A 57,671-nucleotide genomic window follows, 5' to 3' on the forward strand; every position below is an offset into this window, starting at 1 on the left:
GGACACCACCATCGCCGTGGTCTCCCTCGGCGGCGGCCAGGGCGCGGCGCCGAGCTCCCCGCTGATCGACTTCAACCGTTCGCCCCGGGTGGTGCCGCGCTTCGCGCCGCGCAAGCGCACGCCCCCGGCCGGCCCCAAACGCGCCGAGCACCACCCGTTCCCGTACATCATGATGGTGGCCCCGCTGATGATGGGTGCGGTCATCTTCGCCCTCACCCAGAACATGATGTCCGTCATTTTCATGGCCATGATGCCGCTGTTCATCGTCGGGCACTATGTGGACCAGAAGATGCAGGGCAAGCGCGAACGCAAGGAACAGCTCAAAACCTTCCGCGCCGCCATGGCCGCCTTCCGCGAGGACATCGACGCCCTGCAGAAGGTGGAGCGCTCGGTCCGGCTGCAGGAGGCGCCCTCGGTCAGCGACACCGTGGACTCGATCTACAAGCTCGGCCCGCTGCTGTGGACGCACCGGCCCGAACACACCGGCTTCCTCGGGGTGCGCTTCGGCCTCGGCACCGCGCCGTCCCGGATCGAGCTCGAGGAACCGACCAGCAACGACACCGAGGCCGAATACATGGCCGAGATCCAGGACTGCATGGACCGGTTCAGCCGGATCGAGGGCGTGCCGATCGTCTCCCAGCTGCGCACCGCCGGCTCCTTTGGCATCGCCGGGCCCCGCGGCCTCGTCGACGACGTCGCCCGCGGCATGGTGCTCCAGCTCGTGGGGCTGCATTCGCCGGCCGAAGTGGTCCTCACCGCCATCACCTCCGCGCAGTCCAAGGAGCGGTGGGAGTGGCTGCAGTGGCTCCCGCACGCGGGCTCGGGCCACAGCCCGCTCAGCGGCGACCACCTCGCCGCCGGACCCGCCGGCGGCTCCGCGCTGCTGTCCCGGCTGGAGGACCTGATCGACCAGCGCGAGGCGGCGGCGCAGTCGCCGCGGCCCGAGCTCCGGCCCGGCCTGGCCCAGGAGCAGGCCGAGCTTCCCGGCCCGCAGCTGCCCACCGTGCTGCTCGTCGTCGAGGACGACGCCCCGGTGGACCGCGGCCGACTCACCCGCGTCCTGGAACGCGGCCCCGACGCCGGTGTGCACGTCATGTGGGTGGCGGCCTCCGTCCAGCAGCTCCCGGCCGCCTGCCGCGACTTCATGGCGGTCGACGGCGAACACGGCACCACCACCGGCCAGGTCCGGCTCGGCCGGCACACCTTCCCGGTCAGCTGCGAAAGCCTCGACGCCGGGCTGGCCGCCCAGCTGGCGCGCATGCTCGCCCCCGTCGTCGACGTCGGCAAACCGCTCGAAGACGAATCGGACCTGCCCCGCGCGGTGTCCTACGCGACCCTGATCGGCAAGGACTTCCTGGACAACCCGCAGGCCGTCGCGGACCGCTGGAGCGAAAACAACTCCGTGCACGCCACCGCCAAGCCCAACCGCAAGGACAACGGCACGCTCCGCGCCCTCGTGGGATCCAAGGGCATCGAACCGCTCTACCTCGACCTGAAGAACGAGGGCCCGCACGCCCTGGTCGGCGGCACCACCGGCGCCGGCAAATCCGAATTCCTGCAGTCCTGGGTGATGGGCATGGCCGCGGCGTACAGCCCGGACCGGGTGAGCTTCCTCTTTGTCGACTACAAGGGCGGCGCCGCGTTCGCCGACTGCCTGCACCTGCCGCACACGGTGGGCCTGGTCACCGATCTGTCACCGCACCTGGTCCGCCGGGCCCTGACCTCGCTCCGGGCCGAACTGCACCACCGGGAAAAGCTGCTTAACCGCAAGAAAGCCAAGGACCTGCTGGAGCTCCAGCGCCAGGCCGATCCCGAGGCGCCGCCCTACCTGGTGATCATCGTCGACGAGTTCGCCGCCCTCGCCACCGAGGTGCCGGAGTTCGTCGACGGCGTGGTTGACGTCGCCGCCCGCGGCCGTTCCCTTGGCCTGCACCTGATCCTCGCCACCCAGCGGCCCGCCGGCGTCATCAAGGAGAGCCTGCGCGCCAACACCAACCTGCGCGTGGCCCTGCGCATGGCCGATGAGGACGACGCCATCGACATCCTCGGCGTCCCCACCGCGGCCTACTTCGACCCGTCCATCCCCGGCCGCGGCGCGGCCAAGACCGGGCCGGGCCGGATCCAGGGCTTCCAGACCGGCTACGCCGGCGGCTGGACCACGGACAAACCGCAGCGCCCGCAGATCGACGTCGTCGAGATGGCCTTCGGGTCCGGCGCGGCCTGGGCCGCCCCCGCTGCCGAAACGCCGGCGCAGGCGGAACCGGACGGGCCCAACGACATCGCCCGGATGACGGCGAACATCATCCGGGCCGCGGACGTCCTCGCGATCGAGCCTCCGCGCAAGCCCTGGCTGGACGAGCTCGCCACCACTTACGACTTCTCCAGGCTGCCCAACCCGCGCACCGACGAACGGCTGCTGCTGGGCGTCGCGGACGACCCCGCGCACCAGGACCAGCCGACGGTGTTCTACGAGCCGGACCGCGACGGGAACATGGCCATCTACGGCACCGGCGGCTCCGGCAAGTCGGCCGCCCTGCGCGGCATCGCGATCGCCGCGGCCGTCACCCCGCGCGGCGGTCCGGTGCACGTCTACGGCATCGACTGCGGCTCCGGCGGTCTGTCGATGCTCGCGGAACTGCCGCACGTCGGCGAGGTCATCAACGGCGACGACGTCGAACGCGTCGGCCGGCTGCTGCGCTGGCTGCGCGACCTCGCCGAGGACCGGTCGGCCCGCTACGCCGAAGTCCGGGCCGGCACGATCGTGGAGTACCGCCGGCTGGCCAACATGCCGGAGGAAAAACGCATCTTCGTCCTGGTCGACGGCATGTCCGCTTTCCGCGAAGGGTACGAATACAGCAAGCTGTCCGCGCTCTGGGACATCTTCCTGCAGCTGGCCACCGACGGCCGGCCGCTCGGCATCCACCTGGTCGTGACCGCCGACCGGCCCAGCGCGGTGCCGGCGTCGCTGCTGGCCTCCATCCAGCGCCGCCTGGTGCTGCGGCTCTCCGCGGAGGACGACTACCTGTCGATGGACGTGCCCAAGGACGTGCTCGGCGCCGGCACGCCGCCGGGCCGCGGGCTGCTGGACAACCGCGAGGTCCAGCTCGCCGTGCTCGGCGGGAACTCGAACCTGGCCGTCCAGGCCCGTGAGGTGCACAAACTCCGCGAAGCCATGCTGCGCCAGGGCGTGGAGCGGGCGCCGCAGATCGAACGGCTGCCCGACTCGGTGGATCTGGACCTGCTCCCGGCCGGCAGCCCGGACCTGCCCGTCATCGGCGTCGACGACGAGACCCTGCAGCCGGCCGAAATCCTGGCGAAGGGGCCGCTGCTGCTCGCCGGTCCTCCGGGTTCCGGCCGCACCGTGGCGCTGGTGACGCTCGCCTACGCGCTGCGCCGGTCCAACCCCGGCGTGGAGCTGATCTACCTGGGCTCGCGGCGGTCCGCTGCCGCGTCGCTGAAGCTCTGGGACCGCTCCGTCGTGGGCGCGGACGACGTTGAGGAAGCCCTGGACGAGCTCGTGGACTACTCCACCGGCACGCCCGGGAAGCTGGCGATCTTCATCGAGGGGCTCACCGAGTTCAGCGACACGCTGGCAGAATCCGGCATCGGCCGGCTGGTCACGGCGTCGATCAAGGCCGAACAGTGGGTGGTGGGCGAATCGGAAACCTCCACCTGGTCCTCGGCCTGGTCCCTCGCGCAGCCGTTCAAGTCCGGCCGCCGCGGCCTGCTGCTGAACCCCGGCGATATCGACGGCGACAGCCTGCTCAACACGCCGTTGGGCCGGGTGGGCGGCGGCTTCATCCCGGGCCGCGGCTACATCGTGGGCCGCGGCAAGGTCCGCAAGCTCCAGGTCGCCCTGCCGCCGGAGGACCGCAGCTGACCCGGTCCCCGCGGCCGCCCCGGACGGGCCGGGCGCGGGATGGGGAGGGGTGCCCATCGACAGTGTTTCGCGCGGTCGGGTAGGTTCGAGGCATTGGATCTTCCGGAACAGCCGGGGGCCGCTGGGGATGCCGACAGGGTCGGGTCCGGTGAACTAAGGAGACTTTTCGAATGGCTATTTGGGGTGCAGATGTTGATCAGCTCAAGGTTCTGGGCACGAAGCTGCAGGCCGGTGCGGTGAACTAAGGAGACTTTTCGAATGGCTATTTGGGGTGCAGATGTTGATCAGCTCAAGGTTCTGGGCACGAAGCTGCAGGCCGGTGCGCAGGAGATCGACAACCAGCGGTCGATCCTGACGAAGGTTCTGGCCGGGACGCAGTGGCTGGGTCCGGACGCCGACAAGTTCCGTAACGAGTGGAACGGCGAGCACGTCGCGAACCTGTCGCGTATTTCGCAGGCGCTGCAGCAGGCCAGCCAGCAGGCCAACCGCAACGCCAGCGACCAGGAAGGCGCCTCCACCCGCTAAGGGCCGGCAGCTTTTCCCGACGATGTTCTTCGATGGCCCGGACGCCCTGCGTCCGGGCCATCGAAGTCCCCGGACGACGTCACCCGGGGGCAAGCGGTCTGACCGGACAATGTCCGGGATCTAGGGCAGGATAGGTCTGTGAGCACAGGGAAGACTGCAGCAGAGACCGAAACCTCCAGCCCGTCCGGGGAGCTCGTCCCCTCCGAGGCCGTGCGCGCGGAGTACGAGGAACTGGTCGAAGAAGTCCGCAAGCACCGTTTCGCGTACTACCAGGAGGACGCCCCGATCATTTCCGACGCCGAGTTCGACGAGCTCTACCGGCGCCTGGAAACCCTCGAGGCCCTGCACCCGGAACTGGTGGCCAACGATTCGCCCACCCAGGAAGTGGGCGGCGAGGTCTCCGCCGCGTTCGCCGCCGTCGAACACCTCACCCGGATGTACAGCCTTGAGGACGTGTTCTCGCTCGAAGAGGTGGAAGCCTGGATCGCCAAGGCCGAGGCCGCCGCCGCGAAGATCGGCAACGGCGGCAACCCGCCGTCGTGGCTGACCGAACTGAAGATCGACGGCCTGGCCGTCAACCTGCTCTACCGTGACGGCGCCCTGGTCCGTGCGGCCACCCGAGGCGACGGCTTCACGGGGGAGGACATCACCCACAACGTCCTGACCATCAAGGAAATCCCGCAGCAGCTCACCGGCTCGAACTTCCCGGCCGAGATGGAGATCCGCGGCGAGGTTTTCATCCCGTCCAAGGACTTCGCCGCCTTCAACGAGGCGCTCATCGAGGCGGGCAAGGCACCCCTGGCCAACCCGCGCAACGCCGCGGCCGGCTCGCTGCGGCAGAAAGACCCGGCAGAGACCGCCAAACGCCCGCTCAAGATGTACGTTCACGGCATCGGCGCCCGCGAAGGCCTGGAGACCGCGAGCCAGTCGGACACCTACCGCCAGCTCGCCGAATGGGGCCTGCCCACCAGCCCCTACTTCGAGGTCCTGCCCGAACTGAAGGACGTGCTGGACTTCATCAAGCGCTACGGGGACAAACGGCACAGCCTCAGCCACGAAATCGACGGCATCGTCATCAAGGTCGATGACCTCGCCACCCAGCGCGCCCTGGGCTACACCTCACGGGTGCCGCGCTGGGCGGTGGCGTACAAGTACCCGCCCGAGGAGGTCAACACCAAGCTCCTGGACATTGCCGTCAACGTCGGCCGCACCGGCCGCGTCACCCCCTACGGCGTGATGGAACCGGTCAAGGTGGCCGGCTCGACCGTCAGCATGGCCACCCTGCACAACCAGGACGTGGTCAAGGCCAAGGGCGTCAAGATCGGTGACATCGTGGTGCTCCGCAAGGCCGGGGACGTCATCCCGGAGATCGTCGGACCGGTACTGGCGCTCCGGGACCAGCAGGACCCGCCGGTCAGGGATTTTGTCATGCCCACCGAATGCCCCTCCTGCGGCACGCCGCTGGCTCCCGGCAAGGAGGGCGACGTCGACATCCGCTGCCCCAACGCCCGGTCCTGCCCGGCGCAGCTGCGCGAACGGGTCTTCCATCTGGCCGGCCGCGGCGCCTTCGACATCGAGGCGCTCGGCTGGGAAGCGGCGATCGCCCTGACCCAGCCCACCGAGCCCGAGGTGCCGCCGCTGACCACGGAGGCGAACCTGTTCCGGCTCACCCCCGAAGACCTCGCCGGGGTCCGGATCCGCCGTGAAAAGCGCTCCAAGGGCGTCGCCACCGGCGAATTCGAGCTGGTGCCCTACTTCTACACCAAGGGCACGGCGAAGAACCCGTCCAAGCCAACCGCCAGCACAGAGAAGCTTTTCAACGAACTCGAAAAAGCCAAGACCCAGCCGCTCTGGCGTGTCCTGGTGGCCCTGTCCATCCGGCACGTGGGGCCGCGGGCGTCCCGGGCGCTGGCCACCGCGTTCGGAACCATGGACGCGATCCGGCAGGCCTCCGAGGAGGAACTCGCCGGCGTCGACGGCGTGGGCCCGGTGATCGCCGTCGCGCTGAAGGAATGGTTCGCGGAGGACTGGCACCGCGAGATCGTCGACAGCTGGGCCGCCGACGGCGTCCGGATGGAAGACGAGCGCGACGAGTCCACCCCGCGGACCCTGGAGGGCCTGACCGTGGTGGTCACCGGAAGCCTCGAAGGCTTCAGCCGCGACGAGGCCAAGGAAGCGATCCTGGTCCGCGGCGGCAAAGCCGCCGGATCGGTGTCCAAGAACACCAGCTACGTCGTCGCCGGCGAGAACGCCGGCACCAAGCTGGACAAGGCCGAGCAGCTCGGCCTGCCGGTCCTGGACGAGGACGGCTTCCGTGCGTTGCTCGCCAACGGGCCGGACGGCCTGGCCGGAGCCGGGGAAGGTGCCGGTGACGCCGACGTCGAGGACGGCGAGGACCACCAGCAGGCGTCCGAGTGACCGGCGGTCCCGCCGGCGTCGAGGACCCTATGGCGCTCCTGGCCCTGGCCCGGGAGGCCGCCGCTGCGGGAGCCGCGGTGCTGGCCGGCCGCAGCGCCGCGGGCCTGGAGGTCAACAACAAGGGCGACTCCGGGGACTGGGTCACCGCCTTCGACCTCGCCGCCGAAGCCGCTGTCCGTGAGGTCATCACCCGGGCCCGGCCCAACGATGCCATCACCGGCGAGGAGGGCGGCACCGTCCGGCCCGAGCACCCGAGCGGCTACCGCTGGTCGGTCGACCCGCTCGACGGCACCACCAACTTCATCCGCGACATCGTCTATTACGCCACCTCGGTGGCGGTCGCCGGCCCTGACGGCGCCTGGCTGGCCGGCGTCGTGCACGCCCCCGCGCTGGGCCGGGTCTACTACGCCGCCCGCGGCCAGGGCGCCTGGCGGGAGGACAACGGCCGGCGCACCGCCCTGAACGGGCCGGTGCCCGGCCGCACCGGCCAGATCCTGGCCACAGGATTCAGCTACGACCCCGGCGTGCGCGCCGAGCAGGCCGCCGCCCTCGGCGGGCTGATGGACGGCTTCGCCGACGTCCGGCGGCTGGGCTCCGCGGCCCTGGATCTCTGCCTCGTCGCCGAGGGTACCCACGACGCCTACGGTGAACGCGGCCTCAACGAGCACGACTTCGCCGCCGGCGCCCTGATCGCCGAAGAGGCCGGGTGCTGGGTCCGCCGGCCCCGGCTCACCAGCGTCCTCGACGGCGGCCCGTCCGACGACGAGCGGCTGGCCGCGTGGACCTGTGCGGGGCCGCTGGAACTCTCCGGCACGTTCCCGCTCTGACCGGCGGGGGACTGATACCTCAGTCACGGAAACGGCCGTTTGGCGGGGGAGTAGGTATGGCGGCCCGTACCATGGACAGGTGAATCCGCAGATCCTGATCCGGCCCGCCGTCCCGGCCGACTACGACGCCGTCGCCCGCATCACCCGGGACGCCTACCTGGGCGCCGGCCACTTCGAGGACGCGGACCACCCCTACATGCAGCAGATCCAGCAGGTCGCCCGGCGCCATGAGGCCGCGACCATCTGGGTCGCCGAGCGCGCCGGCCAGGTGGTCGGCTCGGTGACGCTCGCCGTCGCGGGGGAGCCCTACGCGGACATCGCGCAGCCGGACGAGCTGGAGTTCCGGATGCTGGTGGTGGACCCTGCCGTGCAGCGCAGTGGAGCCGGCAAGGCCCTGGTGGAAGCGATCGTCGAGTACGCCCGCACCCTGCCTGGCATCACCGGCGTGGCCCTGACCACCGGCGTCACCTGGGAGAGCGCCCACGGCCTGTACCGCAAGACCGGCTTCCGCCGGACACCCGAACGCGACTGGTTCGTGCCCGACACCGACATCAAGCTGCTGGTCTACCGCCTCGACCTCTAGGCGCTGGCGGACGTTGACCGCTGTGTGTCCCGGGCGCGTTCCGGGCCGGCGGCGGTGCGGGTAGGGTTGCTGCCAGAGCACCATCCCTGACCCACGCTGGCAACAGCACGAGTACAGCCGGAGGACCCATGGCACCGCACATCCCGGAATCGATCGACGAGAAGCTCCTCGGACTCTACCTCTCGGACCACCTCACCGGCTCCACGGCCGGCCTGGGCCGGATCGGACGGATGGCCAAGGACTTCACGGACACCCCCGTGCACGCCGACATCGCCTCCGTCGCGGACGAGATCCGCCGGGAGCGCGAACTGCTCCTGGGCCTGATCAAGGACCTGGGCATCCGGCAGCGCCCGCACCGGCAGGCCGCCGCCTGGCTGGCCGAACACGCCGGCCGCCTCAAGCTCAACGGCCGGCTGGTGAACCGCTCCCCGATGACCCTGGTCCTGGAATCGGAGCTGATGCGCGCCGCGATCCTGGCCAAGATCGGCGGCTGGCAGACCCTGGAGAAGCTCGCCCCCGAACTGGGGCTGGACGCAGCCACCTTCACCCGCCTCGCCGCCGATGGCCGGGCGCAGATCGAAGCGCTGGACCGGGTCCACGAGCACGCCCGCAGCAACGCTTTCCACAAGCACCGGGACATCACCGCCTGACCGCCGGCCCGCCTTCCGCCCCGGGCAGCGCGCTCCTAGCGACCCGCGCCCGGCGGCACGCCGTAGCGGTGTTCCGGCCGGCCCGTGGTCCCATAGCGCAGCTGGATGTCGACGGCGCCGTCATCCGCCAGGGCGGACAGGTAGCGCTGGGCGGTGGCCCGCGAGACCCCGACCCGGCCGGCGACCTCCGCGGCGGAATACTGTTCGCCCGGCTCCAGCGAGTCCAGCACCGCCGCCTCCGTGGCGGAGCGCGGCCGGGCCGACGGCGTGACATCCCCGGGGATCAGCGCCCGTTTGGCCCGCTCCAGCGTCTCCTGCGTGAGGTTCCCCGGCTGGGCCAGGATCCGGCGGTAGCGGGCGTAGGAGCGCAGCTGCTGGGACAGCGACTCCGCCGTGAACGGTTTGAGCAGGTAGCCCAGCGCCCCGCGCCGGAACGCGACCCGGACCGAGGCCGCGTCGGAGGCGGCGCTGAGGATCACGGTGTCCACGTCCAGCTGGTGGAGCAGGTCCAGCCCGGACGCGTCCGGGAGGTACACGTCCAGCAGGACCAGGTCCGGCCGGAGGCTGTGGATCGCCTGCAGCGCCTGCGACGCCGAACCGGCCGGGGGCAGGGCCAGGAACCCGGCCACCGAATCGACATAGGTGGCATGCAGCTTGGCGACGTGGAAGTCGTCGTCCACAATGAGCACCCGGAAATCGTCAGACATCGTCGTCCCTTTCACTGTTGGCCGCCGGATCGTCCCCGCCGGCGATCGTGCCCGGCAGCACCGCCATGAACACCGCCCCCGGTCCGCCGGCCGTGCCACGTTCAAGCACAGTCACGTCGCCGCCGCGGCGCCGGGCCAGTTGCCGCGCCAGTGCCAGGCCGAGCCCCTGCCCGGCTCCGGCCCGCGCGGACCGGCCGGAGCTGGTGAACCCTTCGGCGAAGACATCGTCGGCGGGCAGCCCGTCGCCGGAGTCGGCCACGATGATGTGCAGGGTGCCGGCGGCGCCGTCGCCCCCGGGGCCGTCGAGCACCTCGACCTCCACCCACCGGTCGCCCGCGGTTCCCGCGACGGCGGCGTTCACGGCGTTGTCGATCAGGTTGCCGAGCACCGTCGTCACGTCCTGCGGCTCGACGACGCTGCCCCGGACCAGGGTTTCGGGCCCCAGTCGCAGGGTGACGCCGCGCTCGTCCGCCTCCACGCCCTTGGCGCCGAGGAACGCCTGCAGGTAGGGGTCCTGCAGCAGCTGGGCCTGGTCCACCGGAAACTTCAATGGCCCGGTGGCCGCCAGCCGGGCCAGGTACTCGCGGGCCTGCCGGTGCTGCCCGAGGCTCATGAACCCGGCGAGCGTATGCAGCTGGTTGGCGAACTCGTGGCGCTGGGCGCGCAGAGCGGTGGACATGGTGCCCACTGCGTCCAGCTGGCGGGTTAGCTCCTGCAGCTCGGTGCGGTCCCTGAGCATCACCACCCAGCCCAGGTCCTCCCGGCCGTGCAGGGCCTTGCGGGCGCTCGCCACCAGGGCGCGGCCGCCGGCCAGGAACTCGACCGCATCGCCCTCGGCGGCATCGGGCAGCGTCAGTGCCTTGAGCCGGGCCGGCACCGGCGCCGCCGCCCACGGCGTTCCGGCGAGGTCGGGCTGGTTCAGCATCCGGCGGGCGGCGGCATTGAAGACGCTGATCCGGCCGTCCGCAGCCACTCCGACGACGCCGTCGTCCACGCCCTGCAGCACCGCCACCTGGTCGTGGACCAGGGTGCTGATCTCCTCCGGTTCAAGGCCCAGGGTGAGCCGCCGGAGCCGGTGCCGCAGCAGGAACGAGACGAGCGTGCCGGCGAGCAGGGCGCCGGCCGCGGTGAGGGCGATCGGCACGATGTCCCGGGCGAGGCTCTGGCCGATCGTTTCGGTGGAATACCCCACACTGACCTCACCGACCACGGTCGCGGAGCCCGGCGCGAAGACGGGCACCTTGGCGCCGGCCGACGGGCCCAGGGTCCCGGTGTTCCGGGTGGTCACCTCCCGGCCGGAGAGCGCCTCGGAGGGATCGGTGCTGACCCGCTCGCCCAGCCGGTCGGCGTCGGGGTGCGCCAGCCGCAGGCCGGTCTCATCGGTGATAACGACGAACAGCGCGCCGGTGCGGGTGCGGGCCCCTTCGGCGGCGGCCATCAGCGGCCCGGCCAGCAGCTGCGCGGGCGGGGGAGTGCCGGTCCCGGCACTGATCCGCTGAACCCCGGCGCGGACCTCCGGATCCGAGGCCACGGTGCGGGCCAGGGTCAGGGCCTGGTTCTCCGCTTCCCGTCCCAGCCGCTCGTACGTCAGCCAGGCGTGGACGGCGCTGCTGAGCAGCACCACGAGGGCCACCACGGCCAGCTGCAGGAGCAGGGTCTGGGTCGAGAACCGGAGCGGTGTGCGCCGCGGAAGGGCTGGCATGGCGGCCCTCCTTCGGGTGGTCAAAGGCCCGGACGGCGCGTGAGCAAAATGCGCAGAATGCGTCCAACAAGCAGTATGCCAATCAATTGAGCCAAAGGCACTCCCGTGACGCGCGCCACCCTAACGTCTGTAGTGCGCATCACAGCGGAGTGGTGCGGACCACAGAAGAAGGAGCCGGCCGTGCTGGTATTACTCGGATTCGCCATGATCGCGGTGTTCATGGTGCTGATCATGACGAAGAAGCTGACGCCGGTGCTGGCGCTCATCATCGTCCCCACCGTTTTCGGACTGTTCGCGGGGGCGGGCCTCGGCATCGGCCCGATGGTCATGGATTCGATGAAGTCCATGACGTCCACCGCCGCGCTGCTGATGTTCGCCATCATCTACTTCGGGCTGATGATCGACGTCGGCCTCTTCGACCCGCTGGTGCGCTTCATCCTGCGCAAGCTCGGCAATGACCCCGCCAAAGTGGTCCTGGGCACTGCGATCCTGGCCGCCGCGGTCTCGCTCGACGGCGACGGCTCCACCACCTTCATCCTCACCACCGCCGCGATGCTGCCTGTCTACCTGCGGCTGAAGATGAGCCCGGTGGTCCTGACCTGCGTCGCGGGCCTGGCCAACGGCACCATGAACATCCTGCCTTGGGGCGGCCCCACGGCCCGCGCCGCCACCGCGCTGAAGCTCGACGTCAACGACGTCTTCGTCCCGATGATCCCCTCGCTGGTCGCCGGCCTCGTCGTCGTGTTCGTGTTCGCCTGGCTGCTGGGCCTGCAGGAACGCAACCGGCTGCGCGCCGTGGCACCGGAAATCTGGGGCGTCCCGGATTCCGCCGAGTCGCTGGTTGACGACGCCGACGGCACCGCCGGCGGCACTACCGCCGGCGGTCCCGGCAAGAGCCGTCCGGGGTCCGGCCGCACCGCAGGCACGCCCGGCGGCGGGGCCGGCGTCGCGGTCCTGGAACGCACCGAGGTCCTGGTCGATGACCGCGATACCGCCATGGCGGACACCGCCCTGGACCCGAACCGCTCCACCCTTCGGCCGAAGCTGTTCTGGTTCAACCTGGCCCTGACCGTAACCGTCATGGTCACGCTCGTGGCCAACATCATCCCGCTGCCGTTCGTGTTCATGGTCGGTTCCGCCGTCGCCCTGCTGGTGAACTTCCCCAAGCTCAAGGACCAGGGCGCCCAGCTGGTCGCCCACGCCCCGTCGATCGTCGCCGTCGTCAGTATGGTGATGGCCGCCGCGGTCCTGACCGGCGTCCTCAACGGCACCGGCATGGTCAAGGCCATGTCCGAATGGCTCGTGGCGATCATCCCGGCCGACCTGGGTCCGTTCATGGCCATCATCACCGGCATCCTGAGCATCCCGATGACCTTCTTCATGAGCAACGACGCGTTCTACTTCGGTGTCCTGCCGGTCCTCAGCGAAACCGCGGCGCACTACGGCGTCGGCGCCGCGGATATGGCCCGCGCCTCGATCACCGGCCAGCCCTTCCACCTGCAGAGTCCGCTGGTCCCGGCCATCCTGCTCCTGGTCTCCCTGGCCAAAGTGGACCTGGGCGACCACCACAAGAAGGTCCTGTGGCGCACCGCCGTGATCTCCCTGGTCATGCTCGGCGTAGGAGTCCTCACCGGAGCCATCGGCATCGGCTGACCGCGGAAGAAAAAACAAAGGAAGGCAGGGGCGGAAGATTTTCCGCCCCTGCCTTCCTGCGTCTGCCCCCAACAACGGAGCGCGACAAGGTGACGGGGGCACACCGTAGGTGGGACGGACATCCTGTCGGCTGCGTCTAAGCGAGGAACGAGCGAGCAGCCAAAGGATCGTCCGGCCCGCCTACGGAAGGCGAGGCGGCTGAGGCTTGGCGCCCGACGGCTGGAGGGCGTGGAGACACGTAGACTGGGACGGAAAATAATCCGAACCTTGCAGGGGAGATCCATGGCTGCGATCAACCGCGACGACGTCGCGCATCTCGCGCGTCTTGCGCACATCGAGATGAGTGCTGAAGAGCTGGACAGGATGGCCGGCGAGCTCGCCGTCATCGTCGAATCGGTCAAGTCCGTCAGTGAAGCCGCCGGCGACGACGTCCCGGCCACGTCCCACCCGATTCCGCTGACCAACGTCTTCCGCGAAGACGTTGTGGGCCACACGTTCACGGCCGAGCAGTCCCTCTCCGGCGCCCCCGACGCGTACGAGGGCCGCTTCAAGGTCCCGGCAATCCTGGATGAGGACTAAGACATGACTGAAACCAACTCCGAGCTGGTCCGCCTCTCCGCCGCCGCGCTCGCCGCCAAGCTCGCCGCCCGCGAGGTCACCGCCGTCGAGGTCGTCCAGGCCCACCTGGACCGGATCGCCGCCGTCGACGGGAAGGTCAACGCCTTCCTGCACGTCAACGCCGAGCAAGCCCTCGCCGTCGCCGCTGAGGTGGACGCTATCCGCGCCGCCGGTGGTGCCGAGGCTGAAGCCCTGCACGAGCTCGCCGGCGTACCGGTCGCCGTTAAGGACCTCATCGTCACGATCGGCCAGCCCACCACGGCCGGCTCGAAGATCCTCGAAGGCTGGCACAGCCCCTACGACGCCACTGTCGTCGAGCGCCTGCGCGCGGCCAAGATGCCGATCCTGGGCAAGACCAACCTGGACGAGTTCGCCATGGGCTCCTCGACCGAGCACTCCGCCTACGGCCCCACCCGCAACCCCTGGGACCTCGACCGGATCCCCGGCGGCTCCGGCGGCGGCTCGGCCGCCGCGGTGGCCGCGTTCGAGGCGCCGCTGGCCCTCGGCACGGACACCGGCGGCTCCATCCGGCAGCCCGGCGCCGTCACCGGCACCGTCGGGGTCAAGCCCACCTACGGCGGCGTCTCCCGCTACGGCGCCATCGCCATGGCCTCCTCGCTGGACCAGATCGGCCCGGTCACCCGCACCGTGCTCGACTCGGCCCTGCTGCACCAGGTGATCGGCGGCCACGACCCGCGCGACTCCACCTCGCTGCCGGACCCGCTGGAGGACCTGGTCGCCGCGGCCCGGACCGGCAACGTCGAGGGCATGAGGATCGGCATCATCAAGGAACTCCATGGCGAGGGCTATCAGGCCGGCGTTGAGAACCGCTTCAACGAGGCGCTGGAGCTGCTCAAGGGCGCCGGCGCCGAAATCGTCGAGGTCTCCTGCCCCAACTTCAAGTACGCCCTGGGCGCCTACTACCTGATCATGCCCTCCGAGGCTTCCTCCAACCTGGCCAAGTTCGACGGCGTCCGGTTCGGCCTGCGGGTACTGCCCGAAGAGGGCCCGATGACGATCGAACGCGTCATGGGCGCCACCCGGGCCGCTGGCTTCGGCGACGAGGTCAAGCGCCGCATCATCCTGGGCACCTACGCCCTGAGCGCCGGCTACTACGACGCCTACTACGGCTCGGCCCAGAAGGTGCGCACGCTGATCCAGCGCGACTTCGACGCCGCGTTCGAGCAGGCCGACGTGCTGATCTCCCCGACGGCGCCGACGACGGCGTTCAAGCTCGGCGAGAAGCTCGATGACCCGCTGGCGATGTACCTCAACGACGTCGCCACCATCCCGGCGAACATGGCCGGCGTCCCCGGCCTGTCCCTGCCCGGCGGCCTCGCCGACGAGGACGGCCTGCCGGTGGGGGTCCAGCTGCTGGCCCCGGCCCGGCAGGATGCCCGGCTCTACCGTGTCGGCGCCGTGCTCGAGTCGCTGCTCGAGGAACAGTGGGGCGGACCCCTGCTGGCGAAGGCCCCTTCCCTGACCGACGCTTCTTCTGCGGCTGGCGCCGCCTTGAGCCACGGAGGTTCACACTAATGACTGACGCAACCCTCAGCTTCGAAGAGGCGATGGAGAAGTACGACCCCGTCCTCGGCTTCGAGGTCCACGTCGAGCTGAACACCAAGACCAAGATGTTCTCCTCCGCGCCGAACGTCTTCGGCGATGAGCCGAACACCAACGTCAACGAGGTGGACCTCGGCCTGCCGGGCGTGCTGCCGGTGGTGAACAAGACCGCGATCGAATCCTCGATCAAGATCGGCCTGGCGCTGAACTGCAAGATTGCCGAGACCTGCCGCTTCGCCCGGAAGAACTACTTCTACCCGGACACCCCGAAGAACTTCCAGACCTCCCAGTACGACGAGCCGATCGCCTACGACGGCTACCTGGACATCGAACTCTCCGACGGCACCGTGTTCCGGGTCGAGATCGAGCGCGCCCACATGGAGGAGGACGCCGGCAAGCTCACCCACATGGGCGGCGCCGCCGGACGCATCCAGGGCGCGGACTACTCGCTGGTGGACTACAACCGCTCCGGCGTGCCGCTGGTCGAGATCGTCACCAAGCCGATCGAGGGCGCCGGCAGCCGCGCGCCCGAGCTGGCCAAGGCCTACGTCGCCGCGGTCCGCGAGATCGTCAAGAACCTCGGCGTCTCGGACGCGCGCATGGAACGCGGCAACGTCCGCTGCGACGCCAACGTCTCGCTGCGCCCGCACGGCCGCGAACGCTTCGGCATCCGCTCGGAGACCAAGAACGTAAATTCGCTGCGCGCCGTCGAACATGCCGTCCGCTACGAGATCCAGCGGCACGCCGCCGTCCTGGACTCCGGCCAGCCGGTCATCCAGGAGACCCGGCACTGGCACGAGGACACCCGCTCCACCACCTCGGGCCGGCCCAAGTCCGACGCCGACGACTACCGCTACTTCCCGGAACCGGACCTGGTGCCGGTCGTCGCCTCGCGCGAGTGGGTCGAGGAACTCCGGGCCACCCTGCCCGAACCGCCGGCCGCCCGCCGCAAGCGCCTCCAGGCCGACTGGGGCTACTCCGACTTGGAGTTCCGCGACGTCGTCAACGCCGGCGTGCTGGACGAGATCGAGGAGACCATCGCCGCCGGCGCATCCGCCACGGTGGCGCGCAAGTGGTGGATGGGCGAGATCGTCGGCCGCGCCAAGAACGCCGACGTCGACCCCGGCCAGCTCGGCGTCAACCCGGCCACCATCGTGGAACTGAACCGGATGGTCGAAGCCGGCAAGATCAACAACAAGATGGCCTCCGAGGTCCTCGACGGCGTCCTCGCCGGCGAGGGCACCCCGGCGGAAATCGTCGAGGCGCGCGGCCTGGCCGTGGTCTCCGACGACGGCCCGCTGCTCGAGGCCATCGACGCGGCCCTCGCCGCCCAGCCCGACGTCGCGGACAAGATCCGCGGCGGCAAGGTCCAGGCGATCGGCGCGATCGTCGGCGGCGTCATGAAGGCCACCCGCGGCCAGGCCGACGCCGGCCGCGTCCGCGAGCTGATCCTGGAACGCCTCGGCGTCGAAGGCTAGGTCCTAGCCACCCACCAAATCGGTCATGATGGTCTGCAGCGCTTCGCAGACCATCATGACCGATCGGCGTTTAAGGTTCTCCGGCCGGGCCAGGATGTCGATCCTGCGCCGGGTACTGATGCCCTCCAGCGGCTTGAGCACGATCCCCGGGTCCAGCACCGGCCGCGCGGTATGCCGCGGCAGCAGCCCGATCACGCTCCCGGTCGCCACCAGCGCCGCCACCGTGGAGTAGTCGTTGATCCGGTGCGCGATGTTCAGCTCGCGGCTGGAGACCGCGGCGACGGCGGAGAGCACGTCCGCGGGGGAGTAGCCGGCGTGGCTGGTTACCCAGGGTTCGCCGACGACGTCGTCCGCGGTCACCGCCCGCTGCCCGGCCAACCGGTGCCCCGCCGGCAGCGCCACGTCCAGCGGCTCGTGCGCCAGCGGGATGACCGCCACCCGTTCCACCGGCCAGCGGGGGCTGTGGTCCATGCGGTGCGCCAGGACCAGGTCGTACCGCGCGGTCAGGGCCGGGAAATCCTGCTGGGCGACGTCCTCGTCGGAGAGCCGGACCTCGGGCTGGCCCGGCCCGGCCAGCAGCCGGGCGAGCGGGGCGAACAAGGCCTGGCCGGCGCTATGGAAGCCGCTGAGCGTCACCGGGGCCACCGGGGAGCCGTGGTACGCGCCGAGCGCCGAGCGGGCGTCCGCCATCGCACTGACGACGGCGGCCCCGGCGTCGGCGAGCACCTGCCCGGCCTCGGTGAGGACCAGGTTCCGGCCCTCCTTCCGGGTCAGCGGAACGTCGACCGACCGCTGCAGCGCGGCCAGTTGCTGGGACACCGCCGAGGGGGTGACCAGCAGCGTGTCGGCGACGGCCTTGACGCTGCCGAGGGCGCCGAGTTCGCGGAGCATTTCCAGCTGGTGGATCTCCATGGCTCCCATCCTATTGCTTAGAAACAGCTAAATCGTCGATTGAGAAAAACCCGGTTGTACTTATGCTTCGCAGCCGGTCTAATGAGGTGAGTTGTCCCACACCCCGCTCCCGACCAGGGACCGGCCCCACAGTAAGGCAGGCCATGAAGGCTCTCTACAAGTCCGGCGCCCACGCGGGATTCGACCTCGTCGACCGTCCCGAACCGGGGACCGGCAGCGGGGACGTGAAGATCCGCGTGATGACCACCGGCATCTGCGGCACCGACCTGCACATCCAGTCGTGGGACGCCTGGGCCCAGGGCATCATCAACGCGCCGCTGATCGCCGGGCACGAGTTCTACGGTGAAGTCGTGGAAACCGGCGAGGACGTCCTGGACGTCAAGGTCGGCGACCGGGTCTCCGGCGAGGGCCACATCGTCTGCGGGATCTGCCGCAACTGCCGCGCCGGCCGCAAGCAGATGTGCATCAACACGGTCAGCGTCGGCGTCCAGCGCGACGGCGCGTTCGCCGAATACGTCGTGATCCCGGAAACCAACGTCTGGGTCCACCATGATCCGTCCGTGACCCCGGAACTCGGCGCCATTTTCGACCCGTTCGGCAACGCCGTCCACACCGCCCTGAGCTTCCCGCTGGTCGGCGAGGATGTCCTGATCACCGGTGCCGGACCCATCGGGCTGATGGCGATCGCCGTCGCCCGCCACGCCGGGGCCCGCAAGATCGCCATCACCGACGTCTCCGCCCCGCGGCTGGAACTGGCCCGAAAGCTCGGCGTCGACCTCGCCATCGACGTTTCCAAGATGCGCGTCAAGGACGCCCAGCGCGAACTGGGCATGCGCGAGGGCTTCGACATCGGCATGGAAATGTCCGGCCACCCCACTGCGCTGCCGGAAATGATTGAGAACATGAACCACGGCGGCCGGATCGCGATGCTGGGCCTGCCCAGCCAGTCCATCGACATCGACTGGGGCAAGGTGGTCACCCACATGCTCACCATGAAGGGCATCTACGGCCGGGAGATGTTCGAGACCTGGTACGCCATGAGCGCCATGCTGTCCTCCAACCCGGTCCTGCACGCGAACATCTCCGCCGTCGTCACCGACACCCTGCCCGCCGCGGACTGGGAAAAGGGCTTCGAGATCGCCCGCGCCGGCGCCGGCGGCAAGGTCGTGCTCGACTGGACCGGCTTCTAGGCCGCGGCCCTTTCCGGTACCGTACAAAAATTCCCACCTGCACAGGAGCGCACCCCATGTATTCAGCCATCAAGGACCAGCTGCGGCACGAACTGGATGAGATCCGCGGCGCCGGCCTGTTCAAGACCGAGCGGCACATCGATTCCCCGCAGGCCAGCCACATCAAGGCCGGCCCGATCGGCCAGGGCAGCGCGGACGTGCTGAACTTCTGCGCCAACAACTACCTCGGCCTCGCCGACCATCCGGAGATCATCGCCGCCGCCAAGGCCGCCATGGACGAGCGCGGCTTCGGCATGGCCAGCGTGCGCTTCATCTGCGGCACCCAGGACCTGCACCTGGCCCTCGAGGAACGGGTCTCGAAGTTCCTCGGCACCGAGGACACCATCCTCTTCTCCAGCTGCTTCGACGCCAACGGCGGCGTCTTCGAGTCCCTCTTCGGCCCCGAAGACGCCGTGATTTCCGACGCGCTGAACCACGCCTCGATCATCGACGGGATCCGGCTCTGCAAGGCCCGGCGCTTCCGCTACGCCAACCGGGACATGGCCGATCTTGAGGCCCGGCTGATCGAGGCGGACAGCGCGGAGAACCCGGCCCGCCGCAAGATCATCGTCACCGACGGGGTCTTCTCGATGGACGGCTACCTCGCCCCGCTCGAAGCGATCTGCGACCTCGCCGACAAGTACGACGCCCTGGTCATGGTTGACGACTCGCACGCCGTCGGTTTCATGGGCGCCACCGGCGCCGGCACCCCGGAACACGCCGGCGTCTCGGACCGGGTGGACATCTACACCGGCACCTTCGGCAAGGCCCTCGGCGGCGCCTCCGGCGGCTACGTCTCCGGCCGGGCCGAGATCGTCGCCATGCTCCGGCAGAAGGCCCGCCCCTACCTGTTCTCCAACTCGCTCGCGCCCGCGATCGTCGCCGCCACGCTCAAGGCCCTCGATCTGGTGGAGAACTCCGCCGAGCTGCGCGGCAAGCTCTTCGCCAACGCCGAACTCTTCCGCCGCCGGATGGGCGAGGAAGGCTTCGAACTGCTCGACGGCGAGCACGCAATCGTGCCGGTGATGTTCGGCGACGCGGTGATGGCGGCGAAGGTGGCCGACGCCATGCTGTCGCACGGCGTCTACGTCACCGCTTTCAGCTACCCCGTGGTGCCGAAGGGCGCGGCCCGCATCCGGGTCCAGCTCTCCGCCGCGCACAGCACGGACGACGTCGAGAGCTGCGTCCGGGCGTTCGTGGCCAGCCGCGCGGAGGTCGCCGCCGGCTCGTAGCGGCGGATCTGCCGTCGTCCGCCTGGTCAAAAAGTACTGACGTGACCTCCTGCCGGGTGCAAGGATGGAGGCATGTCAGCTACATACGACGTCGTTATCGTGGGCGGCGGCATCGCCGGCCTGTCCCTTGCCTCCGCCCTCGCCGGCCGCTGCCGGGTGGCGCTGGTCGAGGCCGAGCAGTCGCTGGGGTACCACACCTCGTCCCGCTCGGCCCGGCAGCTGATCCCCAGCTACGGCCCGCCCGTGGTCCAGGAACTGACCATGCGCACCCTGGAACTGATCGGCACGCATGAGGGCACGCGGCCCGAGCCCGTGCTCTCGCCGCGCCGCTTCATGCTGATCGGCGACGAGGCCGCGGTCCGGGAGCAGGCCAGCGGCTTCATGCACCGGATCAGCCATACCGAAGCGCTGCAGATCTGCCCCGCGCTCAGGCCGGACTCCTTCGAGGCGGCCGGCCTGGACTCCGGCTCCTTTGCCTGCAACGCCTCCCTGCTGTTGGAAGACCACCGGGAACGCGCCGTCGAGGGCGGCGTGGACATCATCACCGGCGCGAGGGTCCACTCGGCGCAGCGGCTGGGCACCGGCTGGGAGCTCGGCGCCGGGCAGGAAGGACTGGAGGCCGGCATCGTCGTCAATGCCGCGGGCGCCTGGGCCGATGAGCTCGCCGTCCTCAGCGGCGTCGAAAAGCTCGGCCTGCAGCCCTACCGCCGCACCGCGGCGATCGTCGACGTCGAACATCCCCTTCCGTCCGGCTGCCCGATGGTGGCCTCGACCGGCAGCTTCTACTTCCGGCCGGACGGCCGCCGCCAGGTGCTTATTTCCCCGTCGGAAACCGTGCCCAGCGGGCCCGAGGACGCACGGCCGTACCCGGGGGACGTCGAAGCGCTGATCACCCGGCTGAACGCCGTCACCACGATGGGGATCGGCCGCATCAGCCGGGCCTGGACCGGGCTGCGGACCGAGGCCTCCGACGGCATCCCCGTGGTGGGGTTCGACGCCGAGGCGCCCGGCTTCTTCTGGCTCGCCGGCCAAGGCGGCTACGGCTTCCAGACCTCCTCCGCCATCGCCGAACTTGCCGCCGACCTGATCCTCGCCGGGCAGGCGGCCGGGGAGCCATTCCCGGCGGACAGTCCGGCATCCCGGACAGCCGGGGCACTGGCGGCAACCCGGATGTCCATCCGGGCCTGAAGAATGGACCCATGAGCACCCTCATCACCAACATCGCCGAACTGATGACCCAGGACACGGAGCACCGGGTCCTCAGGGACGCTGCCATCGTGATCGAGGGCGAACGGATCGCCTGGCTCGGTGCCGCCGCGGACGCCCCGGCGGCGGATGATGCCGTCGACGCCGGCCAGCGCGCCCTGCTGCCCGGCTGGGTCGATTCGCACACCCACCTGGTCTTTGCCGGGGACCGGACCGCGGAGTTCGAGGCCCGGATGGCGGGGGAGGAGTACAGCGCCGGCGGCATCGCCGTCACGATGGGCGCCACCCGGGCCACCGGCGACTTCGACCTCACCCGGCTGGCGCTGGGCCGGGTGGACGAGGCGGTCGCCCAGGGCACCACCTATCTTGAGACCAAGACCGGCTACGGCCTCGACGTCGACAACGAGACGCGCAGCGCCCGGATCGCGTCGACGGTTGCGGACGAGGTCACCTACCTTGGCGCGCACCTGGTGCCCGGGGGGATGGACGCCGAGGAGTACACCGACCTGGTCTGCGGGCCAATGCTCGCCGCGGTCCGGCCCTACGTGCGCTGGGCCGACGTCTTCTGCGAACGCGGCGCCTTCAACGAGGACCAGGCCCGCCGCGTGCTGACGGCCTGCCGGGACGCCGGGCTGGGCCTGCGCGTGCACGGCAACCAGCTCGGCGAGGGCCCGGGCGTGCGCCTGGCCGTCGAGTTCGGCGCCGCCAGCGTCGACCACGTCAACTACCTGTCCCGGAAGGACCTCCGGGACCTCGCGGACAGCTGGTCCGGCTGGGAGACCGCCGCGGGCGCGGGGGAGCGCGGCACGGTGGCCACCTGCCTGCCGGCCTGCGACCTCTCTACCCGGCAGCCGCTGGCGCCCGGCCGGGAACTGCTGGACGCCGGCGTCCAGCTGGCCCTCGCGTCCAACTGCAACCCCGGCACCTCCTACACCAGTTCCATGGCCTACTGCGTCACCACCGCCGTGCTGCAGATGCGGCTCAGCGTGCACGAGGCGGTCCGTGCCGCGACGTACGGCGGGGCGCTGGCACTGGGCCGGGAATCCGGCAACGACGTCGACGGCGAACGCGCGGTGGGATCGATCGCCGTCGGCCACCGGGCGGACCTGCACCTGCTCAACGCCCCCTCGGCCACGCACCTGGCCTACCGCCCGGGCATGCCGCTGACCCACGCCGTCTGGCGCGCCGGGGTCCGCGCCCGCTGAGAAACAGGCGCCTGAAGGCAAGGGAGGACAGCATGGCCGGATACGCCAGGGAACTGGGCTTCCTGATCGACCTGCACCGCGCGCGCCGGGGCGGTCCGGCCGCACTCGCCCGGCGCCGCGACCCCGGCTCGCCGCGCTCGTGCGTCACGCCCGGACCGCCTCTCCGTTCTACCGGGCGCTGTACCGCGGGCTGCCCGCCGGGGACTTGCCGCTGGCGGACCTCCCGCCGGTGGACAAGCCGCAGCTGATGGCGCACTTCGACGACTGGGTCACCGATCCGGCCGTCACCCGCGCGGACCTGGAGGCCTTCGTCGCTGACCCCGCCCTGATCGGTGTCCGCTACCGCGGCCGGTACCTGGCCTTCACCAGCTCCGGCACCACCGGGCATCCCGGCCTGTTCCTCCACGACCCCGATGCCGTCGCCTGCTACCGCGCGCTGGCCGGGCGCATCGCCGGGGACGCGATGGACGCCCGCCGGTTGCTGGCCCTGCTGCGGCGGGGTGTCCGGACCGCCGTCGTGGTGGGCAGCGGAGGCCATTTCGCCGGGGCCGTGTGGCTGGAAACCGAACGCCGCCGCAACCGGCTTCGGAGCCGCGCCCTGCGCCTGTTCCCCGTGCAGCAGCCGCTGGCCGGGCTGGTGGAGGCCCTGAACGGCTTCGATCCGGCCTTGGTGGTGAGCTACCCGAGCGCGCTGGAACTCCTGGCCCGGGAGCAGGACGCGGGCCGGCTGCACATCCGCCCGCTGGTGGTGGCGACCAGCGGCGAGTCCGAGAGCGACCGGGCCCACCTGGCCGCGGCCCTGGGCGCGGAGGTCCACAACGTCTATGCCGCCTCCGAATTCAGCCCGATCGCGGCGGACTGCCCGCACGGGTGGCTCCACGTCAACAGCGACTGGGCCATCCTGGAGCCGGTCGAGGCGGACTACCGGCCCACCCCGCCGGGCCGGCCGTCCCACACCGTGCTGCTGACCAACCTCGCCAACCGGGTCCAGCCGCTGATCCGCTACGACCTCGGCGACTCCGTCCTCGCCCGGCCCGGACCCTGCGACTGCGGCAACCCGCTGCCCGCTGTCCGGGTGGCGGGGCGGCACGACGACGTCCTCTACCTCGACGACGCCGGCGGGCGCACGGTGGCCGTCCTGCCGCTCGCGATCACGGCGCCCGTCGACGACGCCCCGGGCGTGGCCCGCTGCCAGCTGGTCCAGACCGGGCCTTCCGTCCTGCGGGTGCGCCTGCAGGCCGAACCCGGCGCGGCGGCGGACGAGGTCTGGCAGGACGTCCGGGCCAAACTCGCCGGCTTCCTGGCCGGCCAGGGCCTGGCCAACGTCGAGCTGGTCCGCGCCGCCGAAGCGCCCGAGCAGGGCGGCCGCAGCGGCAAGTTCCACCAGGTCCTCGCGCTGAAGCGGCCGGCGGGGTAAGCCCTAGAAGATCACCGGCGGGGCATCCAGCACTGTCTCGTCCACCCGCCGGTGCTCCCACTGCGTAAACGGCTTATCCAGTTCGTATTTGCCCTCCCGGGTGCGGTGCAGAGTGCGCAGCTCGGCGTTGTCCGGGTTGTTCAGGGACTCGAAGTACTCCACGGACCAGTGGAACCAGCGCATGCAGAACAGCCGCACCGTCAGCCCGTGCGTGACCAGCAGGGCGTTCGGCGCGTAGTCGGGCTTGGACCAGTGCCGGTAGAGGGTCTCCATGAACGAGGAGATCCGGTCGTAGACATCGGAGCCGGATTCGCCCTCGCGGAACCGGTAGAAGAAGTGCCCGTAGGCGTTGCGGAGTTCCTTCTGGTCCTCGATGTCGCCGGCGATCTGGAAGTTGGCCCAGTCCTGCTCGCGCAGCCTCGGCTCCTCGATCACGCGCTCGGTCAGCGGGCCCAGGCGCAACGCCTCGAGGGTCTGGTAGGCGCGCAGGTACGGAGAGACGTACACGCACACCTGCTGCCCGTCGAGCTCCCGCCGCAACCGCTCACCGGCGGCCGCCGCCTGTTCCACCCCGAGGGCGGTCAGCGGGATCCTGTAGTCCGGCACCCGGTTGTAGATTGAGGTGTCGGCATTGGCGGCGGACTGGCCGTGCCGGATCATGATGATTCTCCCGGGCGCACTCACACCCCACAGCATAGGCGCGTGCAGCCAACTCCCGGCAAGGGCAGGCAAGATAGAGGCATGCTGGTTCCCTCCCGCCGTCGGCTGCGGCTCGAAGTCTGGATCGTCCTGGGGCTCTCCCTCGGCCAATCGGCGGTGTACTCGGTGGTGCAGCTGCTGGACAAGCTGACCCGGGCGCCGCTGGCCCAGGGCACCTCCACGCTCAACCGCTCGCAGAGCAGCCGGGAGTACTTAGACCTCACCTACCAGCTGCTGGACATCATCTTTGCGCTGGTCCCGGTGCTGCTGGTGCTGTACTTCCTCACCGAACACCGCCCGGCCGGGCTTGCCGCCGGCACCGGCAGTTCGGCGTTCCGGAAGCTCGGCTTCAACTTCGCCCGCCCCGGCAAAGACCTGCTCCAGGGCCTGGGCCTCTTTGCCCTGATCGGCGTTCCCTCCCTGGGCCTCTACGCGGCCGGCCGGGCGCTGGGCATTACGACGGCGATCATCCCCAGCGCGCTCGACTCCTACTGGTGGACGGTCCCTGTGCTCATCCTCTCGGCCATCCGGCACGGGATCGTGGAGGAAGTGATCGTCGTGGGCTACCTGCTGGACCGGCTCGGCAAATTCGGCTGGGGCATGCCGCTCGCGATCTTCGCCAGCTCCATGCTGCGCGGCAGCTACCACCTCTACCAGGGGTTCGGGCCGTTCGTCGGCAACGCCGTCATGGGCGTCATCTTCGCCCTCATCTACACCAGGACGCGCCGGGTGATGCCGCTCGTGATTGCGCACGCGCTGCTGGACATCGTCGCGTTCGTCGGCTTCAGCCTCTTCGGCAAGGCCATCGGCCTGGGCTGAGGCCCGTCCAACCGCGGCAGCAGAGCCGGTGCACGGCGGATGTCTTATTTCGACATGAGACTCTCCAAGGAGCGGGGCGGGTCCGTAACATTGGAGCTATTCCAGGCATCGACTTGCCAAACCTGCCGCAAAAGGACTATGCGAAATGCCGCTTGAATCGCTGCCCGTACTGGACATCTCCCGCTTGAATGCCGGCCCGGAAGAAGCCGCCCGGTTCCGGGAGGAACTGCGCGACGCCATGCACGACGTCGGCTTCATCTACCTGGCCGGCCACGGCATCCCGCAGGAGCTCACCGACGCCATGCTGGAGGTCTCCCGCCGGTTCTTCGACCTGCCCGAGGAACAGAAGCTCGCGATCGAGAACATCCACAGCCCGCAGTTCCGCGGCTACACCCGCGTCGGCGGCGAAATCACCGACGGCGGAGTCGACTGGCGCGAGCAGATCGACATCGGCGTCGAGCGCGACACCGTGCAGCCCGGCCCCGGGGTGCCCGACTACTGGCGGCTGGAGGGGCCGAACCTGTGGCCCGAAGGCCTGCCCGGGATGCGGGAAACCGTGACCGAATGGACCGAGCGGCTCAGCGCCGTGTCCCTGGACCTCCTGCGGGCGCTCGCCGTCTCCCTCGGCGCGCCCGAGGATACCTTCGACGCGGCCTTTGCCGCCCAGGCCTTCCCCATGCTGAAAATCGTGCGCTATCCGGGGGAGTCGGACCCGGAACCCAAGCAGGGTGTCGGGTCCCACCGCGACGGCGGGGTCCTGACCCTGCTGCTCGTAGAGCCCGGCAAGGGCGGCCTGCAGGTTGAGCACCAAGGCGAATGGATCGACGCGCCGCAGGTGCCCGGAACCTTTGTGGTCAACATCGGGGAGATGCTGGAACTGGCCACCAACGGCTACCTCAAGGCCACGCTGCACCGGGTGATCTCACCGCTGCGCGGAACGGACCGGATCTCGCTGCCGTTCTTCTTCAATCCGGCGCTGGATGCCACCATGCCCCGGCTTGCGGTCAGCCCGGAGTTCCAGGCCCGGGCCCGCGGCCTGTCGGTCGATCCTTCGAACAGCCCGATCCTGCAGACCTACGGAGACAACGCCCTGCGGTACCGGGTCCGGGCCCACCCCAACGTCGTTGCCGTCCACCACCCGGACCTGGCGGCCGGCTAAGCCGGGTTAAAGAAATTCGGCCGCCAGCGGTGGGTGGCGTCGTTGACACCCGCTGCTGGCGGCCGAAGCCTTGTTACCTGGGCCCGGCTAAATGGTGACGGCCCCGGAGGCGGTCTCGAAGGTGACGGACAGGATGCCCGGGGTGCCGTGCGGCGCCAGCCAGTTGACGTCCACATCCTCCAGCGGCTTCTCCACCGGCTCGCCCAGCCATTCGGTGACGCGCTGGGCGGAGCCGGCGATCGTCAGGGCGGACATCTTGACCGTGCCCTCGTAGGCGTTGGACGGGTGCAGCGAGGGGTCGCCTTCCCACTTGAGCATGTAGGGCACCTGCGGATCCGCGATCAGGCCCAGGATGCCGATCTGCTTCCAGACCAGCTCGCGGCCGTCGGGGAACTTGCGGTTGCCGTTGACCGCGGCGCGGCCGAGGCGCTCCTCAAACGGGGCCAGGTCGTCGACCTCGACGCACCAGCCCATCCAGCCGCCGCCGGCAGCGGACCGGGCGCGGACCGCCTGGCCGAAGGGTGCCTTATCCGAGGCGGGGTGGTCGAGGACCTCCACCACCTCAAGGTATTTGTGCCCCGCGAGCGGGATAATCATGTTCCGGGTACCGAAGCGGGGGTGGACTCCGCCCTTCACGGCTTCGACGCCGAGGGCGGTGGCAATACGTTCAGTGGTGGCCGCCAGGCCATCCTTTTCACAGGCGTAAGAGACGTGATCCATGCGCATGCCCTCATCTTGGCACTTTGTGATGGAGCTCTCAGCTTAGGGTGTCCTAACCTCGCGGAACGGTGATACGGAACCCCGGGCGGCCCTTCATCTTCGTCACAATCCTGTTCAGCCGCCCGCCGGCCTTCCTAGACTGGTGCCAGGTCATGAGTGCCAGCGCCAAGCCCCGGCTCGCTGGCCGGCAACCCTCCTTACGCGGTGGGGTGCCCCGGGTGAAGACCTGGCTGCCCGGCGCCCGCCGGACGGCAAGCGCGGCGCCAGTGCCGTTCCGGCCCCCGGTCCGGGACGGGCTGTGCCCAGTCAGAGGGAGCCCCTTCGATGTCCAACGCCTGGTCCTTTGAAACCCGCCAGATCCACGCCGGCCAGGAGCCCGACGCCGCCACCGGCGCCCGGTCCCTGCCGATCTACCAGACGATGTCGTTCGTCTTCCCCAGCGCCGAGAGTGCCGCCAACCGCTTCGCGCTCGCCGAACTGGCCCCCATCTACACCCGGATCGGCAACCCCACCCAGGATGCCGTGGAGCAGCGGCTGGCCAGCCTGGAGGGCGGCCTCGGCGCACTCCTGCTCAGTTCCGGACAGGCCGCGGAAACCTTCGCCATCCTCAACATCGCCGAGGCGGGGGACCACGTCGTGGCCAGCCCCAGCCTCTACGGCGGCACCTACAACCTGCTCGCCCATACGCTGAAGAAGTTCGGCATCTCCGTGACCTTCGTGGCGGACCCGGACAACCTGGAGCAGTGGCGCGACGCCGTCCGGCCCAACACCAAGCTGTTCTTCGGCGAGGTGGTGTCCAACCCCCGGCAGGACGTGCTGGACATCGAGGGCATCGCGGAGGTCGCGCACCGGGCGGGGGTGCCGCTGATCGTGGACAACACCCTCTCCACCCCCTACCTGATCCGGCCGCTCGAGTGGGGTGCGGACATCGTGGTCCACTCGGCCACCAAGTACCTCGGCGGCCACGGCGCCGCGATCGCCGGCGTGATCGTGGACTCCGGGAATTTCGACTTCGGCGCCGACCCGGAGCGGTTCCCCGGCTTCAACACCCCGGACCCCACCTACAACGGTCTGGTCTACGCCCGCGACCTCGGCGCGGACGGGGCCCTCGGCGCCAACCTGTCCTTCATTCTCAAGGCCCGGGTCCAGCTGCTGCGGGACCTCGGCTCCGCCGTGGCGCCGTTCAACGCCTTCCTTATCGCCCAGGGCATCGAGACGCTCAGCCTGCGGATGGAGCGGCACGTGGCCAACGCCGTCCGGGTCGCCGAATGGCTGGAGGCCAGGGACGACGTCGAATCCGTCGCCTACGCCGGGCTGCCGTCCAGCCCCTGGTTCGAGCGCGGCCGCAAGTACGGGCCCAAGGGGACCGGCGCCGTCGTCTCCTTCAACCTCGCCGGGGGAGCGGAGGCGGGCAAGCGGTTCGTCGACGCCCTCGAACTGCACTCGCACGTGGCGAACATCGGCGACGTCCGCTCCCTCGTGATCCACCCGGCGTCGACCACGCACAGCCAGCTTTCGCCGGAGCAGCAGGCAGTGGCCGGAGTCCACCCCGGACTGGTCCGGCTCTCGGTCGGGATCGAGCACATCGATGACATCCTCGCGGACCTCGACGCCGGCTTCCGGGCCGCCAAGGCGGGCTGAGGTCATAGAGACGTCGCGGAATTTCCCCACCATTGCGGGCACGACGGCGGGGCGCGCCGACTTTTTTGGGCGACCCGCCGGACGCGGCGTTCAAAGGTGGGGAAACTGCGGTGCCGAAGAATTCGGCTGAGGTCATACAGCCGTCACAATCTTCGCGCTTGCACCGCCGCGTTTCGTAGAATCGACCCAGGTCATGAGTGCCAGCGACAGCCCCGGCTTGCTGGCCGGCAACCCTCCTTCTGCGGCGGGGTGCCCCGGGTGAAGACCTGGCCTGCCGGTCAGCTGACGGCGGGCAAGCGCGAAGTGAGGTCCCACATGACGATTGCCGCCACCCGCTCGGGTGCACCCAAAAACACCGCCCCCGCAGGCGACGGAACCGTGCAGTACCTGCCGGTCGGTCCGCTGGAGCTCGAATCCGGTGCCGTCCTGCCGGAGGTGACCCTGGCCTACGAGACGTGGGGGACCCTCAACGCGGACGGCTCCAACGCTGTCCTGATCGAACATGCCCTGACCGGCGACACCCACGTCACCCGCGGCGGCGGCGACGCCGGCGGGGAAGCGGGTTGGTGGGAGGAGCTGGCCGGCCCCGGCGCGCCGGTGGACACCGGGAAATACTTCGTGGTCTCCATCAACATCCTCGGCGGCTGCTACGGCTCCACCGGGCCCTCGACCCCCGCCCCGGACGGGCGGCCCTGGGGGTCGCGGTTCCCGCTGGTGACGCTCCGGGACAGCACCGCCGCGGAGGCCCGGCTCGCCGACGCCCTCGGCATCGGCAGCTGGCATGCCGTGCTCGGCGGATCCCTCGGCGGCGCCCGCGCCCTGGAATGGGCGGTCAGCTACCCGGACCGGGTCCGCCGGTGCGCCGTGATCTCGGTGGGCGCCCGCAGCACCGCCGAACAGATCGCCTTTGCCCAGGCGCAGACCCTGGCCATCCGCCAGGACCCCGACTTCCGCGGCGGCGACTACTACGGCGGCCCCCGGCCGGACGCGGGCCTGGCCCTGGCCCGCCGGATCGCCCACATTACCTACCGCTCCGCCGCCGAGCTGGACGGCCGCTTCGGACGCACCGCCCAGAAGGCGGAGGCCCCGCTGACGCCCGGGCCGCCGGCGGGCCGGGGCCGCTACCAGGTCGAAAGCTACCTCGACCACCAGGGCAACAAGCTGGTCAGCCGCTTCGACGCCAACAGCTACATTGCCATCACCGAGGCGTTGATGAGCCACGACGTCAGCCGCGGCCGCGGCAGCCTGGAGGAGGCCCTGGCCCGGGCCACCGCCGACTTCTTCGTCGCCGCCGTCGACTCCGACCGGCTCTACTTCCCGGAACAATCCCGGGAACTCGCCGCCGCACTGCCCGGCGATGTCCCGGTCCACGTGATCGAGGCGCCGATCGGCCACGACGGGTTCCTGACCGAAATTGGCCAGCTCGGCGACCGGCTCCGGAGTGCCTTCTTCGCCTGACACGTGGGCCAGTCTGTGCATTTTTGCAGATGCACTCTGCGTGAATAGTGGTTGAGCCTCCCGCGCTCGGCGACCATACTCGTGGAGAATGACGCCGTGTGTTCCAACTCACACAAGCGTCTACCCACTGGTCCACGGGGTGTCGATGAAGACACCGAAGGAGTTCGCATGAGCACGGAAAACGCCGCCACACGGCGCGCAGAGGAACCGGACGTCAAATCGTCCGGGCTTAAAAAAGTAGTAACGGCCTCCATGGCCGGCACGGTGGTCGAATGGTACGAGTTCTTCCTCTACGCCTCCGCCGCCACCCTGGTTTTCGGCAAGATGTTCTTCCCCAACTCCGGCACGGAGCTGGACGGCATTATCGCCGCCTTCCTGACCTACGCCGTCGGCTTCGTGGCCCGCCCCATCGGCGGCATCGTCTTCGGCCACTTCGGCGACAAGTTCGGCCGCAAGCAGCTGCTGCAGCTCAGCATCATCCTGGTCGGCGTGTCCACCTTCCTGATGGGCTGCCTGCCGAGCTTCCAGCAGATCGGCTACTGGGCTCCGGCCCTGCTGGTCTTCCTGCGCTTCGCCCAGGGCTTCGCCGTCGGCGGTGAATGGGGCGGCGCCGTCCTGCTCGTTGCCGAGCACAGCCCCAGCAAGTCCCGCGGCTTCTGGGCCAGCTGGCCGCAGTCCGCCGTTCCGCTGGGCAACCTGCTGGCCACCGGCGTGCTGTTCCTGCTCTCCTCCATCCTCTCCAGCGCTGACTTCCTCGGCTGGGGCTGGCGGGTTGCCTTCTGGCTCTCCGCCGTGATCGTGGTCATCGGCTACTACATCCGCACCAAGGTCCAGGACGCCCCGATCTTCCTCGAGGCACAGAAGGAAGTTGTCACGGAGAACAAGGGCTACGGCGTCGCCGAGGTCTTCCGCCGCTACCCGCGCGGCGTCTTCACCGCCATGGGCCTGCGCTTCGCGGAGAACATCCTCTACTACCTCGTGGTCACCTTCTCCATCACCTACCTGAAGGTGATCGTCCAGGCCGACACCTCGCGCATCCTCCTGCTGCTGCTGGTGGCGCACTTCATCCACTTCTCCGTCGTGCCCGTCGTCGGGCGGCTCTCCGACAACTTCGGCCGCAAGCCGGTCTACATGGCCGGTGCCGTGCTCGGCGCCACCTGGGGCTTCTTCGCCTTCCCGATGATGGACACCAAGAACGACCTGGTCATCCTCGCGGCGATCACCATCGGCCTGCTCTTCCACGCCCTGATGTACGCCGGCCAGCCGGCCATCATGGCGGAGATGTTCCCGACCCGGATGCGCTACTCGGGCGTCTCGCTCGGCTACCAGGTGACCTCGATCGTGGCCGGTTCGCTCGCCCCGATCATCGCCACGGCGCTGCTGAGCCAGTACAAGTCGTCCGTGCCGGTGGCCATCTACCTGCTGATCGCCTGCGCGGTCACCGCCGTCGCGGTGTTCTTCCTCAAGGAGACCCGCGGCATCTCGCTCCACGACGTCGACGCCGCCGACGCCAAGGGCACCGCCGACCTGCTGGCCGCAGGCAAGAAGTAACTAGAGGTAACTGCACGAATCAAACGACAGCAGTCCCCGTCCCCGCACTGCGGAGACGGGGGCTGCTGTCGTTGGGGGCTCGGGGAGGCCGGAGGGCCGCGGGGAACAGCCGGCGGGCAGTGCCCACGCGCAAAAGAGATTCCGATGTTTCAGCAGGGCTCATTCCAGGACGGAGGTGCCTGTGCAAGACTTCGGGCATGAACGACCCACGAAGCCGCATTCTGCCCCTCCTCCGCCAGGGTGAGCATCTGCTATGGGTTGGGCAACCCGATCCGCGGGTTCGCTTCACCGGCGCTGACGCCTTCCTTGTACCGTTCAGTGTTCTGTGGGGAGGATTCGCGATCCTTTGGGAGGTCCTGGCCCTCACGACGGTCAGGCAACCCTTTTTCGTGCTCTGGGGCATTCCCTTCGTCTTAGTAGGCCTCTACTTCATCTTCGGCCGGTTCATCTTCAAGAAGCGGCGGAAAATGGCAACGATCTATGCGCTGACCAATTCGCGTGCGATCGTCCGCACGGGAGATAGGTCAATAGCTGATTCCCCTATCATCGGCCTGCCAATGAAGGTGGACAGGTCCAGAGACGGACGCCATGTCAGCGTGACATTCGGATCCCCGGGCCTCGGGGGTCTTTTGGGCATGTACCAGAACACCGGGCTGGATTTTTTCAGCTTAGGGCTGGGACAAACAGTTGCCTTCTACGATATCGAGGATGCTGACGGGCTACTTGGGACCCTAGACCGAGCACGGGTCGGATGAGTCGGAATAATGATCGCCCAAACTGTCTCATGAAGGAGCGGTAATGGGTGTGATCATCTTTGGACTTGTGCTGATGGCTGCTGGTGCTATCGGCTTTCTGACAGCCAGACGGGCTGCGGCCTAAGGCGAGAGGATCCTTCGCGACTGGGTGCCAAACTCCACGAATTGTGCATGTTGGTCCAGTCCTCGAACGCTTGCCCCTTGCCGCTAACGATGCGCGAGCGGCTCAGTTCAAGTCGCATGCCGCTCTTCCTTGGAAGAGCTTGGGCTGCCGCTCAGCTACGAGTGCGTCCTCATGGCCGGAAACGTCCCAGCCTTCCTGTCTTCCGCCGAGTTGCAGGCGGCCTTCAACAACGCTACGAGAATCCTCACCCCTGCAGGCCTTCTAGTAACCGGTACTTCTTCTCACCCACGCGGCGGTCCTCGCGATCAAGACGAAGCCGCGAACGCTTCGGGCCTTGCCCTTCACAGCCGGTATTCGAACTGGCACTTGAGCCCATTCACCGAAGATCCCAGGTGCGTGAGCATCTACAAGGCGCCAGGAGTCGCTGCGATACCCGAGGGACCGGATGGCATGTTCATCCTGCCTTCCTAGAACCCGAAGACCGTGCCGGTAGGGGATCCTTCCAACGGGACGCGGTCGGCAAGCGGCGCGCTGGCTCACAGGAGTCAGCAAAAATTGGGGCAGTCCGGCTGGTTTTGGTTGCTGCCCTGCTGCCGGTAGTCTCCGGTTTCATGGGTAATGATTCAGGCCTCCCGTCTGCAGGAGAGCAAAGAGTTCCGGTCGACAAGGTGCTGAATGGGTTGGAAGTCCACGCACTTGAACCAGGTGAAACCGCGATTGAGGCGTTCATTCTTTTGAAGGTTCTTGACCAGGATGGGGATGTGGCGTGGTCGTATCGGACCACCAATCGACTCAGCAGAGAAGAACTGCTTGGTGCCCTGACCGTTCAGGTGGATGTTCTACGGAAGTCACTCCGGGATGAGTGGGATGACAGCTAGCCTCATCGCTTGAAGCCATCGCATCGAACTGCGGAACTCTCGTCCTCGATCACGGGTTTTTAGGCACAGTTGGCGCCGGCGCTGACGGAATCGGCCGGCCGCCGGGGCGGCCACGGTGAAGACCAGCAGAAATTGAGCGGCTCAGCCGGCCAAGACCTCCTGGCGGTCGGCGATCTCGGCCCGGACAGCGGCCAGGACCGCCTGCACCGGAGCCGACCGCAGCGATTCGGCCCGGGCCACCGCCCAGATCGGCAGCTGCCGCTGGAAATCATCCGGAAGGACCGGCACGAAGCCAGGCTTGCCGACCACCAGGAAATTCGGCAGCAGCCCGATCCCTGCCGCGCGGCGGACCGCCTCCAGCTGGGCGAAGATGCTGGTGGCCTGGAAGCTGGAGCGCGGCATCGGCAACTGGGTGGACCGGTGCCCGAGTTCGGCGACCTGCAGGGCCGACTCCACGTAGGAGACGAACCCGTGCTGCCGGACGTCGTCGAGCGTCTCCGGCAGCCCGTGCCCGCTGGCGTATTCCGGGCTCGCGTAGAGCCGCAGGACGTAGTTGGACAGGAAGATGGTCTGGGCGTTGCTGACCTCTAGGTTGCCGACTACCACCTCCAGGTCCACCCCCGAGCGGTTCTGGCTCACCTTCCGGGTGGCGCTGAGCATCTCGACGTTTAGCAGGGGGTGCTCACGCTGCAGCCGGACCAGGGCCGGGGCGACGAATTCCGCGCCGAAGCCATCCGGGGTGCTGATCCGGACCATCCCGGAGAGGTGATCCTCGGTCCGGGCAATCCGGCCGGACAGCGCTCCCAGCGTGCCCTCGATCGCCTCGGCCGCCTCAACCGCCTGGGCCCCGAGTTCGGTCAGTTCCCAGCCATGCGGGCTCCGCTCCAGGGTCCGGCCACCCAACTGCTTATCCAGGGCCAGGATCCGGCGCGAGATGGTGGTGTGCGTGGTGCCGAGGGTCTCTGCGACGGCGTTGAACCGGCCCAGCCGGGCCACTGTCAGCAGGATCAACAGGTCGTCCGGGCTCGGGAGCCGCTTCAAGTCCATCCGGGGCCTTCCTTTGTGTGCATCGTTGCACATAGCATCTTCACTTTTTCCCCTTGATTGCACTGTAACAGGGTGTGATGGTGGACACGGAAGAACCGGCACATGCGCCGGTCACAATGCAAAGCAAAGGAGCTTACGCCATGGCAGTTGTCGCCTGGATCGGACTGGGAAACATGGGCGGGTCCATGTCGGTGAACCTGGCTAAGGCCGGAAACGAGGTCCGCGGCTTCGACCTGAACCCGCAGGCCGTGGCGGCGGCCGAGGCCGGGGGAGTCAAGCCGGTGGGCAGCATTGCCGAGGCGGTGGAGGGCGCCGACGTCGTCTTCACCATGCTCCCCAAGGGCGAGCACGCCCGCGCCGTTTACCTCGGCGACGACGGCGTGCTGGCCCACGCCGACACCCGCACCCTGCTGGTGGATTCCTCGACAATCGACATCGCCTCGGCCCAGGCCCTGCACGACGCCGCCGCAGAAGCCGGCTTCCGCTTCGTCGACGCGCCCGTCTCCGGCGGCATGAGCGGCGCCAAGGCCGCGACCCTGACCTTCATGATCGGCGGCGAGGCGCAGGCGGTGGCCGACGCCACCGAATACATCCGCCCGATGGCCGGAAACATCATTCCCACCGGCGGCGCCACCACCGGCCAGGCCGCCAAGATCTGCAACAACCTCATGCTCTTCATCAACCTCGCCTCCACCGCCGAGGGCGCCGTCCTGGCGGACCGCCTCGGCCTGGACAAGCAGGTCTTCTGGGACATCGCCTCCGTCTCCTCGGGCGACAGCTGGGCGCTCCGCACCTGGTACCCGGTGGCCGGCGTCGTGCCCACCGCCGCGTCCAACAACGACTTCGCCCCCACCTTCACCGCCGAACTGGCCAACAAGGACATCGGCCTGGCCATCAGCGCCGCCAAGGACACCGGCACGCCGCTGGAAATCGGCGAGCACGTCCAGCAGCTGTTCCAGCGGCTGATCGACGGCGGCCAGTCCGGCAAGGACTGCTCCGCCATCGTCAAGCTGGTCGACGGTTCGTTCGAGCCCGCCAACTAGTCCCCCACATCTTCCAGAAAGAGACCCCCATGGAACGCATCCCGCACTTCATCAACGGCGCCCTCGTCGCCGACGCCGAGCGCGTCGGCCCGGTGTTCAACCCGGCCACCGGCGAACAGGAAAAGGAGGTGGCCCTCGCCTCCGCCGCCCGCGTCGAGGAAGCCATCGCCGCAGCCCGCGCCGCCCTGCCGGGCTGGCGCGCCACCAGCCTGGCCAAGCGCACCACCATCTTCTTCAAGGTCCGCGAGCTGCTCATGCAGCGCCGGCCCGAACTGGCTGCCCTGCTGACCAGCGAGCACGGCAAGGTCCTCTCCGACGCCGAGGGCGAGATCACCCGCGGCCTGGAAAACATCGAGTTCGCCACCGGACTGTCCCACATGCTCAAGGGCGAGCGCTCCGAGCAGGTCTCCAGCGGCGTCGACGTGCACTCGGTCCGCCAGCCCGTCGGCGTGGTCGCCTGCATCACGCCGTTCAACTTCCCCGCCATGGTGCCGCTGTGGATGATCGGCAGCGCCCTGGCCTGCGGCAACACCGTGCTCCTGAAGCCCAGCGAGAAGGACCCGTCCTCGGCGATCTTCATCGCCCAGGTCTTCGCCGAGGCAGGCCTGCCCGCCGGCGTGCTCAACGTCGTCCACGGCGACAAGGAAGCCGTCGACGTGCTCCTCGAGCACCCCGAGGTCAAGGCCGTCAGCTTTGTCGGGTCGACGCCGATCGCCCAGTCGATCTACAAGCGTGCGGCGGACAACGGCAAGCGCGTCCAGGCCCTCGGCGGGGCCAAGAACCACATGGTGGTCCTCCCGGATGCGGACCTGGACATGGCCGCGGACGCTGCCGTCTCCGCCGCCTACGGTTCGGCGGGGGAGCGCTGCATGGCCGTAAGCGTGCTGGTCGCGGTCGGAAACATTGCGGACGACCTGGTCGGCGCGATCAAGACCCGCATGGCCACCCTGAAAATCGGCCCGGGCACCGACCCCGCATCCCAGATGGGCCCGCTGATCACCGCCGAGCACCGCGACAAGGTTGCCTCCTACGTGGCCGGCGCCGCGGACGAGGGCGCCTCCGTGGTGGTCGACGGCCGGGAGCAGGAGTTCGTCTCCAAGGGCTTCTTCATCGGCGTAAGCCTGATCGACCACGTCAAGCCCGGCATGAAGGTCTACGACGACGAGATCTTCGGCCCGGTGCTGTCGGTGGTCCGGGTCGAGACCTACGCCGACGCCGTGAAGCTGGTCAACGACAACGAATTCGGCAACGGCGTGGCGATCTTCACCCGCGACGGCGGCGCGGCCCGCCAGTTCGAGTTCGACGTCGAGGCCGGCATGGTGGGCGTCAACGTGCCGATCCCGGTGCCGGTGGGGACCTTCTCCTTCGGCGGCTGGAAGAACTCGCTCTTCGGCGACACGCACATGTACGGCCCGGAGAGCATCCGCTTCTACACCCGCGGCAAGGTGGTCACCACCCGCTGGCCGGATCCGTCGACCTCGGTGATCGACCTCGGCTTCCCGCAGGTCGACTAGGGTCCTAGCCCTTCATGATCTCCGCGCGCTGGGCCATGTAGTCCTCCATCGCAAGCTCGCCGTTGCTGTACTTCTGGTCCAGCTCGGCGAGCTTGCGGGCGCGGTAGCCCTGGGGGCCCGACGGCGCCGGCGGAACCGGGGGAACGTCGGGGGAGGTTGTCGGCTGCTGCGGGGCCGGCTGCGGCGGGTTGCTCAGGTACTCCGGGCTGTCCTCATAGGGCACCGGGTACGGCTGGCCCGGGTACTGCTGGCCGGGGTACTGCCCGGCCGGCGGCTGGCCCGGGTACTGCTGGCCGGGGTACTGCCCGGCCGGTGGCTGGTTTCCCGGGTACGGCTGGCCGGGGTACTGACCGGCCGGTGGCTGCGGGGCGCCCAGCTGGCCGAAGCCGCCGTAGTAGTCGCGCTGGGTGAACCCGTCGCGGGGCTGGCTGCTTTGCCGGCCCGGGTCCTGCCCGGGGAAACCGCCGAAGGGCTGGCCCGGGAAGCCTCCCGGCAGGCCCTGGCCCTGGTCCCGGCCGCGGGCCGAGCGGCGGTACAGGCGCATGGCCGCCGGAATCACGATGGACAGCAGGATGATCCAAAAGAAAATGCTCACGGTACCGGGCCTCTCAGAAGGTGTCTTTCCAGCTTAACGCGCCCGGACCCTCCGGGGTGCCGGGCGCTGCCGCGGCGGATAGCCTACGGGTCAGGGACGCGCCGCCTCCTGGGCGTCCGGCCGGCCCTCGTCGGAGCCGCGCGGACCCTCGCCCGAGCCCAGCGGCACGCCGGGGCCGAAGACCGGCCCGGCCAGCGGCCGCTTCGCCGTGATGCCGTCACCGGAGGAACGGTGCCGCAGCCGGCGCACCACCCAGGGCACGAAGTGCTCGCGGGCCCAGATGAGGTCCCCGGTGCGGGCCTCCCGCCAGCTGCGCTGGGGCAGCGGCTTGGGCATCAGCGGCTCGAGGGTGTGCTCCACGTTCAGCGACTCCAGCACCATCGCGGCGATCGTGTGGTGGCCCAGGGGAGAGAAGTGCAGCCGGTCCGCGTCCCACATCTGCGGGTCGGTGAGCTGCCGCAGCGACCACATGTCCGCGATGACGGCGTCGTGCCGGGCCGCCACCGTGCGCAGGTTCTCGTTGTAGATCGCCACCTTGCTGCGGATCCGGCCCAGCACCGAGGAGCCCGTGTCCGGGCCGTTGAACAGCACGACGGTGGCGCCGCCCAGGCTCAGGATCTGCACCACGGAGTCCAGCCGCTCGGCGAGGACATCCGGGTCGCCGCCGGGCCGGATCAGGTCGTTGCCGCCGGCCGAGAGGGTCACCAGGTCAGGCTTCAGCGACAGGCAGTGCGCCAGCTGCTGGTCCACGATCTGCTGCAGCAGCCGGCCCCGGACCGCCAGGTTGGCGTAGGCGAAGTCATCGCGGCCGCGGCTCAGTTCCTCGGCCACCCGGTCGGCCCAGCCACGGTGGCCGCCGGGGCTGGCCGGTTCCGGGTCCCCGATGCCCTCGGTGAAGGAATCGCCCATCGCCACGTACCGGGTCCAGGGGTGGTTGACCGTCCGGTCGGGAAAATTCTCCATCGCCGCTGTTTCGCTCACCTTTCTATCCTGCCCTCTTCGCGCGGAGCTCCGCCACCGTCGCTGGTGACCCTCAGGTAACTGTAAGAATGGAGCCATGACTGACGCCCCCTCCCACTCCGCAGCGTTTCCCGACCCCGTCGTCCTCTGGTCGCGGCCTGAAGAGGCCCGGGCCGGCAGGCCACTGCTGGTGCTCCTGCACGGCTACGGCGCCAACGAACAGGACCTGATGAGCCTGGCGGACCTGCTGCCGGAGGAGTTCGTCGTGGCCTCCGTGCGCGCCCCGCTCGTCTCCGGCCCGGGATTCACCTGGTTCCCGCTCACGGCGTCCATCGAATACTCCCTCGACGCCGTCAAGGACGCCGCGGCCTACGTCCAGCACTGGATCGACACGGTCCGGGACAACCACGCCTCCGTGACCCTGCTGGGCTTCTCGATGGGCATGGCGATGGCCACGACGCTGCTGCGGCAGCGCCCGGACGGCTATGCCGCCGTCGTCGGACTCTCCGGCTTCGCCGTTGACGCCGGCGCCGATCCGAGCTTCCGGGACGCCGAGCTGGACGGCACCGTCCCGATGTTTTGGGGCCGCGACCAGCAGGACCCGGTGATCACCCCGGACAAGATCGAGTTCACCATGGGCTGGGTCCGCAAGCACGTCAAGCTCACCAAGGTGCTGTACACCGGCATGTGGCACGGGATCAACCAGCAGGAAATCGGCCATGTGGGCGAATTCCTCACCCACGAGGTGCTCAACAAGTAAGGCCCGACGGCGGGTCAGGCGCTGCTAGGCCCCGGCGGGGGTCACGATCCGGACGCTCTGCCCGTTCACGGTGACCGTATCGCCGTGGTGCAGCTGGCGCCCGCGGCGGTCGTCGATCTCGCCGTTGACCTTGACCAGGCCGTTCTTGATCAGTTCGGCAGCCTCCACCCCGTCCTCGACCAGGTTGGCCAGCTTCAGCAGCTGGCCCAGCCGGATCATGTCGTCGCGGATGGGAATCTCTTCAATTTCCGGGTTGCTCATACCAGCAATCATGCCTGACCAAAGGTGGCACCAATGACCCATGCACCGCGGCTCCCACTGCCCGTCGGGCTGCTCCTCGCCGTTGCGGCCGGGCTCTTCGTCCCCGTCCAGGGCAGGATCAACGGCGCCCTGGGAACCGTCCTAGCCGACGGGCTCGCCGCTGCGGTGGTCAGCTTCAGCGTCGGCCTGGTGCTGATGATCGTCGTGTCCCTGGTCCTGCCGAAAGGACGCGCCGGGCTGGCAACCGTCCTGCCGGCGCTTCGGGAGCGCCGCTTCCCGCCCTATTACGTGCTCGCCGGCGGCATCGGTGCGTTCTTTGTCTTCGCCCAGTCCTTCACGGTAGGGCTGCTCGGCGTCGCCCTCTTCACGGTCGCCGCCGTCACCGGGCAGACGCTCAGTGGACTCTTGGTGGACCGGATGGGCCTCGGCCCGGCCGGCAAAAAGCCCGTGACCGGCATCCGGGTCATCGGCAGCGTGCTGACCGTCGCCGCCGTGGCCTGGGCCGTCTCGCCCCGCTTCGACGGCAGTGCGGCCGGCGGCGCGACGGCGGGCGGGCCGCTGCAGCTGCTGGTTCCGGTGCTCCTGCCGGTGCTCGCAGGTTTCCTGATGAGTTTCCAGCAGGCGATGAACGGCACGGCCACCGTGCACTACGGCACCCCCATCACCGCCACCCTGGTGAACTTCATCGCCGGCAGCGCCGTGCTGTGGATTGCCTGGCTGATCAAACTGGCCGTGGCCGGTCCCGGCCATGCCCTCCCCGGCGAGTGGTGGTACTACCTTGGCGGGCCGATGGGCTGTATCTTCATCGGCGTCGCCGCCTTCCTGGTCCGCGGCCTGGGGGTGCTGGTCACCGGCCTCGGCATGATCGCGGGGCAGCTGCTGGGTTCGCTCGGACTCGACCTGGCCCTGCCCGTGCCCGGCACCGTCGTCGCGCTGCCCACCGTGCTGGGCACACTGCTGACGCTGGCGGCCATCGTCCTGGCAAGCCTGCCCTGGTCGCGCGGAGCCCTCAAGAGGTAGCGGCACGGGTAGGCTAGGAGTTTGCATCACCCGTTCGCAGGACCCCGCCCGGCAGCCAGCCGGTGACCCGGGGCTGACAGCACGGACCGCACCCAGCGGCCCTGTAGAAATTGGAGTTCCCATGGCAGCAAAATCCGTTCTCGACCAGATCATCTCCCTAGCCAAGCGCCGGGGTTTCGTCTTCCAGGCCGGTGAAATCTACGGTGGCTCCCGTTCTGCCTGGGACTACGGCCCCCTCGGCGCCGAGCTGAAGGAAAACATCAAGCGCCAGTGGTGGCAGTCCGTGGTCCGCGGCCGCGAGGACGTCGTCGGCCTGGACTCCTCGGTGATCCTGCCCCGCCAGGTCTGGGAAGCCTCCGGCCACGTCGAGGTCTTCTCCGACCCGCTGGTGGAGTGCCTGTCCTGCCACAAGCGCTACCGCGCGGACCACCTCGAGGAAGAATACGAGGAGAAGAAGGGCCGCCCCGCCGAGAACGGGCTCAAGGACATCGCCTGCGCCAACTGCGGCACCCGCGGCGAATGGACCGAACCCCAGGAATTCTCCGGCCTGCTCAAGACCTACCTCGGCCCGGTGGCCAGTGAAGAGGGCCTGCACTACCTGCGCCCCGAAACCGCCCAGGGCATCTTCGTGAACTTCTCCAACGTGCTCACCACCTCGCGGAAGAAGCCGCCGTTCGGCATCGGCCAGATCGGCAAGTCCTTCCGCAACGAGATCACGCCGGGCAACTTCATCTTCCGCACCCGCGAGTTCGAACAGATGGAGATGGAATTCTTCGTCGAGCCCGGCACGGACGAGCAGTGGCACCAGTATTGGATGAAGGAGCGCATGGCCTGGTACACCGGCCTGGGCATCCGCGAGGAAAACCTGCGCTTCTTCGAACACCCGCTGGAGAAGCTCAGCCACTACTCCAAGGGCACCACGGACATCGAGTACCGGTTCGGCTTCCACGGCTCCGAGTGGGGCGAGCTCGAAGGCATCGCCAACCGCACCGACTTCGACCTCTCCACCCACGCCAAGGCCTCCGGGGCGGACCTGAGCTACTTCAACCAGGCCACCAACGAGCGCTACACCCCGTACGTGATCGAACCCGCCGCCGGCCTCACCCGGTCTTTCATGGCTTTCATGATCGACGCCTACACCGAGGATGAGGCACCCAACGCCAAGGGCGGCGTCGACGTGCGCACCGTGCTCAAGCTCGACCCGCGACTGGCCCCGGTCAAGGCCGCTGTCCTGCCGCTGAGCCGCAACGAGGACCTCTCGCCGAAGGCCAAGGACCTCGCCGCGCAGCTGCGCCGGAACTGGAACATCGAGTTCGACGACGCCGGCGCGATCGGCCGCCGCTACCGTCGCCAGGACGAGATCGGCACCCCGTTCTGCATCACGGTCGACTTCGACACGCTCGAAGACCAGGCCGTCACCATCCGCGAACGCGACACCATGGCCCAGGAGCGCGTCTCCCTGGACAAGGTGGAGGGCTACCTGGCCGCGCGGCTGATCGGCGCCTGAGCGTGGCCATCGAATACCGCGAGTGGCGCGAGAGCGATGACCTGGCGCTGCTGGAGATCTGGGGCGGGCCCGAGACTGACCAAGCCCGCCAGTTCCGCGGCACCCTGGCCCCCTCCGGCAACGCGCCGTGGCGCCGCTGCATCGTCGCCGAGGACGTCGTCGACGGCGTCGCCATCCCGGTGGCGGCCGGCGCAGTCCACGAAGCGTCGCTGCACCCGGAGCGGCTCTGGGTATACGTCGAGGTGGCCCGCGACCACCGCCGGTCCGGCATCGGCTCGACCCTGCTGGCGATGCTCCGGCACGAGGCGGAACGTTCGCCCTCGGGCGTGACCCGGCTGCGGACCAAAGTGGAGCCGGGCACTCCCGGGGCCGCGTTCGCCGAAGCGGCCGGCCTGGCCCCGATCCAGCGTTCGCGCCTGGTGGTCGTCGAGCCCGGGGCGCTGAAGCTCCCGGTCTTCGGCGACGGTTCCGAGGCCGCGGCGACCGAACAGGTCGAGGACCTGGCCACCGGGTCGGTGGAGCTGAGCGGCGTCGTGGGCCGGTACTACACCGCCGTGCACGACTGGGACAGCCCCGGCGAGCTCAGCATCGCCACGGTGCAGCGGCTCTTCCTGGACGAGCTCAGCGGCGCGCGCGGCGCGATCGTGCTGCGCGCGCCCAAGGCCAGTGCCTTCGGCGCGGGCGTGCCGGCCAGCAAGAAGGGCCGTCTCCAGGCCTTCGCCGTCAGCTACGCCCAGGGCGGGCCGGAACTTGGCGCCGAGGACGGCCATGCCCCGGCAGCCGGTGAGCCGTCCGAGGTGTTCCTCGGCCACGACCCGGACCTGCCGGCGGACGAAGCCCGGGCAGCGGTCCGGGACCTGCTGGCGCTGATTGCGTACCAGTACCCGGTGCTGCTGGAACTGGATGATTCGATGACCGCGCTGCGCGCCGTCGTCGAGCCGCTGTTGGAAGCCGGCACCGCACGCCAGGCTGGCGCGGACACCCTGATCGTCTCGGACCCCGTCTAGGACTCCAAACGCAACTGACCCGCACCCGTTGTCATAATGACAACGGCTGCGGGTCAGTCGTGGTTTAACCGGTGGCTAGGGCATCACCGGCGGGACGAACTCAAAGGTCTCGCCGAGGAGCCAGACCAGCAGCAGCACCACCGGCAGGTGGAACACGAACTGCAGGAAGGTGAAACCGACCAGGTCCCGGGCGCGCAGCTTCAGCACCGCCAGCAGCGGCAGCATGAAGAACGGGTTGATCAGGTTCGGCAGTGCCTCGGCGATGTTGTAGATCTGCACCGTCCAGCCCAGGTTCATCTGCACGTCGGTCGCGGACTGCATCACGTACGGCGCCTCGACCAGCCACTTTCCGCCGCCGGAGGGGACCAGCAGGCCCAGTACCGCGGTGTACAGCGCAATGACGACGGCGAATCCGCCGCCGCTGCCGATCTGCGAGAAGAATTCGGCCAGGTGCGCGGAGATGGTCATGCCGCCGTGGCCGGTGGCCTTGGTCAGGATCGCGGCCATCGCGGCGTACAGGGGGAACTGCACCAGGATGCCGGCGGTGGCCGGGACGGCCTTGGTGACAGCCTGCAGGAAGTTCCGCGGGGTGCCGTGCAGCACCAGGCCCAGGATGAGGAAGACCAGCAGGTAGCCGTTGAGGCTGCTGACCACGGTCAGGAACGGCTTGGTCAGGAACTGCGAGACGAGCCAGCCGAGGGTCAGGATTCCGGCCAGGACCGGCAGGATCCTGCTGTATTCGAGCCATTCGCCGGGGCGGGACCGCGGTGCGGGCTCGCTGGGTTCGTCGTCGAGGTCGACGCCGAGGTCTTCGGCGGTGCGGATTGCGCCGCCCTGCGGGGCGGAGAAGTGCGCGATCACCGTGGTCAGCAGCATCAGGATGGCCAGGGTCAGCAGTGACTGCCAGGTGAAGATCGTGGTGCCGAAGTCCAGGATGCCGGTGATCTTCAGCAGCGCCGGCGGCAGGGAGGCCGCCGTGGCCTGCAGCTGGGCGGCCGAGGAGGACAGGCCGAGGGCCCAGACGGCCCCGAGGCCCATAAACGCGGCCGCGCCAAGGGCCCGGTAATCCACGGTCAGGTCCTTGCGCCGGGCGATGGCCCGGGCGAGCAGACCGCCGAAGATCAGGCTCAGGCCCCAGTTCAGGAAGGAGACGGACATGGACATCAGGGCCACGAAGCTGACCGCGGTCCGGGCGGTGGCGGGCACCAGGGCCAGCCGGTTGATCAGGCGGGCCACCGGCGGGGACGTTGCCACCACGTAGCCGGTGAGGACCACCATGGCCATCTGCAGGGTGAAAGCGGTCAGGTCCCAGAAGCCGTTGCCGAAGGAGTCGGCGATGGACTGCGGCGAGGCGCCGATCGCCAGGGCGGCCAGGGCGATGATGATCACCCCGGCGAGGGCAAAAATGTAGGCGTCGGGGAACCATTTTTCGGTCCACGCCGCCATCCGCTGGGCTATCCGGGCGAGACCGCGTTCTTCGACGATGCCGCTTTTGGTCAGGACTGTGTTCGACACAGAGGGGTACCTCTTCGTTGAGTGTGATTTTGTACCCGATGGAGTTTAGTCAAGTCGGTGGGGTGAACCGGGCTTATCGGCGCCGGCTGCGGGCGCGCCGCAGTCCTTCGGCTTCGTCCAGCCGCTGCCGTTCTTCCTCCGTGGGCGCGCTGCCGCCCAGCTCCGCCGGCATCCACCACGCTCCCGGTCCGGGCTGGAGCGGGAAGTCGGCGATGCCGGCGTCGATCCCGCGCTGCAGGGCCGCCCGCAGCGCGTCGGTCGCCGCCGCTACGTCCGACTCCGGCGCCGGGTGGAACGGTTCGCCGACGTGCACGCGCACCGGCGCGCGCCAGGCGCGGCGCGGCGAGAAGCCATGGTGCCGGGTCATGATCCGGTGCGCGCCCCAGACCGAGACCGGGATCAGCGGAACCCCCGCCTCGGCTGCCATCCGCACCGCGCCGGTCCGGCACTCGCGGACCCGGAAGCTGCGGCTCACCCCGGCTTCGGGAAGGATTGCGATGTACTCACCCGCCCGCAGCTTCCGCACGGCCTCGTCGTAGGCGTGGGCGCCGGAGTCGTAGCCGACGACGACGTGCCCGGCGGCACTGACGGCCGGCCCGGCGAACCAGTGGTCGGCCGCGCCCTGGGTGATCAGGAAGCGCATCTGCGCCCGGTTGTGCCACCAGAGCAGCAGCTCGGCCGCGGCGAAGTCAAGGTAGCCGAAGTGCGTGATCGCCACGACGGCGCCCGTCCCGGGCACGGGCCGCCTTGACGGGGCCGGCCGCGGGACGCGCCCGGGTGAGCCCGCGGAGCCCGGGGAAGCCTCAGGGCGGGGCAGTTCCGTCTGAGTGCCGGGCAGGTGCTGGGCGCCGGTGACGATGATCCGGATCCCGAACAGCCGGCGCAGCAGCTCGCCGGTCCGGACGATGGTGCGGTAGAAGCGGTCGCTGGGACCGGGACGCCAGCTCACGGGCGGTCCCGGCTCAGCGGCCGGCCCTCCGCCGGGGCGGCCAGGGCAGGAAACCGGAGGTCGATTCGACGTATTCCCTGTAGCCGGGCCGGGCGGACATGGCCTTCTCGGTGAGGGGTTTGCCGGTCTTTCCGGCCAGCGTCCAGATCATCAGGGCTGGGGAGAGGACGGTGAGAACGCCGGGCCAGGAGTCCGCGGCGACCAGGAACAGCCCGGCCCACACGGCGGCGTCGCCGAAGTAGTTGGGGTGCCGGGTATAGCGCCAGAGCCCGGTGTCCAGCACGGTTCCGCGCCGAGCCGGGTCCGCCTTGAACTGTGCCAACTGCCAGTCGCCCACGGTTTCGAAGACGAAGCCGACGATCCAAAGCAGGACTCCCAGCAGCGCCAGCCAGCCCAGGGGGCCGGTGCTGAACATGCCGACCTGGAGGGTGAGCGAGACGAAGAACATCACGAGGCCCTGGGGCAGGTACACCCGGCGCAGGGCGTAGGTGTTCCGGGAGCCGGGGGCCGAGGACAGCATGTCCACGTAGCGGGGATCCTCGTGGCCGCCGCGGGCCCGGACGCCGATGTGGACGGCCAGCCGCACGCCCCAGACCGCCACCAGGGCCAACAGCAGCAGCCGGCGTCCGGCGTCGCCGTGGCCTGCGGACAACAGCCAGGAGACCCCGGCGGCCACGACGAAGCCCAGGCCCCAGACCGTGTCGATGACCGAGTGGCGGCTTTGCCGCACGGCGACCGCGAACGTCACGGCCAGCAGGAGCGCGAGGGCCAGGGCCGCCCAGGGCAGGCTGGCCAGGAAGGCCGCCAGTGGGAAGGCCGGCATCAGAGCACCACCGGCAGGCCGGCGGCCGCGGGGAGGACCTGCCTGAGTTCCCCGGCGCCGGCCGGCTCGGTGCCGGCGCGGCTGCCAAAGGCGTCGAGGATGAAGCCGTTGGCCAGCGAGTTCCAAAGCCGAACCCGGCGGAACATGAAGTGGCCTGCGCCCTGAAGGGACACGTAGTCGATCGACGCGGCCACCTGCTGTGCCCGTTTCGCGTACGCCAGGGAGTTGCGGGGGCTGGTCCACCGGTCCTCAGTGCCGTGCACGATCAGCACCCGCCGCCCTGCGACGCGGTCCACGGGGGTAGTCCCGTCCAGCCAGGGCGCGAGAGCGACGACGGCGTCCACCTGCGGGTGGTCGGCGACGCACAGCGCCGTCAGGCCGCCCATGGAATGGCCGAGCAGGTAAACCGGAACGCCCGGATGCTCGAGGCTGATCTGCTCAAGCGCCCAGCGGGCGTCCTGGACCGGCGACATGTCCGGACCGTTCCAGCCCCGGTACCGGTTGCGGAGGGTCCAGACGGCCAGGCCGTGCGGGCCGCCCCGGCCGCGCAGGGCCTGCGCGAAGGGCAACATCCTGGCCGGGCTCAGATGCCGGGCACGGACGGCGTCGAAGCTCGCGGCACGCCCGCCGTGCAGCACCAGGGCAACACCGCGGGTTTCCCCGGCCGCGTCGGCGATGCTCAGCGTCGCCCGGGCCGTCGTGCCGGAAGCGCCCGCTGCGGCCTCCCGGTCATCTGTCTTGCGTCTGGCCACGTTGGTGTCCTCCACATCTTTTGTCCCTCAGTGTCCAACCCTAAAGCGCGTTCCGGAGTTCCCGGCAGGCTTCCGGCGCTGGTCTTCCACCTCTCCCGCAGGACGTTCGGAGCAGCGGCGGCGCGGGATGGGCCGCCCGTCCCCGGGACCCCTTGACGGCTCCGGAGCGGAGGAGTAGGCCTGTGCTCGTAAACCCCCGGGCGTTCTGCCGGCTGGGAGCACAAATCACCGTCCGGGTCGGAAACCACGACGAAATCGACGGTACAGAAAATGAATGGAACCGACTTCGATGGCCTGCGCGGGCAGGTCCGAGGGCACGTCATCACGTCCGGTGACGCGGATTACGACGCTGCCCGGGCCGTGCAAAACGGCTTGATCGACAAGCGGCCGGCAGCGGTGGTCCAGGTGTCCCAGGTCGCCGACGTGATCGCCGGCGTCAACTTCGCGCGGGAGCATGGCCTGGCGCTGGCGGTCCGCGGCGGGGGACACAGCGGTCCGGGTTTTGGCACGGCGGATGACGCACTGGTGATCGACTTCGCCCACACGCGGGGCGTACGGGTCGACCCGGCCGGCAGAACGGCCCGGACAGAGGCCGGGGCGACGTGGGCCGACTTCAACCACGCCACGCACGCCTTCGGGCTCGCCACCACCGGCGGCGTCGTCGGCTCGACCGGTGTCTCGGGCCTGACCCTCGGCGGCGGCATCGGCTACCTCGACCGAAAGTACGGGCTTAGCTGCGACAACCTCCTTTCGGCCGACGTTGTCACCGCAGACGGGAGGTTCCTCACTGCCAGTGAGCACGAGCATGAGGACCTCTTCTGGGCACTGCGGGGCGGCGGGGGCAACTTCGGCGTCGTCACCTCGCTGGAATTCCGGCTGCATCCCGTGGACACGGTCCACGCAGGCATCGTCATCTACCCGGGGGACCACGCCGAGACCGTCGCCAAGTTCTACCGCGGGCAGCTGGCGGATGCCCCCGAGGAGTTCGGCGCTTTCCTCGCCTTCCACCAGGGACCGCCGGTTCCGTTCCTGCCCGAGGAGTTCCACGGCAAGCCGGTCTGCATTGTGGTCGGGATGTGGACCGGAGACCCGGCCGAGGGGCCGTCCCGCTGGCAGCCCTTCCTCGACGCGGCCCCGGTAGCCGGCTCCATGGTGGGCCCGATGCCTTACCCGGCCCTGAACTCGGCTTTCGACGGCATGTATCCCAAAGGCCTGCTGGCCTACTGGAAGGCGGCCTTCCTCTCCGAGCTCAACGACGGGGCCATCGATGCCCACCTCGAGTACGGGCGGCGCGTTCCCAGCGTGCAGACCGCGGTGCACATCTATCCGATCGACGGCGCCGTGCACCGGGTGGGCTCGGGGGACACGGCGTTCCCCAACCGGAACGCCAGCTTCTCCCCGGTCATCGCCTGCCACTGGGTGGATCCGGCGGACACGGCGGCAAACATCGCCTGGGTGCGGGAATACGCCGCGGCGCTCCAGCCCTATTCCGAGTCCGCCGGCTACATCAATTTCATGGACGGTGACGACCTGGACAAGGTAGCGGAGAACTACGGCCCCAATTACGCACGGCTGAGGGACGTCAAAACGAAGTACGATCCGCAGAACCTCTTCCACATCAACCAGAACATAGTGCCCGCCTAGCTGTCCTGCCTCACCCCGGGCGTCCCGACCCCGTAGAGTTTTCGGCATGAGGTTGAACTGCTGATGGGCGCCGGACATTCACACACCGGACACGGAGGCATCGACCCGACGCCCCGGGCGCTCGCCGCCCGCAGGAAGGCCAACTGGATCCTCGCCGCCGTCCTGGTCCCGCTGACGCTGCTGACCGTGGTGGCCATGGTCCTGCTGTGGCCCTCCGGCAGCAAGGACGGCCTCAAACTCTCCAGCCCGTACGCCGCCGCCCCGGGCGTCAGCTTCGACACCGGAACGATCCAGCGCGTCGTCGTCGGGCCTTGCATGGATGGTGCCGCCCAGGCGGACGGCCAGGCGGCGCCCGCGCCGGAGCAAGCACCGCAGGCCGGGCAGGCACCCCCGGCGCCCGGCGCCGGGCAGGGCTCGCAGTGCACCTTCGCCTACACCGACCCGGACAAGGGCGGCAACCCGGTCAAGGTGGTGATCAACCCCGACGTCGCCAAGTCCCACGGTGTCAAGGCCGGCGACGGGATCCGCTACCTGAACCTGTCCCAGACCCAGGGTGCCGCCGCGCAGGGAACCCCCTCCTACGTTTTTGTCGATTTCGTCCGGACCCTGCCGATCATCCTGCTCGCCGTCCTCTACGCCGTCGTCGTGATCGCGGTGGCGCGCTGGCGCGGGCTGCGCGCCCTCATCGGCCTGCTGGGCGCCTACGCCGTGCTGGTCTCCTTCATGCTCCCGGGGCTGGTCGAAGGCAAGCCGCCGCTGCTGCTGGCGCTGGTCGGGTCGACCGTGATCATGATCGGCGTGCTGTACTTCGCCCACGGTTTCACCGCCCGGACCTCGACGGCGCTGCTGGGCACCATGTTCGGCCTGGGCATCACCGCCGTCCTGGCCGCCTGGGCCACCGACGCAGCGAACCTCGCCGGCGTCGGCAGCCACGATGCCGCCACACTGGCGAACGTCTCGGACCACATCTCGATCTCCGGCATCATCCTCTGCGGGCTGATCATCTCCGGACTCGGGGTGCTCAACGACGTGACCATCACCCAGTCCTCCGCCGTCTGGGAGCTGTGGGAACTCGCGCCCGGCACCTCCAGGCGGAAGCTGTTCGCCTCGGCCATGCGGATCGGCCGGGACCACATCGCGTCCACCGTCTACACCATCGCCTTCGCCTACGCCGGAGCTGCGCTGCCCGTCCTCATCATTGTGATGCTGTACGAACGCCCGCTCGGCGACGCACTGACCAGCGCCGAACTCTCCGAGGAAGTCATCCGCACCCTCGTCGGGTCGATCGGCCTGGTCCTGGCCATCCCGGTGACGACGCTGATCGCGGTGCTGGTCGTCAAGGCCACCGGGCTGCGCGGCGCGGCGCTGCCCGCGGACGACGGCGGGTCCGTGCACGACGGCGCGGCAGCCGATCACGCGTCCGACGGCGGCACCGGCGCGGCGCCCGACGGCGACGGATCCGGTCCGGCACCTGAAAGCCGGCGCGGCCGGCGGGCCGAACTGCGCCGCTGACCCCGGTTCCGCCGGTGGATCGGACGGCAGGCAGCCCCGATTTCCACATAGCGCACCGGGCGCCGGGCCGATTTGCCCGGCTTTGAGACAATGGTCGGGTGACTGTTGTAGCAACCCCTCCCGCCCCCAAGCTGGAACTGCCGCCCCTGAAGCTGGGCCCCATCACGGTGGACACCCCGGTGATCCTGGCCCCGATGGCAGGCATCACCAACTCCGCGTTCCGCCGCCTCTGCCGCGAATACGGCGGCGGCCTGTACGTGGCGGAGATGGTCACCTCGCGCGCGCTCGTGGAGCGCACCCCCGAATCCCTGCGGATCATTTCGCATGACGACGATGAAAAAGTCCGTTCGGTCCAGCTGTACGGCGTCGACCCGGTCACGGTCGGACAGGCGGTCCGGATGCTGGTCGAGGAGGACCGCGCGGACCACATCGACCTCAACTTCGGCTGCCCGGTGCCCAAGGTCACCCGGCGCGGCGGCGGTTCGGCGCTTCCCTGGAAGACCGACCTCTTCACCTCGATCGTCCAGACCGCCGTGAAGGAAGCATCCAAGGGCAACATCCCGCTGACCATCAAGATGCGCAAGGGCATCGATGATGACCACCTGACCTACCTCGACGCAGGACGGATCGCCCGCGATTCCGGCGTCGCCGCCGTCGCCCTGCACGGCCGCACCGCCGCGCAGTTCTACTCCGGCAAAGCGGACTGGTCCGCCATCGCCCGGCTGCGGGAAGCCCTGCCGGACATTCCGGTGCTTGGCAACGGAGACATCTGGTCTGCCGAGGACGCGGTGCGCATGGTCCGCGAAACCGGCGTCGACGGCGTCGTGGTGGGCCGCGGCTGCCAGGGCCGGCCGTGGCTCTTCGGGGATCTGATGGCAGCCTTCGAAGGCAGCGACGCCCGCCACACCCCGGCCCTGCGCCAGGTCGCCGAGAGCATCTACCGCCACGCGGAGCTCATGGTGGAGACCTTCGGCGACGAGGGCAAGGCGCTGCGGGAGATCCGCAAGCACATGGCCTGGTACCTCAAGGGATACGTCGTCGGCAGCGACCTGCGCCACCGGCTGGCACTCGTGACGAGCCTGGAAGTCCTTCGCGCCACGCTGGATGAACTCGACCTCGACTCGCCCTACCCGGGCGCCGACGCCGAAGGCCCGCGCGGCCGCGCAGGCTCGCCCAAGAAACCGGCCCTGCCCAAGGACTGGCTGCTGAACCGCAACCTCGACGCCGAGCAGTCCCGGGACATCTCCTTCGCCGAACTGGACGTCTCCGGTGGCTGAGGCCCGGACCGCGGCGGCCGTCGTCGGCGGCTACGTGGAGCGCGACTGTGCCCGCTGGGTCGAGGAGCCGCCCAAGAGCACCTACCGTTCCGACTTCGAACGTGACCGGGCGCGGGTCCTGCATTCCTCCGCGCTGCGCCGGCTCGGCGCCAAGACCCAGGTGGTGGCCCCGGACACGGACGACTTTGTCCGGACCCGGCTGACGCACAGCCTTGAGGTGGCCCAGGTGGGCCGCGAACTTGGCCGCACCCTGGGCTGCGACCCCGACGTCGTCGACACCGCCTGCCTCAGCCACGACCTCGGCCATCCGCCGTTCGGCCACAACGGCGAGTCGGCGCTGAACGAGGTCGCCCACGCGATCGGCGGCTTCGAGGGCAACGCCCAGACCCTGCGCCTGCTGACCCGGCTCGAGCCCAAGGTCCTGGCCCCCGACGGCCGGCCCGCCGGCCTGAACCTCACCCGGGCCAGCCTCGATGCCGCCGCCAAGTACCCGTGGTCCGCCGAGGACGCCCCGGTGATCCACGGCCAGCGGACCAGCAAGTTCGGCGCTTACCAGGACGACCTGCCCATCTTCGAGTGGATCCGCGAGGGTGCCCCCGAGCGGCGGTCCTGCCTTGAGGCGCAGGTCATGGACCTCGCCGACGACATTTCCTACTCCGTGCACGACGTCGAGGATGCGATCGTCGCCGGACACTTCCAGCTCCGCTGGATGGACAACCCGGACCACCGCGCCCGGGTGGTCGGCTACGCCAAGCAGTGGTACCTGCCGCACCACGACGCGGCTGAGATCGACGCCGCCCTGGCCCGGCTGGAAGCGACCAGTGTCTGGGTGCGCGAGGCCGACGGCAGCCGCAAATCCATGGCGGCGCTGAAGGACATGACCAGCCAGTTGATCGGCCGGTTCTGCCACAGCGCGCTGGAGACCACCCGCGCCGTCTACGGCCCGGAAAACCTCACCCGGTACAACGCCGAACTCATCGTCCCGGAGGAGACTGTGATGGAAATCGCGGTGATGAAGGGCCTGGCCACCACCTTCGTGATGACCACCGAGCACCGGCAGCCCATTTACGAGCGCCAGCGCGAGGTACTGCACGCCCTGGTCACCGCGCTCAGCGCCACCGGGGACCGCCACCTCGAACCGATGTTCGCCGCTGACTGGCGCGCCGCGGCCGACGACGGAGCCCGGCTGCGCGTCGTGATCGACCAGGTGGCCTCGCTCACCGACGGCTCTGCGCTGGCCATGTACGAACGGCTCGTCGGCAGCCTGCCGTCGCTGTGGTGACCGGCACCATACGCCGCGGACCGGCGTCGTGCCCGGGGGCTAGGATGGCACCGTGGCCGGCCTGATCAAACGCGAAGACATCGACGAGGTGCGCCAGCGCACCGATATCAAGGAAGTCGTTGACGGGTACGTCACGCTCAAAGGTGCCGGGCTGGGGTCCTACAAGGGACTGTGCCCCTTCCACGACGAGCGCTCACCCTCGTTCACCGTGCGGCCGCAGGTGGGCCGTTACCACTGCTTCGGCTGCGGTGAGGACGGCGATGTCATTTCGTTTGTGCAGAAGCTGGACCACACCTCCTTCCACGAGGCGGTCGAAAAGCTGGCCGCCCGGATCGGCTACGAGCTGCGTTACGAGGACGGCGGTTCCGGGCCCAACCGCGAGGAGATCGGCCGTCGCCAGCGGCTGCTGGATGCCCACAAGATCGCGGACGAATTCTTCCGCGCACAGCTGCTCACTCCCGGCGCTGCCGAGGGGCGGAACTTCCTCCACGGGCGCGGCTTTGACCGTGCCGCCTCGGAACAGTTCGGCGTCGGTTACGCGCCGCAGGGCTGGGATTCGCTGCTCAAGCACCTGCGCGGCCGCGGCTTCACCGACGCGGAACTGAAGCTCACCGGCATGTTCTCCGAAGGCGGCCGGGGCATTTACGACCGGTTCCGCGGCCGGCTGATCTGGCCGATCCGCGACATCGCCGGCGACACCATCGGCTTTGGCGCCCGCAAACTCTACGAGGACGACCAGGGCCCCAAGTACCTGAACACCCCGGAGACGGCGCTCTACAAGAAGTCCCAGGTCCTCTACGGGATCGACCTGGCCAAGCGCAGCATCGCCAAGGAACGCCAGCTGGTGGTCGTGGAAGGCTACACCGACGTGATGGCCTGCCACCTCGCCGGGATCCCGACGGCGGTCGCCACCTGCGGCACGGCGTTCGGCTCCGAGCACATCAAGATCGCCCGCCGGCTGCTCTCGGACGACGGCAGCGGGGGAGAGGTCATCTTCACCTTTGACGGCGACGCCGCCGGACAGAAGGCCGCGCTGCGCGCGTTTGAGGAAGACCAGCGGTTCGTCGCCCAGACCTACGTTGCCGTCGAGCCCGGCGGCGCGGACCCCTGCGAACTGCGCCAGGCCAAGGGCGATGACGCGGTGCGGGATTTGATCGGCTCGCGCCGTCCGCTGTTTGAGTTCGCCATCCGCGCCACCCTGCGCCGCCATAACCTGGACACCGTCGAGGGCCGGATCGCGGCCCTGCGCGAGTCGGCTCCGGTGGTGGCCCAGATCCGCGACGCCGGCATCCGCCCGGCCTACGCCCGTGAACTGGCCGGCTGGCTGGGCATGCCGGTGGAGGATGTCAGCCGGGCCGTCGGTGCCGCCGCCAAGCGCCAGGGCCCGGGTGCCCCGGGCGGCAGCGGCCCGGGCCACGGCAACAACCAGGGCCACGCTCCGGACCGCGGCTACGGCCAGGGCTCCGGCCAGCACCAGGGCCGCCCGGCGCCCGCCGGTTACGGCTCCGGGCCGGGGGTGGCACCCCTGCCGGCGGCGCTGCCGTTCAACCGTCCGGACCCCCGCGATCCGGTGGCCACCATGGAACGTCAGGCGTTGGAAGTGGTCCTGCAGGAGCCGGCGCTCCTGGAGGGAGCCACCTGGGAACGGTTCTCGGAGGCGAGGTTCTCCACCCCGGCCTACCTGGCCGTCCACGAGGCGATCCGCGCCACCGGACTGGCCCACACCGGCGACCCCGTGCGCTGGGTGGAGCAGCTGCTGCAGGAAGTCCCGGAGCCGCTCCGGCCCCTGGTGTCCGAGCTGGCGGTCGTCCCGCTGCCCGCCAGCACCCCCGAGGCGGTCCAGCGCTACTGCCGCGACATCCTGGCCCGCCTGTTCGAGCTGCAGATCACGCGCGTGAAGGCGGACAAGATGGGCCAGCTGCAGCGGCTGGACGCCTCGGCGCAACCCGAGGAGTTCCAGCGCCTGAACCGGGAGCTGATGGAGCTGGAAATGCAGCGCCGGGCGCTCCGCATGGACGCCTGAGCCGGCGTCGGCACCGGTCCCGCCGGGCAGCCGGGGCAGCCAATTTCGCTTACCGGCGCGGTGTTTGCTAGGCTTATATCCGCTTCATTCCTCCTTAGCTCAATTGGCAGAGCATTCGACTGTTAATCGAAGGGTTGCTGGTTCAAGTCCAGCAGGAGGAGCGCACAGTCCCCGTTCCGGGTCACCGGAACGGGGACTTTTTGTATACCCAGGGAGGGTATCCCGGCGGTGCCCGAGGGGCAACGGTCCGCCGATTTCCTTCGGGCGAAAACCTTTGCTAATGTCATACCTGCTTCATTCCTCCTTAGCTCAATTGGCAGAGCATTCGACTGTTAATCGAAGGGTTGCTGGTTCAAGTCCAGCAGGAGGAGCCCTCGGGCCCCGCATCCGGCGAACAGCCGGCAGCGGGGCCTTTTTGTTGCCTGCTAGACGAAGAACATCTCCACCTGCAGGAAGCGTTCCGCCTCCGCCACGGCCGCCTGGAACGCCTCATCCTCGGTGGGGGACTGCCGGGGCTCGCGGGGGTGCCACTCGTGCCCGGAGGAGTGGACCCGGGTAAACCCGCCGCGCGGCGGGGCGTAGAAGATGCCGAACCGCTGCACGGGCCACTCGGGGGAGGTCTCCGGGGCCACGAGCAGCGCCGAGTCGTAGGCGGGGTTGTACCACTGGGCGATCGGTCGGCGCCGGTCCTCGGTGAACAGCCCGGCCGCGTACAGGGCCGCCGACTGGGGGCTGGTCTGCGAGCACAGCCGGTCCCACCACAGAGGCAGGATGCCGTCGTCGCACCGCTGCCACGTGGCCGGAAGGGGAGGAGGGTCCTGCCACTCAGGCACAAACCAACTTTATCGCCCGGCGTCTGCCGCGAATAGGGCAGCGTGGCCCGGCCGAGTACCGCCGTCGACCGACTGCTGACGGACATGCCCATCCTTCGCGGCGTGGACTGGGCATGGCGGGTTATGCCCGGCGCTTGGAGTGGCTGAGGGGCATGTCCGTCCGTCGGGACCGGCCTAGTGGATCGACGGAACCGTTCGGGGCCGGACGATGAGCCAGAGGGCCGCAGCGGCGAGCAGGATGCAACCGGCCTGGACCGCGCCCATCGGCGTGGCGGAACCGAGGCCCAACCAGCCGACGACGGGGGAGATGATGCCCGCCGTCAGGAAGGTCGCCGCGCCCAGCAGCGAAGCGGCGGTGCCGGCCTGTGCACCGTGCTTGGCCAGGGCCAGGACCTGGACGCACGGGAAGGTGAACCCGGCCCCCAAGATGTAGAACCAGAGCGGAACCATGACGCCCCACAGTCCGAAGCCCAGCTGGTCGAAGACCACGATGAGCGCAGCCATCAGGAACATCCAGGCCGTCGAGCAGGCCAGGATCCACTGCGGCGGCACGCGCTTGATAAGCCGTGAGCTGGTCTGCACGCCGGCGACGATGCCCAGCGAGTTGACGCCGAACAGCATGCCGTACTGCTGCGGCGAGAACCCGAAGACATCCTGGAATAGGAAGGGGGACGCCGACAGGTAGGTGAACAGGCCGCCGAAGTTCAGGCCGCCCACCAGCAGCAGGCCCACGAAGACCCGGTCGCCGAAGAGGACGCCGTAGCGTTGCCGGGCCGTCAGGCCGGTGCGGCCCCGCAGCTCCCGGGGCAGGGTCTCGCGGACGACGAACACGGCGGCAATAATCACGCAGCTTCCGTAGCCGGCGAGGAAGAAGAAGATGCCCGGCCACGGCATCAGCAGCAGCAGCTGCGATCCGATCACCGGGGCCAGGATCGGTGCCAGGCCGTTGACCAGCGCCATCCGGGAGAACATCCGGACCATCGCATACCCGCTGAACAGGTCGCGCACCATCGCCATGGCCACCACGCCGCCGCCCGCGGCGCCAATGCCCATCAGCACCCGGAACAGGCCCAGTGTGCCGATATCGGTGGAGAGCGCGGCGCCCAGCGAGGCGCCGATGTGCAGCGCCGTGGCCAGGATCAGGGGAAGCCGCCGCCCGAATTTGTCACTCAGCGGCCCGACCACCAGCTGGCCCAGGGCGAACCCGACCGTGGTGCCGGTCAGCGTCAGCTGGACCGCGGCCTCGTTAACTCCGAGGCTCTCCTCGAGGGCCGGAAACGCCGGCAGGTACAGGTCCACGGTGAACGGGCCCAGGGCCGTCAACGCGCCGAGCATCAGGATGTACAGGAGCTTGCGACGGCGGCTGAGGGAATCCCCGGGATTGGTGGGTGTATGCACAGAGGTCAATCCTAGGCCCGCCCGCCGCCTGCGCCGCGCGGCCGGTCCCGCCTCCCGCAACCGTCCGGTCCCACCGGGCCCGGGACGCCGCCTGCGCCGCGCGGCCGGTCCCGGGACGCCCCGGGGGCCCTGAATGGTAGCTTTGACACCTAGGCGCGCGCGAAGCCGTGCGGACCTATTCAGCGGAAGCGGATCACAGATGGAACCAGTTAGGCGGAACCGATGAGCGGACGGCACACCGGCAGGACAAACGGGGGGCTGCGCCTTTCCGCGCTGCCCAAGACCCTGAAACTGATCTTCAAGCTGGCACCCCGGCAGCTGAACGACGAAATTGCCTTCG

General features: G+C 69.4%; 49 protein-coding genes, 2 tRNA genes and 2 riboswitches (2 of these 53 only partly in view). Of the genes, 36 read left to right on the plus strand and 15 right to left on the minus strand.

All coding sequences use genetic code 11. The features are described from left to right. The 6 genes from ASG71_RS14075 to ASG71_RS14100 all read left to right on the plus strand — a co-directional run. On the plus strand, positions 1-3,880 hold the 3' portion of the coding sequence (locus tag ASG71_RS14075; protein WP_056740368.1) for an FtsK/SpoIIIE domain-containing protein. Its footprint begins 566 nt before the window's first position; the window shows 3,880 of its 4,446 coding nt (coding positions 567-4,446); its start codon lies beyond the left edge, outside the window; its stop codon occupies positions 3,878-3,880. A 258-nt stretch (positions 3,881-4,138) separates the two neighbouring features. Further along, a complete protein-coding gene (locus tag ASG71_RS14080; RefSeq protein ID WP_056736854.1) occupies positions 4,139-4,405 on the plus strand; it encodes a hypothetical protein in 267 nt (88 codons plus the stop codon). Positions 4,406-4,543: 138 nt separating this feature from the next. Continuing rightward, positions 4,544-6,823 (plus strand): NAD-dependent DNA ligase LigA, encoded by a 2,280-nt coding sequence (ligA, locus tag ASG71_RS14085; RefSeq protein ID WP_056740371.1) that lies wholly within the window; start codon positions 4,544-4,546, stop codon positions 6,821-6,823. 29 nt (positions 6,824-6,852) lie between these two features. Next, positions 6,853-7,650: an inositol monophosphatase family protein gene (locus tag ASG71_RS14090; protein ID WP_056740783.1), complete on the plus strand. Its 798-nt coding sequence runs from the start codon at positions 6,853-6,855 to the stop codon at positions 7,648-7,650. 79 nt (positions 7,651-7,729) lie between these two features. Next, complete coding sequence (locus ASG71_RS14095) at positions 7,730-8,233, plus strand: GNAT family N-acetyltransferase (protein WP_056740373.1); 504 nt, start codon at positions 7,730-7,732, stop codon at positions 8,231-8,233. 128 nt (positions 8,234-8,361) lie between these two features. Continuing rightward, on the plus strand, positions 8,362-8,883 hold the full coding sequence (locus ASG71_RS14100) for a hypothetical protein (RefSeq protein ID WP_056740375.1): 522 nt from the start codon (positions 8,362-8,364) through the stop codon (positions 8,881-8,883). A gap of 35 nt (positions 8,884-8,918) precedes the next feature. On the opposite strand, the gene ASG71_RS14105 is transcribed toward ASG71_RS14100, so the two are convergent. Then, entirely contained in the window at positions 8,919-9,590 is a 672-nt protein-coding gene (locus ASG71_RS14105; protein ID WP_056740377.1) for a response regulator, read from the minus strand. After that, positions 9,583-11,292 carry an ATP-binding protein gene (locus tag ASG71_RS14110; RefSeq protein WP_056740379.1) on the minus strand — a complete coding sequence of 570 codons (1,710 nt, stop codon included), beginning with the start codon at positions 11,290-11,292 and terminating at the stop codon, positions 9,583-9,585. The genes ASG71_RS14105 and ASG71_RS14110 overlap by 8 nt, the downstream gene beginning before the upstream one ends. A gap of 180 nt (positions 11,293-11,472) precedes the next feature. Between ASG71_RS14110 and ASG71_RS14115 the strand changes: the two genes are divergently transcribed. The 4 genes from ASG71_RS14115 (at position 11,473) to gatB (ending at position 16,604) form a co-directional block, all read left to right on the plus strand. Continuing rightward, the gene (locus ASG71_RS14115; protein ID WP_056740380.1) at positions 11,473-12,945 is read left to right on the plus strand and encodes a CitMHS family transporter; all 1,473 of its coding nucleotides are present in this window, start codon (positions 11,473-11,475) and stop codon (positions 12,943-12,945) included. Between the two features lie 282 nt (positions 12,946-13,227). After that, positions 13,228-13,524 (plus strand): Asp-tRNA(Asn)/Glu-tRNA(Gln) amidotransferase subunit GatC, encoded by a 297-nt coding sequence (gatC, locus tag ASG71_RS14120; protein ID WP_011691167.1) that lies wholly within the window; start codon positions 13,228-13,230, stop codon positions 13,522-13,524. 3 nt (positions 13,525-13,527) lie between these two features. Then, complete coding sequence (gatA, locus tag ASG71_RS14125; protein ID WP_056740382.1) at positions 13,528-15,099, plus strand: Asp-tRNA(Asn)/Glu-tRNA(Gln) amidotransferase subunit GatA; 1,572 nt, start codon at positions 13,528-13,530, stop codon at positions 15,097-15,099. Then, positions 15,099-16,604, plus strand: coding sequence for an Asp-tRNA(Asn)/Glu-tRNA(Gln) amidotransferase subunit GatB (gene gatB / locus ASG71_RS14130; RefSeq protein WP_056740384.1), 1,506 nt, complete (start codon positions 15,099-15,101; stop codon positions 16,602-16,604). Before gatA ends, gatB begins: the two co-directional genes overlap by 1 nt. A gap of 3 nt (positions 16,605-16,607) precedes the next feature. On the opposite strand, the gene ASG71_RS14135 is transcribed toward gatB, so the two are convergent. Then, positions 16,608-17,516: a LysR family transcriptional regulator gene (locus ASG71_RS14135; protein ID WP_056740386.1), complete on the minus strand. Its 909-nt coding sequence runs from the start codon at positions 17,514-17,516 to the stop codon at positions 16,608-16,610. Between the two features lie 143 nt (positions 17,517-17,659). Between ASG71_RS14135 and tdh the strand changes: the two genes are divergently transcribed. The 5 genes from tdh (at position 17,660) to ASG71_RS14160 (ending at position 23,805) form a co-directional block, all read left to right on the plus strand. Next, a complete protein-coding gene (gene tdh, locus ASG71_RS14140) occupies positions 17,660-18,706 on the plus strand; it encodes an L-threonine 3-dehydrogenase (RefSeq protein WP_056740387.1) in 1,047 nt (348 codons plus the stop codon). A 56-nt stretch (positions 18,707-18,762) separates the two neighbouring features. Continuing rightward, positions 18,763-19,977 (plus strand): glycine C-acetyltransferase, encoded by a 1,215-nt coding sequence (locus tag ASG71_RS14145; protein ID WP_056740390.1) that lies wholly within the window; start codon positions 18,763-18,765, stop codon positions 19,975-19,977. Positions 19,978-20,049: 72 nt separating this feature from the next. Further along, entirely contained in the window at positions 20,050-21,165 is a 1,116-nt protein-coding gene (locus ASG71_RS14150; protein ID WP_056740392.1) for an NAD(P)/FAD-dependent oxidoreductase, read from the plus strand. A gap of 11 nt (positions 21,166-21,176) precedes the next feature. After that, positions 21,177-22,388 (plus strand): amidohydrolase family protein, encoded by a 1,212-nt coding sequence (locus tag ASG71_RS14155; protein WP_056740394.1) that lies wholly within the window; start codon positions 21,177-21,179, stop codon positions 22,386-22,388. A gap of 139 nt (positions 22,389-22,527) precedes the next feature. Beyond that, positions 22,528-23,805 carry a phenylacetate--CoA ligase family protein gene (locus ASG71_RS14160; protein ID WP_056740396.1) on the plus strand — a complete coding sequence of 426 codons (1,278 nt, stop codon included), beginning with the start codon at positions 22,528-22,530 and terminating at the stop codon, positions 23,803-23,805. A 3-nt stretch (positions 23,806-23,808) separates the two neighbouring features. Here the strand turns inward: ASG71_RS14160 and ASG71_RS14165 are convergent, their stop codons facing one another. Beyond that, entirely contained in the window at positions 23,809-24,465 is a 657-nt protein-coding gene (locus tag ASG71_RS14165; RefSeq protein WP_200948013.1) for a histidine phosphatase family protein, read from the minus strand. Positions 24,466-24,546: 81 nt separating this feature from the next. On the opposite strand from ASG71_RS14165, the gene ASG71_RS14170 reads away from it, so the two are divergent. Both ASG71_RS14170 and ASG71_RS14175 read left to right on the plus strand, forming a co-directional pair. Further along, a complete protein-coding gene (locus ASG71_RS14170) occupies positions 24,547-25,323 on the plus strand; it encodes a CPBP family intramembrane glutamic endopeptidase (RefSeq protein WP_056740399.1) in 777 nt (258 codons plus the stop codon). Between the two features lie 145 nt (positions 25,324-25,468). Next, positions 25,469-26,482: an isopenicillin N synthase family dioxygenase gene (locus ASG71_RS14175; RefSeq protein WP_056740401.1), complete on the plus strand. Its 1,014-nt coding sequence runs from the start codon at positions 25,469-25,471 to the stop codon at positions 26,480-26,482. Positions 26,483-26,569: 87 nt separating this feature from the next. Here ASG71_RS14175 and ASG71_RS14180 read toward each other — a convergent pair whose 3' ends face one another. Further along, complete coding sequence (locus ASG71_RS14180) at positions 26,570-27,208, minus strand: VOC family protein (RefSeq protein WP_056740403.1); 639 nt, start codon at positions 27,206-27,208, stop codon at positions 26,570-26,572. 142 nt (positions 27,209-27,350) lie between these two features. Beyond that, a riboswitch (SAM riboswitch) is annotated at positions 27,351-27,466 on the plus strand. A 60-nt stretch (positions 27,467-27,526) separates the two neighbouring features. Here ASG71_RS14180 and ASG71_RS14185 point away from each other — a divergent pair. From ASG71_RS14185 to ASG71_RS16730, 5 genes are all read left to right on the plus strand, one after another. Further along, positions 27,527-28,843, plus strand: a complete 1,317-nt coding sequence (locus ASG71_RS14185; protein WP_056740405.1) for a bifunctional o-acetylhomoserine/o-acetylserine sulfhydrylase — start codon at positions 27,527-27,529, stop codon at positions 28,841-28,843. Positions 28,844-29,032: 189 nt separating this feature from the next. Further along, a riboswitch (SAM riboswitch) is annotated at positions 29,033-29,148 on the plus strand. 10 nt (positions 29,149-29,158) lie between these two features. Continuing rightward, positions 29,159-30,301 carry a homoserine O-acetyltransferase MetX gene (metX, locus tag ASG71_RS14190; RefSeq protein WP_056740407.1) on the plus strand — a complete coding sequence of 381 codons (1,143 nt, stop codon included), beginning with the start codon at positions 29,159-29,161 and terminating at the stop codon, positions 30,299-30,301. A 168-nt stretch (positions 30,302-30,469) separates the two neighbouring features. Continuing rightward, positions 30,470-31,852 (plus strand): MFS transporter, encoded by a 1,383-nt coding sequence (locus tag ASG71_RS14195; RefSeq protein ID WP_056740409.1) that lies wholly within the window; start codon positions 30,470-30,472, stop codon positions 31,850-31,852. Positions 31,853-32,049: 197 nt separating this feature from the next. Next, positions 32,050-32,607 (plus strand): hypothetical protein, encoded by a 558-nt coding sequence (locus tag ASG71_RS14200; RefSeq protein ID WP_056740411.1) that lies wholly within the window; start codon positions 32,050-32,052, stop codon positions 32,605-32,607. Positions 32,608-33,342: 735 nt separating this feature from the next. Continuing rightward, positions 33,343-33,609 (plus strand): hypothetical protein, encoded by a 267-nt coding sequence (locus ASG71_RS16730; RefSeq protein ID WP_157366464.1) that lies wholly within the window; start codon positions 33,343-33,345, stop codon positions 33,607-33,609. Positions 33,610-33,750: 141 nt separating this feature from the next. On the opposite strand, the gene ASG71_RS14205 is transcribed toward ASG71_RS16730, so the two are convergent. Continuing rightward, positions 33,751-34,656, minus strand: a complete 906-nt coding sequence (locus ASG71_RS14205; RefSeq protein ID WP_056740413.1) for a LysR family transcriptional regulator — start codon at positions 34,654-34,656, stop codon at positions 33,751-33,753. Between the two features lie 140 nt (positions 34,657-34,796). Between ASG71_RS14205 and mmsB the strand changes: the two genes are divergently transcribed. Both mmsB and ASG71_RS14215 read left to right on the plus strand, forming a co-directional pair. Next, positions 34,797-35,699 carry a 3-hydroxyisobutyrate dehydrogenase gene (gene mmsB / locus ASG71_RS14210; RefSeq protein ID WP_056740415.1) on the plus strand — a complete coding sequence of 301 codons (903 nt, stop codon included), beginning with the start codon at positions 34,797-34,799 and terminating at the stop codon, positions 35,697-35,699. Between the two features lie 29 nt (positions 35,700-35,728). Next, positions 35,729-37,213 carry a CoA-acylating methylmalonate-semialdehyde dehydrogenase gene (locus ASG71_RS14215; protein ID WP_056740417.1) on the plus strand — a complete coding sequence of 495 codons (1,485 nt, stop codon included), beginning with the start codon at positions 35,729-35,731 and terminating at the stop codon, positions 37,211-37,213. Between the two features lie 4 nt (positions 37,214-37,217). Here ASG71_RS14215 and ASG71_RS14220 read toward each other — a convergent pair whose 3' ends face one another. Both ASG71_RS14220 and ASG71_RS14225 read right to left on the minus strand, forming a co-directional pair. Then, positions 37,218-37,808: a hypothetical protein gene (locus tag ASG71_RS14220; protein ID WP_235564109.1), complete on the minus strand. Its 591-nt coding sequence runs from the start codon at positions 37,806-37,808 to the stop codon at positions 37,218-37,220. Positions 37,809-37,898: 90 nt separating this feature from the next. Continuing rightward, entirely contained in the window at positions 37,899-38,771 is an 873-nt protein-coding gene (locus ASG71_RS14225) for an SGNH/GDSL hydrolase family protein (RefSeq protein ID WP_157366481.1), read from the minus strand. Positions 38,772-38,865: 94 nt separating this feature from the next. Between ASG71_RS14225 and ASG71_RS14230 the strand changes: the two genes are divergently transcribed. Continuing rightward, positions 38,866-39,528 carry an alpha/beta hydrolase gene (locus tag ASG71_RS14230; RefSeq protein ID WP_056740420.1) on the plus strand — a complete coding sequence of 221 codons (663 nt, stop codon included), beginning with the start codon at positions 38,866-38,868 and terminating at the stop codon, positions 39,526-39,528. 24 nt (positions 39,529-39,552) lie between these two features. On the opposite strand, the gene ASG71_RS14235 is transcribed toward ASG71_RS14230, so the two are convergent. Continuing rightward, entirely contained in the window at positions 39,553-39,789 is a 237-nt protein-coding gene (locus tag ASG71_RS14235; RefSeq protein ID WP_056740423.1) for an RNA-binding S4 domain-containing protein, read from the minus strand. Between the two features lie 33 nt (positions 39,790-39,822). Between ASG71_RS14235 and ASG71_RS14240 the strand changes: the two genes are divergently transcribed. The 3 genes from ASG71_RS14240 to ASG71_RS14250 all read left to right on the plus strand — a co-directional run bounded on the left by ASG71_RS14240 (position 39,823) and on the right by ASG71_RS14250 (position 43,323). Next, on the plus strand, positions 39,823-40,809 hold the full coding sequence (locus tag ASG71_RS14240) for a DMT family transporter (protein WP_056740425.1): 987 nt from the start codon (positions 39,823-39,825) through the stop codon (positions 40,807-40,809). 121 nt (positions 40,810-40,930) lie between these two features. Continuing rightward, positions 40,931-42,316, plus strand: a complete 1,386-nt coding sequence (locus ASG71_RS14245) for a glycine--tRNA ligase (RefSeq protein ID WP_056740429.1) — start codon at positions 40,931-40,933, stop codon at positions 42,314-42,316. A gap of 2 nt (positions 42,317-42,318) precedes the next feature. Next, a complete protein-coding gene (locus ASG71_RS14250) occupies positions 42,319-43,323 on the plus strand; it encodes a GNAT family N-acetyltransferase (RefSeq protein ID WP_056740431.1) in 1,005 nt (334 codons plus the stop codon). Between the two features lie 75 nt (positions 43,324-43,398). Here the strand turns inward: ASG71_RS14250 and ASG71_RS14255 are convergent, their stop codons facing one another. The 4 genes from ASG71_RS14255 to ASG71_RS14270 all read right to left on the minus strand — a co-directional run bounded on the left by ASG71_RS14255 (position 43,399) and on the right by ASG71_RS14270 (position 47,362). Then, a complete protein-coding gene (locus ASG71_RS14255) occupies positions 43,399-44,838 on the minus strand; it encodes a short-chain fatty acid transporter (protein ID WP_235564110.1) in 1,440 nt (479 codons plus the stop codon). A 73-nt stretch (positions 44,839-44,911) separates the two neighbouring features. Then, a complete protein-coding gene (locus ASG71_RS14260; protein WP_056740434.1) occupies positions 44,912-45,787 on the minus strand; it encodes a lysophospholipid acyltransferase family protein in 876 nt (291 codons plus the stop codon). A 13-nt stretch (positions 45,788-45,800) separates the two neighbouring features. Further along, complete coding sequence (locus ASG71_RS14265; RefSeq protein ID WP_056740436.1) at positions 45,801-46,610, minus strand: DUF1295 domain-containing protein; 810 nt, start codon at positions 46,608-46,610, stop codon at positions 45,801-45,803. Continuing rightward, the gene (locus ASG71_RS14270; RefSeq protein WP_056740792.1) at positions 46,610-47,362 is read right to left on the minus strand and encodes an alpha/beta hydrolase; all 753 of its coding nucleotides are present in this window, start codon (positions 47,360-47,362) and stop codon (positions 46,610-46,612) included. Before ASG71_RS14270 ends, ASG71_RS14265 begins: the two co-directional genes overlap by 1 nt. A gap of 270 nt (positions 47,363-47,632) precedes the next feature. Here ASG71_RS14270 and ASG71_RS14275 point away from each other — a divergent pair, with 270 nt between their 5' ends. The 7 genes from ASG71_RS14275 (at position 47,633) to ASG71_RS14305 (ending at position 55,471) form a co-directional block, all read left to right on the plus strand. Next, complete coding sequence (locus ASG71_RS14275; RefSeq protein ID WP_056740438.1) at positions 47,633-49,006, plus strand: FAD-binding oxidoreductase; 1,374 nt, start codon at positions 47,633-47,635, stop codon at positions 49,004-49,006. Between the two features lie 63 nt (positions 49,007-49,069). After that, complete coding sequence (locus ASG71_RS14280) at positions 49,070-50,518, plus strand: YibE/F family protein (protein WP_056740440.1); 1,449 nt, start codon at positions 49,070-49,072, stop codon at positions 50,516-50,518. Between the two features lie 98 nt (positions 50,519-50,616). Further along, positions 50,617-51,795 carry a tRNA dihydrouridine synthase DusB gene (gene dusB / locus ASG71_RS14285; protein ID WP_056740443.1) on the plus strand — a complete coding sequence of 393 codons (1,179 nt, stop codon included), beginning with the start codon at positions 50,617-50,619 and terminating at the stop codon, positions 51,793-51,795. After that, positions 51,788-53,077, plus strand: coding sequence for a deoxyguanosinetriphosphate triphosphohydrolase (locus tag ASG71_RS14290; RefSeq protein WP_056740446.1), 1,290 nt, complete (start codon positions 51,788-51,790; stop codon positions 53,075-53,077). The genes dusB and ASG71_RS14290 overlap by 8 nt, the downstream gene beginning before the upstream one ends. Before the next feature lie 52 nt (positions 53,078-53,129). After that, on the plus strand, positions 53,130-55,100 hold the full coding sequence (gene dnaG / locus ASG71_RS14295; RefSeq protein WP_056740448.1) for a DNA primase: 1,971 nt from the start codon (positions 53,130-53,132) through the stop codon (positions 55,098-55,100). Positions 55,101-55,188: 88 nt separating this feature from the next. Further along, positions 55,189-55,261 (plus strand) — tRNA-Asn (locus tag ASG71_RS14300). 137 nt (positions 55,262-55,398) lie between these two features. Further along, positions 55,399-55,471 (plus strand) — tRNA-Asn (locus tag ASG71_RS14305). 54 nt (positions 55,472-55,525) lie between these two features. Here ASG71_RS14305 and ASG71_RS14310 read toward each other — a convergent pair. After that, on the minus strand, positions 55,526-55,933 hold the full coding sequence (locus ASG71_RS14310) for a hypothetical protein (protein WP_056740450.1): 408 nt from the start codon (positions 55,931-55,933) through the stop codon (positions 55,526-55,528). 174 nt (positions 55,934-56,107) lie between these two features. Continuing rightward, on the minus strand, positions 56,108-57,331 hold the full coding sequence (locus ASG71_RS14315; RefSeq protein ID WP_056740452.1) for a multidrug effflux MFS transporter: 1,224 nt from the start codon (positions 57,329-57,331) through the stop codon (positions 56,108-56,110). 222 nt (positions 57,332-57,553) lie between these two features. On the opposite strand from ASG71_RS14315, the gene ASG71_RS14320 reads away from it, so the two are divergent. After that, positions 57,554-57,671: the 5' portion of a phage holin family protein gene (locus ASG71_RS14320; protein ID WP_056740454.1), read on the plus strand. 770 nt of this gene lie beyond the right edge of the window; the window shows 118 of its 888 coding nt (coding positions 1-118); the start codon lies at positions 57,554-57,556; the stop codon falls past the right edge of the window.

The sequence above is a fragment of the Arthrobacter sp. Soil763 genome (assembly GCF_001428365.1).
In the GTDB taxonomy this organism is placed as follows: Bacteria; Actinomycetota; Actinomycetes; order Actinomycetales; family Micrococcaceae; genus Arthrobacter.

Bases quoted from the DNA above. Each gene is read 5' to 3' on its own strand.
- ASG71_RS14080 (WP_056736854.1), top strand. From the start codon at position 4,139: ATGGCTATTTGGGGTGCAGATGTTGATCAGCTCAAGGTTCTGGGCACG.
- ASG71_RS14090 (WP_056740783.1), top strand. From the start codon at position 6,853: ATGGCGCTCCTGGCCCTGGCCCGGGAGGCCGCCGCTGCGGGAGCCGCG.
- ASG71_RS14100 (WP_056740375.1), top strand. From the start codon at position 8,362: ATGGCACCGCACATCCCGGAATCGATCGACGAGAAGCTCCTCGGACTC.
- ASG71_RS14105 (WP_056740377.1), bottom strand. From the start codon at position 9,590: ATGTCTGACGATTTCCGGGTGCTCATTGTGGACGACGACTTCCACGTC.
- ASG71_RS14110 (WP_056740379.1), bottom strand. From the start codon at position 11,292: ATGCCAGCCCTTCCGCGGCGCACACCGCTCCGGTTCTCGACCCAGACC.
- gatC (WP_011691167.1), top strand. From the start codon at position 13,228: ATGGCTGCGATCAACCGCGACGACGTCGCGCATCTCGCGCGTCTTGCG.
- gatA (WP_056740382.1), top strand. From the start codon at position 13,528: ATGACTGAAACCAACTCCGAGCTGGTCCGCCTCTCCGCCGCCGCGCTC.
- gatB (WP_056740384.1), top strand. From the start codon at position 15,099: ATGACTGACGCAACCCTCAGCTTCGAAGAGGCGATGGAGAAGTACGAC.
- ASG71_RS14135 (WP_056740386.1), bottom strand. From the start codon at position 17,516: ATGGAGATCCACCAGCTGGAAATGCTCCGCGAACTCGGCGCCCTCGGC.
- tdh (WP_056740387.1), top strand. From the start codon at position 17,660: ATGAAGGCTCTCTACAAGTCCGGCGCCCACGCGGGATTCGACCTCGTC.
- ASG71_RS14145 (WP_056740390.1), top strand. From the start codon at position 18,763: ATGTATTCAGCCATCAAGGACCAGCTGCGGCACGAACTGGATGAGATC.
- ASG71_RS14150 (WP_056740392.1), top strand. From the start codon at position 20,050: ATGTCAGCTACATACGACGTCGTTATCGTGGGCGGCGGCATCGCCGGC.
- ASG71_RS14155 (WP_056740394.1), top strand. From the start codon at position 21,177: ATGAGCACCCTCATCACCAACATCGCCGAACTGATGACCCAGGACACG.
- ASG71_RS14165 (WP_200948013.1), bottom strand. From the start codon at position 24,465: ATGATCCGGCACGGCCAGTCCGCCGCCAATGCCGACACCTCAATCTAC.
- ASG71_RS14170 (WP_056740399.1), top strand. From the start codon at position 24,547: ATGCTGGTTCCCTCCCGCCGTCGGCTGCGGCTCGAAGTCTGGATCGTC.
- ASG71_RS14175 (WP_056740401.1), top strand. From the start codon at position 25,469: ATGCCGCTTGAATCGCTGCCCGTACTGGACATCTCCCGCTTGAATGCC.
- ASG71_RS14180 (WP_056740403.1), bottom strand. From the start codon at position 27,208: ATGCGCATGGATCACGTCTCTTACGCCTGTGAAAAGGATGGCCTGGCG.
- ASG71_RS14185 (WP_056740405.1), top strand. From the start codon at position 27,527: ATGTCCAACGCCTGGTCCTTTGAAACCCGCCAGATCCACGCCGGCCAG.
- metX (WP_056740407.1), top strand. From the start codon at position 29,159: ATGACGATTGCCGCCACCCGCTCGGGTGCACCCAAAAACACCGCCCCC.
- ASG71_RS14195 (WP_056740409.1), top strand. From the start codon at position 30,470: ATGAGCACGGAAAACGCCGCCACACGGCGCGCAGAGGAACCGGACGTC.
- ASG71_RS14200 (WP_056740411.1), top strand. From the start codon at position 32,050: ATGAACGACCCACGAAGCCGCATTCTGCCCCTCCTCCGCCAGGGTGAG.
- ASG71_RS16730 (WP_157366464.1), top strand. From the start codon at position 33,343: ATGGGTAATGATTCAGGCCTCCCGTCTGCAGGAGAGCAAAGAGTTCCG.
- ASG71_RS14205 (WP_056740413.1), bottom strand. From the start codon at position 34,656: ATGGACTTGAAGCGGCTCCCGAGCCCGGACGACCTGTTGATCCTGCTG.
- mmsB (WP_056740415.1), top strand. From the start codon at position 34,797: ATGGCAGTTGTCGCCTGGATCGGACTGGGAAACATGGGCGGGTCCATG.
- ASG71_RS14215 (WP_056740417.1), top strand. From the start codon at position 35,729: ATGGAACGCATCCCGCACTTCATCAACGGCGCCCTCGTCGCCGACGCC.
- ASG71_RS14225 (WP_157366481.1), bottom strand. From the start codon at position 38,771: ATGGAGAATTTTCCCGACCGGACGGTCAACCACCCCTGGACCCGGTAC.
- ASG71_RS14230 (WP_056740420.1), top strand. From the start codon at position 38,866: ATGACTGACGCCCCCTCCCACTCCGCAGCGTTTCCCGACCCCGTCGTC.
- ASG71_RS14235 (WP_056740423.1), bottom strand. From the start codon at position 39,789: ATGAGCAACCCGGAAATTGAAGAGATTCCCATCCGCGACGACATGATC.
- ASG71_RS14240 (WP_056740425.1), top strand. From the start codon at position 39,823: ATGACCCATGCACCGCGGCTCCCACTGCCCGTCGGGCTGCTCCTCGCC.
- ASG71_RS14245 (WP_056740429.1), top strand. From the start codon at position 40,931: ATGGCAGCAAAATCCGTTCTCGACCAGATCATCTCCCTAGCCAAGCGC.
- ASG71_RS14265 (WP_056740436.1), bottom strand. From the start codon at position 46,610: ATGCCGGCCTTCCCACTGGCGGCCTTCCTGGCCAGCCTGCCCTGGGCG.
- ASG71_RS14275 (WP_056740438.1), top strand. From the start codon at position 47,633: ATGAATGGAACCGACTTCGATGGCCTGCGCGGGCAGGTCCGAGGGCAC.
- ASG71_RS14280 (WP_056740440.1), top strand. From the start codon at position 49,070: ATGGGCGCCGGACATTCACACACCGGACACGGAGGCATCGACCCGACG.